This is a genomic window from Maribacter arcticus (genome assembly GCF_900167935.1).
GTDB classification, from domain to species: Bacteria; Bacteroidota; Bacteroidia; order Flavobacteriales; family Flavobacteriaceae; genus Maribacter; species Maribacter arcticus.
Genome location: NZ_FUYL01000007.1, coordinates 115,343 through 173,013, shown reverse-complemented (window position 1 = coordinate 173,013; position 57,671 = coordinate 115,343). Strand labels below are relative to the sequence as shown.

Here is a 57,671-nt window from a genome sequence, read left to right as displayed (position 1 = left end):
CCTTTGGGGAGATACCGTAAATACTGCCGCTAGAATTGAAAGCAGTGGTGCTGTAGGTCAAGTTAACATCTCTCAACACACTTATGAACTACTAAAAGATAATACACAATTTACCTTTACGCATAGGGGAAAAATACAAGCAAAAGGGAAAGGCAAAATAGATATGTATTTTGTCACAAGTACCTAAAAACGAACATAGTATTATTTAATTTGAGCACAACTTCAAATATTTATATTCATAAAACAGCCAATTTAAATGTTATCTATGCATAACTAGCTGCTTTCCCTATTTGCCCTTGCGTTGATATTGTATCCCATTTGGATAGTGGTCTTGGTATAGTTTTAATCCCCATCAAATTCTTCAGATAATTAAACAGGTGCATAGGGACATAATTTATGGCCGTTCGTCCATAAATAAATATACATCAACTACGAAATAGGTTAATTGTATCTAATTATAGCTCTCCCCCCCCTTTTTTGACAGATACTTTAAAATAATAACTGGCAGGTTGCAACCAAAGCACAAAAAAGCCAATTATCAAATTTTAGACCGCTTAAAACAATTAAAATGGAACGGTAACAGCAATAAAATAATGGAAAATAATGTACCACCACATATAGCAATTACCCAAATGATCTTTGGATTTGTACCAGCAAAGGCAATACATATTGCCGCTAAGCTAAATATTGCTGAATTGATTGCTGCCCATGGCCCCATGAATAGCGCACAGCTTGCCGAAAAAACAGGGTCTCATAAAGAATCTATCTATCGCCTTTTGCGTGCTTTATGCAGTAACGGCATTTTCGCTGAAGATCAAACCGGAAACTTTGGGCTGACTCCTTTGGCCGAATGCCTGCAAGAAGACCATCCAGATAGTATGAAAGCCATGGCCATATCCGCTGGTGGGCTATTCTACAAAGCCTATACAGAGCTTTCGTTTGCAGTTCAATCAGGTGAGCCAGGATGGCATAAAGCTATCGGTATGGGGCCTTTTGAGTACTTAACGAAAAATCCGGAAGAAGGGAAAATATTTGATCGCGCAATGACCAATTTCCATGGAGGAGAAACCCAGCCTATGATCGATAACTATGATTTTTCAGTTTTCGACACGGTCGTCGATGTGGGCGGTGGAAATGGCGAGGTTCTCTCCTCCGTATTAAAACAAAATCAAGACGTGAAAGGAGTTTTATTCGATATGCCGGAGGTGGTTGCAAGGGCAATGGAAAACATTTCCAACAATGAGCTTCGTAGCAGAATGGAAATTGTTGGAGGCAATTTTTTTGAATCAGTTCCTAGTAGTGATGCTTACATTTTGAGACACATCGTTCACGACTGGAGCGATGAGGACGCAGTGGTCATTCTAACCAATTGTAGAAAGGCAATGAAACCAAATGGTAAATTATTGGTAGTAGAAGCGGTAATCCCGAAAGGAAACGACCCACATCCCTTCAAATGGTTGGACATAACGATGCTTATGATTGGCGGAAAAGAGCGTACAAAAGAGCAATTTGAGCATATTTTTCACCAAGCCGGTCTGAAAATTAATCGAATTATAACCGTTACCCCATCAATAAGTTTAGTTGAAGGTATTATGAACTAAAATAGAAATTAGGTATTTCAATAATCCGACCCAAAAGATGAATGCCATGAAACTTACCAAAAACTAGAGCAACTAATAGTATCATAAAAGAATAGTAACCAATAAATAATAGAACCAATGAAAAGATTATTGTACACCTTAGTTTTAGTACCACTTATGATGGTATCCCAGACCAATGAAAGTTTGGTCATTGAAAATGTAATGTTAACCGTAAAACCTGAAAAAATAGCCGAATTTGAGGCTGGTATTGCAGCACACAACAAAAAATTTCATGCCACCGGACCCTTTGGAGCTAGGGTCTATAATATCGATAATGGAAAAAATGCAGGGAAGTATATGCTAATTATGGGGCCCCTACCATGGAGTGCTTTAGATGGTAGGCCCGAAAGTAAAGAACATGCTGAAGACAACAACAAGAATGTAAACCAATATCTAGAGTCTGAGGTAGAAGTAAATTACATGAAAATGCATCCTGACTTATCAAATTTTTCAAAGGATTTTGAAATCAATAAAGTCTCCGTTTTTATGATCGATATTAAACGATTTAAGGATATGGACTTTATGGAAAAAGTAGTGAAAAAAGTAGTGAAAATGTATAAGGAAAAAATGCCTGACCAAATTTATGGCCTCTATACAAATGAGATGCCAAATATGGACGGAATGGATTTTGCCTGGGTAGATTTCTTTGATAGCTATTCTTGGATGGCAAAAGACGACACATTTATGCAAGATTTCGAAGATGTTCATGGGGCGGGTAGTTTTCAACAATTCATGAAAGATGTAGAAGCTACAACCGATGGCGATAAAGGAGAGATATGGTCTCTTCGAAAAGATTTGAGTGGTCCAGATGCTAAAGTAATAGCCTTAGAAAGGCAATAATATCCATGTCACAAATTTAAAGCTACTATTCAAGGCTTGGGTATTATTTCTAAGCCTTGTTATTATCGTAACTGATATGATCTTAATTGGCTTCCATGTAATTAAAACTTAACTCTTTTGATAAGAAAATAGTCAGAGAAATTGGTTATTGGAATCCTACTGAAATTAAACAGTCTTTGCAAGCTGCAGAGCTTATGACAGAAAAGAATACTATGTGATAATTTATATTAATCAACACATTTGACCGAATTTAAAACATCAAACCAACAAAAAAATTGATACATGAAAAGAAGAAGTTTTGTTCTAGTAGCAGGAATTGGGATTTCAGTAATCGCAATTCCAACTTGCTATTATATATATGGAAAGACAGAATTGGAGACATCACTAAACAGTCCTGAATTATTATCCTATATATGTGATGACAAAACTATTAATGATATTGGCAGTTTATATCGTAAGGAATTTTCAGATGAAAACAGTGAACAAAAACTTTTAGAACTTTTATTTAATCATGGTTCCACTACCCCTGATCCAAATAACGAACTATTAAATAAACAAATTATTGATGATTACCATACAGAAAATACAATAATGATAGATGGCTGGGTCTTATCTAGGACAGAAGCTCGCCAATGTGCTCTTTTTTCATTATCCCAAAAGAACTAATCATGCATATAGACGCAAGAGAATTAGAAAATAACTCAATTATTGAGGGTGATATTTGCATAGTGGGCGCAGGAGCTGCAGGAATAAGTATAGCTTTGGATTGGATGGATTCTCCTTATAAAGTAATCTTACTTGAAGGAGGCGGATTTGAATATGATGACAAAGTTCAAGAACTTTATGCTGGGAAGACAACTGGCCAAAAATACTTTCCGCTAAAATCTGCCCGACTTCATTATTTTGGTGGCACCACAGGTCATTGGGCTGGCATGTGTGCCCCTTTTGATCCAATTGATTTTAAAAAACGGGATTGGGTACCAAATAGTGGTTGGCCAATCTCCAAAAAAGATCTTGATCCATTTTATGCAAAAGCAAATAAAATTCTAAAACTGGGACCTTATAATTATGAATACGAATATTGGTATAACAAACTACCAAACTTAACTGCTTTCCCTCTTGACGACAAAGTAGTCTGGAACAAAATATGGCAATATAGTCAGGCGCGATACGGGGACTTATATAAAAAGGATATTGTCGAATCAAAAAATATTCACCTTTACACATATGCAAATGCGGTTGATATCAAAGCTGATGACAACATATCTAACGTTAAAGAAGTAATTGTCAAAAACTATGCAGGAAAAACACATAAAGTAAAAGCAAAACACTTTGTCATGGCATGTGGAACTATTCAGAATGCTCGTATGCTACTGGCTTCAAACTCGCAAGCACCTCAGGGTTTGGGTAATGATAATGATTTAGTGGGTAGATATTTTCAGGAACATTTAGAAGTAGCTTCTGCAGAATTGTGGTTGGTGAAACCATTTTCTACGAATTTATATTCGTGGGAATACGGAGTAACAAAGGCAAGCGCAGAGTTGGCAATCACCGAAGAAATACAGACCAAAGAAAAAATACTAAACGGGACAGCCTCCCTTACCCCTCTTAGTTTGGCCAAATATCAAAAACCTAGAATGGAAACCTGGCAAAACAGTGACCCACGAAAAAGTTTAGAAAATATGTTTGCCAACTGGGGCGAAGCTGCAGAAAAAGCCAAAGTAGAAAAAGGAAACATTGAACGAGCCTTTCAACTTAATACAAGAATAGAGCAAGCTCCCAATCCAAGTTCTAGAATTACACTTGGAGGGGAAAAAGATGAACTTGGTGTACGGAGGGCAAACTTACACTGGGAACTTACCGCCTTAGATAAATATAGTGTTCGCAAAATTTATCAAATTCTTGGGCAACAATTAGGCATTGCAGGGATAGGCAGAATAAGACTCAATGAATTTCTGAGGGATCCAAATGACAATACGTTCCCTGATAGCACCAACGGAGGATGGCATCATATGGGTACCACAAGAATGGCAAATGACCCAAAGAAAGGAGTTGTAGATTCCAATTGTCAGGTTCATGGCATCTCAAATTTATTTATTGCCGGGGCAGCATGTTACCCAACTTCAGGGGCACCTAATCCAACCCTTACCTTGACCGCATTATCACTTAGACTATCAGACTATTTAAAAAACAAAATGATATAAAATCGTCATCAGAAAAAATTTCAGTGAATCATTTGAAGTGGTTACACTGCTGTAAATAAAACAAGAATATTACAAAACATTGTACTACTCGATAATTATGGCTATTTGGTTTTAAGGTTTGTTTATGACCAATGTTTTAATCTCACACTAAGTTAATAGGTGTTTCTATAATTAGGGATGCTCAATGTTAGTAATCCTCTGGAGTACCAAGAAATACGTAGCAATAAAACTTTGTATTGTTCCGAAGAGTTGACTTATTTGTATAAGGTAACCACTTTAAAACACCAAGATGAAAATCAAACTAATCTACTTAACACTTGCACTTGTTTTTTTAAGCTGTAATCAGGCCAAGAAAAAAACTTCAACACAAGAAAACGTCAAAACTTCCAATTCAAATTCAATTCGGCTTGAATTACTTACAGATGCATTGAAGAATCCTATTCAAATGAGTATTCCCAATGATAATACACATCGCAAGTTCTTGACAAATCGTGGCGGTCAGATATGGATATTAGAAAATAAAACGGTCTTACCCATACCTTTCCTTCAATTAAACACAGCGCAAGATTCCCTTGGGCTAGAGGGGCCAGAAGGAATAGGAACCATTAATGGAATGGCTTTTCACCCACAGTTTAGCACTAATTACAAATTTTACGTGTGCTATAATGCGGCACCTTCTATTGCTAACGATCCAATAAAACTTGTTATTTCAGAGTTTTTGGTAGATGAGGATAACCCAAACCTAACAAATAAAGAAAGTGAAATAAGGATTCTTGAAGTTGAAGGAGAAAACATTGCAAATAATGGGGGCAAAATTGCTTTTGGGCCAGATGGTTATCTGTATATATCTATTGGTGATGATGCCATAGGAGATGAAAACTATGTTCATCATGCCCAAGACTTGAATCATTTCAATGGAAAAATATTACGTATCAATGTAAATACATTGCCTTATAGCATACCATCAGATAATCCTTTTGCAGGCATATCCGATGCTAAGCCCGAAATATGGGCCTATGGTCTACGTAAAATGTGGCGGTATACCTTTGATCCAAAATCAAAACAACTATTTGGTGCCGATGTGGGCGAAGGGCAACAAGAAGAAATAAATATTGTTACAAAAGGTGCTAATCTTGGTTGGCCCTATATGGAAGGAGAAAGTGTTTATATGGAAGATAACAGTATTCATAAAAGCGGTTTTAAAATGCCTATCAATACCTACTCCCATGAGGATGGAGTTTGCATTATAGGTGGTAACTTCTATTATGGAAAAGAGAATCCTTATTTACAAAACAAGCTTGTATTTGGCGATTTTAGAGGTAGTATTTTTTCGCTCACCAAAGAAACCAATGGAAAATGGACTAGGGAGCTTTTGGAAATTCAAAACAAACTAGATGATGTATTTCTAATTTGTGGTTTTGATACCGATGAAGAAAATGAACTCTATGTAATGGGATTTTCGAATACAAATGTAGGACCTAAAGGTGCCATTTATAAAATTATGCACTAGCTTAAACTAGTAAGTTGGTCAACAACGAATTCTGAAATTATAACGTACTGAAAGTACAGGATTATTTAAAATTGATAGTTGACCATTTTTCCTTACTATTCCTTTTTACTGAAAGTCACCAAGTTTTTATATATTATTTCAAAGAAATTATCTATTAAAAATGAAATATTATTCCTAAAAATATTTCTCAAAATTTTAGGTTAAGAAAGCGAACGATATGCCTTAAGTACATTCTCTATTTTAACCTCTTTCTCCTCATCAATATTCTGACGCTCCGGATTTTCTTGTAACCATTTAATGGTTCTCTTAATTCCTTCGGAAAAAGGAATTGTAGCTTTAAAACCTGGTACGAAGGTTTTAATTTTGGTATTATCGAATAAAACACTTTCTGCTTTATCCGCCAATAATGTACCCGTAAATGAAGGTTCTACTTTGCAAATAAAATCTGAAGCAATATGAACGACTTTAGCTCCTTTACCCAAAGCATCCGCCAGAATCTTATATATCATATTCCAGCTCAGAACCTCGTCGGAGGTAATATGAAAAGCATGCCCAATGGCCGTTGTCAGTCCTAATAAGCCAACAAAGCCCTTGGCGAAATCATCTGAGTGCGTTACTGTCCAAAGCGAAGTACCATCGCCATGAACAATAATTTCTTTCCCATCTAAAATTCGTTGCGCAGTATTATATGTATTAAACCCACCTATTGCAATCGGTATTACTGTATCATAGGTCAATGAAGGACGAACAATGGTTATTGGAAAACCTTCTTCACGATAGGCTTTTTGCAAACGGTCTTCACATTGTATTTTTCCTTGAGAGTAATCCCATAAATTATTACAAAGTGGTGTAGATTCCGTAATTACAGGATAACTCAATGGAGTTTGATAGCACGAAGCGGAACTTATAAAAATATATTGTTTGGTCTTACCCTTAAACAATTCAATATCACGCTCAATATCATCGGGTGTAAATGCTATCCAGTTGACAACCACATCCCATTTGTGCTTTTTAAGCTCAGTCAATTCTTCTGGCTTATTGATATCACCAATAATAGAATGTGCTCCTTCAATATCAACTTTGGCTTTCCCCCTATTCAGTACATATAAATCCATTCCTTTAGCTACTGCCAACCTACTACTTGGTGTGCTAATGTTACCTGTTCCTCCTATAAATAATACTTTCATTTTAATAATTTAATAATTCAATCAATTGAATATCAATTAATTATAATCACTAACCTTAAACATCCGTGTAAAATGTTAATCCGTTTTTAAACGGATCGTAAAAGGCAAATTCTTTGGTTCCCCAAGCTGTTTCCCTCAGTAAGGTATGCGGATTAAAGATATCTTTTTCTCCATACTCTCGAAACAAAGATTCAATATTTTGGGTAACAATACGCAACATGGGACGGTCAATTTCTACCTCCCATTCCTTAGCATCATGCCATTGTAAATGTATTTCTATGGCATCTTTTATTACTCCCGCATACTTGGGGTTTTTAGCATCATCGGCAAAAGCAATTCTGAACCCCAATCGGTTAACATAAAAGTCAAGAGCCTCAACAACATCCCAAACGGGAAGCACTGGATGTATTTGATGTAGATACCCTCTAACTTCCATGCCTCAAAAATACGAAAGGCCATACATATTGATAGCCCATATGAAATAATTAAGGCTTAGGTTAATAGGCTATCGATACTGTTAAATTCATGCTTAACCTATTTTTTACCTCCAACCAACGATACGGCTAACGCAATTATACCCAAAACTATAGTAATATAGGCATTGGTATTATCTTGTTCCTCCACTTTGACTATCCCAAGATCTAAGGACGCCTCGGGCATTATAAGCGTGTAAATTCCATAAATTAACAAAACTACACCCACAATAAGAAGAATTGATTTTACCTGCTTGTTCATGATTATTTGATTTTGTTGTTGACCGTTAAGGTAGCTAAAATAGTATTTCAAAAACAGTAGCCCTTACCAATAAACAAATTTGAGTTATTTACTATTATTAAGCCTACAGTTTAACTCATTACAATTCATTTATGTAATTTCATATTATAACCAAAAAAGCAAACAATGAAGATAAAACTACTCTTACCTATTCTCCTTTTTGTTTCAATCCCTCTTTTCTCACAGAACAAAAGCACCTTAGAACTAACGGATATTTTTGATATGGAATTTGTATCTGACCCTCAGATATCGCCAGATGGAAGTAAAATTATCTATGTTCGGAATTTTAAGGACATTATGACCGACAAAAATTTATCGAACCTTTGGATAGTAAATTATGATGGTTCGCAAAACAGACCATTGACCACCGGCAACCAAAACGACGACTACCCACGCTGGTCTCATGATGGTAAAAAAATCATTTTTAAATCGAATAAATCTGATGATAAAATGAAATTGTATCTCATGTGGATGGATACTAAGGAAATTGCTCCATTAACAAATACACCAAAAGCACCAGGCGCCGTAAGTTGGTCTAATGATGACCGTTATTTGGCTTTCACCATGTTCGTACCAGAAGCAGAAGAGTCGATTGTTAAGCTACCGGCTAAGCCTGAAGGTGCAAAATGGAATACTCCCCCTACTTACATCGACAAATTGAATTATAGAGGTGATGGACAAGGATATATAAAAGGCGGTCACGACCAAATTTTTACTTTATCCATTGATGGCGGCACACCAAAACAACTGACCACAACAACATTTGACCACGGCGCACCTGTTTGGTCTAAAAATGACCAAACATTATACTTCTCAGCTAATTTTAATCCTGATGAAGCTTTTGAGCCAGCAAATAGTGAAGTATATACCTTGAACATTGCAACAGCAGAAGTTTCACCGTTAACTACTAGATATGGTCCTGATGGTTCGCCAGCGGTTTCTCCTGATGGTAAAATGATTGCTTACACGGGCAATGACGACAGATTACAGGGATATCAAATTACGGAATTGTACGTAATGAATACTGATGGTTCAAACAGCAAATTACTATCTGGAAATTTTGATAGAGACATTGCCAATGCACAATGGTCAAATGATGGTAAAGGTCTTTACTTTCAATATGATACCGAAGGTGCTACCAAAATAGGCCATATCACCTTAGACGGAAAAGTTACTACCCTAGTAGAAGGTCTTGGCGGGTTGTCTTTAGGTAGACCATACAATGCGGGTGATTTTACTGTTTCAAAAAATTCAAGATTTGCATATACACTAGGCAACACGCAGCACCCTTCTGATTTAGGTGTTGCCGATAAGAAAGTTTCTAAACGTTTGACCTTTGTAAATGATGATCTTTTCTCTTTTAGAGATTTAGGTAAAACTGAAGAAATTTGGTGGAAGTCTTCTTATGACCAAAAAGACATTCAGGGTTGGGTGGTTACCCCTCCTAATTTTGATCCTTCAAAAAAATATCCGTTCATTCTTGAAATACATGGAGGCCCCTTTACCAGTTATGGTTCTGTTTACAGTGCTGAAATTCAAGCGTATGCAGCTGCAGGTTATGTTGTATTATATAGCAACCCAAGAGGAAGCACAAGTTACGGAGCTGAATTCGGAAACTTAATTCACCATGATTACCCTAATCACGATTATGACGATTTAATGAGTGGCGTAGATGCCGTTATTGAAAAAGGCTACGTAGATACCAATAACCTATTTGTTACTGGTGGTAGTGGCGGCGGAGTACTAACAGCATGGATTGTTGGCAAAACAGACCGATTTAAAGCTGCCGTTGTAGCCAAGCCAGTTATTAACTGGACAAGCTTTGTACTGTATGCAGATGGTGCAGCATTCTTTTCTAAATATTGGTTCGGTAAAAAACCATGGGAAGACCCAGAAAACTACTTTAGGCGTTCACCGCTATCTTACGTGGGCAATGTGACCACCCCAACTATGCTACTAACAGGTGAAGAGGATTACAGAACACCAATCGCTGAATCTGAACAATTCTATACTGCTTTAAAATTAGAAGGTGTAGAAACTGCTATGGTGCGTATACCAGGAGCAGGTCATGGCATTGCCAATAGACCAAGTAATCTAGTCGCAAAAATCGCAAGTGTTTTGGCTTGGTTCGAAAAATATAAAGATGTCAAATAATAATATGAAAGCATACAAACTAACAATTATTTTAGGACTATTTATTGGCTTCGCGAACGTTCAAGGTCAAGACATATCGGTATTGACCTATAATATTAAATGGGACAATACCAACGATACCGTTAATAACTGGAACGATAGAAAAGAAGCTATGGTAAGTTTACTAAAACATTACCAACCCGGCATCATAGGCATGCAAGAAGTAGTGAACGGGCAACTGAACTATTTAGTTGCGAATTTGCCGAATTTTGCTTCTGTTGGCGTGGGCCGGGAAGATGGAAAAGAAAAAGGTGAGTACTCCCCTATACTTTATGACACTGAACTGCTAAAGTCACTAGAGAATGCAACATATTGGTTGTCAGATACACCGGATAAAATTTCTGTTGGTTGGGATGCGGCCTTGGAACGTATCTGTACCTATGCACTTTTCGAAGACCTGAAAACAAAAAAACAATTTTGGGTATTCAATACTCATTTTGACCATATGGGGGTTTTAGCTCGTGAAAAATCGGCAGCGCTAATCGTTTCTAAAATCAAAGAACTAAATACAGAAAATTTACCTGTTGTACTTATGGGTGATTTGAATTTGAAGCCTGATGAAAATCCCATTCAATTTTTAAAGAAAGAATTGGTTGATGGTCAATCAATAACTCAAAAAACTTTTTACGGCCCTACGGGAACTTTCAATGGTTTTGAACACGACAGAAATCTAACCGATCGTATCGACTATATCTTTGTGCAAAATTTTGCTGTAGAAAGCTATATTCATATTGATGACCGCATGGAGAACAACAAACATATTTCGGATCACTTACCGGTTTTCGCTAAACTCATTATTAAAAATTAGCTTCGAAATTGGTATTCAAACAAAATAAATAAAGCATAAAAATTTCGACAGATGTTTATACCAGAACACTACAAAAATATAGACCTACATGAAATTCATAGCTTCATAAAAAACAACAGCTTTGGTATTTTAATTAATACTATTGAAGGCAAACCTTGGGGTACACATATACCCTTAGAATTGGGAAAGAATAAAAATGGCAAAAATGTTTTAGTAGGACATATTGCAAAAGCCAACCTACAAAGTAAAAACTTGGTTGATGGTGATGAAGTCTTATGCATTTTCAATGGTCCGCATAGTTATATTTCCTCATCATGGTATCAGAAAGAGGAAGTCCCTACTTGGAACTATGTTGCTGTTCATGTTTATGGAACAGTCAAAATTCAAACGGCCGAAGAATTAATGCAATCATTACATGAATTGGTTGACAAGTATGAACAAAACTCAGAACACCCTATTTCAATAAATGATTTGTCTAAAAAGACCATGAGGCAAGTTACTGGCATTATTGGGTTTGAGATTAGTATTAACGACATACAAGCGGTTAACAAACTATCACAAGGCAGAAGTCATGACCACCCAAAAATAATAGAGGAATTAGAAAAGCAGGGGTCTTCTGAAAAAGCGGTTGCAAAAGAGATGAAAAAACTTAATAAATAGATTGAGGCCTTAATTCCAGTAAAAAAATTAATCGACTAACTGCATACTAGCTTCATAATTAAATTTTAAAAAAAAAAAGACTTCAAACACCTGTAAATCAATTGAATATATAATAAACTTAGATTTTCAATAAAAAATAAAACCTACCCGAATTTACAACGTAAATAGGGTAATCTTTAAACTCGATAAAGATGATTTATATACTATTGTGTTATGCATGACCTTTGTTAGCGTTCTTTTAGCGATTTCTTATTTCGCTAATAATGCTTTAAAAAATGATTTTAATTCGAACAAGCTAAAATAATTTCGTTTTAGATATCTTTTGATGAAATCAATCATTTAATTTTAAGTATTGAATATTACTACATTTTATTAAATAACTATGACCGAAGCTAAAACCATTTATAACTTTTCTAAATCTTCTAAGATTGACGAATGGAAAATTGTTAACGATGAAGTTATGGGCGGAATGTCATTGGGTATAATTCAAATAAACTCAGAAGGTAGTGGAGTTTTTAGCGGCCATGTTTCACTGGATAATAATGGCGGATTTTGTTTAGTACGACACGATTTAGATTGTATTGTAGTGGAGGACTATTCTTCTTTTGAAATTCGAATGAAAGGAGATGGTAAAAAGTACCAGTTCCGTTGTAAATCAAGTGACCATCAACGCCATTCATATATTTATACCTTTTCTAGCGGGAAAGATTGGAAAGTTATTACAATTCCGTTTAAGAAAATGGAACCCTACTTTAGAGGCGACTCTTTAAAAATGCCGAATTACCAAGGTGATTTTCTTGCGCAAGTGGCCATTTTAATTGGAAATAACAAAGAAGAAGATTTTAGCCTCGAAGTAGACTATATAAAACTAAAATAAGAAGAGCCCTTTAAAAGGGCTCTTTAATCATTATTTCGATAGTATTTTCTTAACTCTCTTTCAAAGATTTCATGTCAATTACAAATCTGTATTTCACATCAGATTTTTTCAGCCTGTCGTAAGCCTCATTAATATTTTGGATATCAATCATTTCTATATCAGAAACAACATTATGTTCGCCACAAAAATCTAACATTTCTTGAGTCTCTTTTATACCACCAATTAATGAACCGGCAATACTCTTTCTACCCATAATTAAACTTCCTCCATGTAATGGGTCTAAAGGTTCAACTGCACCAACAATCACCATTGTTGAATCCCTTTTCAACAATGCCGCATACGGATTCATATCATGACCAACCGGAATCGTGTTTAAAAGAAAATCGAAAGAGCCTGCATGCTTTTTCATTTGGTCAGCGTCTTTAGAAATCAATACTTCATCTGCACCCAATTTTTTAGCATCTTCACTTTTAGATGGTGATGTAGTAATCATAACCGTATGCGCACCCATGGCATGCGCAAACTTAATTCCCATATGACCTAAACCGCCTAAGCCAATTACACCTACCTTATCCCCTTTTTTAACACCCCAATGGGTTAATGGAGAATATGTGGTTATACCTGCACATAATAATGGCGCAGCTGCTTTAGGATCTAAATTTTCCGGTACTTTTAAAACAAATTCTTTATTTACGGTAACGCTTTCAGAATATCCCCCAAACGTATGTCCACCAGAATGCTTGTCTTTACTATTATAAGTAAACGTTGCTCCATTTTCACAAAACTGTTCTAAATTATCTTTACAGGCACTACAAGTCTGACAAGAATCAACTAAACAGCCAACACCTACTAAGTCTCCTACTTTAAATTTCGAAACACCTTTTCCAACCTCTAATACTTTCCCAATAATCTCGTGCCCCGGTACAACAGGATATACAGAATTTTTCCAATCATTTTTTACCTGATGCAAATCGCTATGGCAAACACCACAATAAAGTATATCTATTTTAACATCATCTTCTAAAGTTGCCCTACGTTCTATTTCGTATGGTTTTAAATCAGCTTCCTTTGAATCTGCTGCATATGCTTTAATCTTTTTCATATTTTTTTCCTTTGTTAACTGCCTTAAAATTACAATAAAGAATAGCTTTCTTCTACTATATTACTGCTTTAACCCAATTTTAACTAAGCCTTATACTTTGTGATTATTAGAGCAAAAATAAATTTTAATTAGCTCATTAATTATACAAAAAGCAAAGTTTTGAAAATTTGGTTAAAAGTGATATTTATCATTATCCGATTCTGATAAAAATTTTAAGTTTAAGTATTAATTAAACCAATGAACCAAATTCTTCTACCTCTTAAAAAGCTAATTATTCCATTTAGGGTAGATGAGTTAATGCCTAATGTTTTAATTTTAATACCTAGAGTACTCACAGGATATTTACTTTCTTTTGTATTTGCTGTCAATAAATTTGGTACACCTTGGACCCCAAAATTGATGGGACTTGAATTATTTGAAGTCTCAGATTGGTTTATTAAATTGGTAGAACAGTTCGGGCCACCATTTTCTCAAATACCAGAATTGTTTGCTTGGTCTGCCGGTTTTACAGAGGCTTTAGGCGGCATTCTTTTAATTTTAGGATTAAATACTAGAATTACCGCGTTCTTTATAACTACCACCATGTTCGTCACGATAGTTTTTAGACTCTGGGATGTATCTTGGAATATTATACCCACATTTATTTTCTTTTGTCTTGGTCTATTTTTTATGGGATTTGGCTCTGGTAAATTTGGTCTAGATTATGTTTTAACTAGAAGAAATCCAATCCAATTACATTTTTAAAAGTTATAAGCTACAACTCAGTCTTACATGATGCAAATGACAATCTGAAGATCGATTTTGAAGTGAACGGTAAACCGATTGAAAATTATACCATGAGCAATAATCCTATGCTTATGGGACCACCAAGGTTTGAAGATGTGAAGTTCATTGTTGGCCATGAAGGTTTGGCGCTGAATATTAGATTTTAAAGCTTATTGGTGTAAATTTAAATTCTTGTGAAGCATATAAATTATTCAACTGATATAGGCATAAACTGCTAGTATCTTTTTTTGATATATTTTTTATTCACTGCTTAAAATCAAGTGATTATATTTACTTTTAAATAAAAATATCCTTTTCATTGAATTTTAAAGGCTTATCTAATAAATATGGGATTAAGGAAATTTTACGTTTTTAGCCTTTTGTCATTGTTCTTCTACACGGTCGAAATAATTGCACAAGACCAACAAATAGATAGTCTTAAATCTATAATCAAAGAGAACAAAAAGGATACCACTAACGTGAATGCCTTGTTGGATATTTCAAACATCCTTTCCAAATCGGACACATTAGAATCAAAAAATTATGCCCTAAAGGCAATTGACCTGGCGGAAGAATTGGATTACAAAAAAGGGCAAGCTTATGGGTATAAAAATTTAGGCTTGCTACTATATGCCAAAGGTGAACTAAATAAAGAATTGGTTGATTATTGGAAAAAATCCTTAGAACTCTTTCAAGATATAGGTTTTAAAAATGGCATAAGCAACCTTCAAAATAATTTGGGCAGTGTGTATCAAACCAAGGGGGATGATCCTACTGCATTAGACTATTTTTTAAAATCCGTTAGACTGGCGGAAGAAATAAAAGACTCCTTACGTATCAGCACGGCCTATCTTAATATTGGCAGTGTGTACTCCAATGAAAAAGCAACCTACGCGCAAGCTCTGGAAGCCTATAATAAAGCAAAAAAAATATTCGAGGAAATCAATTATAGGGATGGCGTGGCTTATGCGGCAATAAATATTGCGGAAATATACCTTAATACCAATAATCCAGAGGCAGCGCTTCAGGTTCTGGATGAATCCATGATTCTTTTTGATGAAAATGACGCTGATCTGGCCAACAGTATAATCATGGTAGGAAAAGCATATGAAGATATGGGTAAACTAAAAATTGCCGAAAAAAAATATTTGGCTGCAATTGCATTGGCTAAAACCAATGATGCCAAAATGGAGGCTTCCAAAGCATATATTCGTTTAGGCGATATGTACAGAACAATAGACGAGCCTTCTAAAGCCCTTGAACAGTACGAGAATGCTCTGGAATTAACCAAAACGACAAAGGTTTTTCGGGATAAAAAAGATATTTATGAGGGTTTGGCTAAGGTCTACGCTCAACTTGGTGATTATCAAAATGCATTTAACTATCAAAATCAATTTTCTGCAATCAGTGACACAATTAGAAATGATGACTACGAAGATACACTCGGTAATTTAAGATTTCAGTTTGATGTTGAGAACAAGGAAAAAGAAATTGAATTATTGAATGCCGAAAATGAAGTTAAAGAGATTGGACTGGAAAGAGCGGCCATTTCTAAAAAATACTTTTATGCAGTTGCCGCTTTATTATTTGCAATTGCTTTTGGTGCACTCATGCAATATCGATTTGTGAAAAAGTCAAATAAAAAATTAGCATATGAGCGTAATAAAGCAGAAAGTATACTGCTTAATATATTGCCCGCAGAAACCGCTGAAGAGCTAAAATTGAACGGTACAGTAAAGGCTAGGGAATTTGAAAAGGTAACCGTCCTTTTTACCGATTTCAAGGCGTTCTCAAAGGTAGCGGAAGAAATACCGGCCGATAAGTTAGTACAGAGTGTAGATTACTATTTCAAGGAGTTCGATAAAATCATAGAAAAACATGGTTTGGAGAAAATTAAGACCATCGGAGATGCCTACATGTGTGCCGGAGGTTTACCTACCAAAAATGACACCAATGCAGTAGATGCTTTCAATGCGGCAACTGAAATTTTGAAATTTGTTGAACGTACCTGGATGAACCCACCAAAAGATATACATCCTTTTGAAATTCGTATCGGTATCAACACGGGCCCCGTAGTTGCAGGAGTGGTCGGCACCAAAAAGTTTCAATATGATATATGGGGGAGTACCGTAAATGTAGCTGCACGAATGGAATCGAGTTCGATCCCAGGTAAAATTAATGTTTCAGAAAACACCTATAATTTATTAAAGGATAAAATAGATTTCACCTATAGGGGAATTATAACCGTTAAGAATTCACAAAAACTGAAAATGTATTTCGTAGGAAAAGAAGTGACGGAAAATGTAATTGCTAGTTAAAGACCAGAAACTAGCCTTTAACTATAAAAAAATGTTTAAAATTGTAGAATATAAATAAGGGTTTTTCTTACTAAAAGAAATAATGTAAGTTGAAACCCATTTGAAAATTTGAGAAAAGGATAGAACTATATTGACTGCTTATTTTTCAAATCATTTTCAAATACAATATTTTAAGTAATTTTTTGTTTAATTAATTGAATATAAATTTTTTCACTTTACAGTAGCCGATGAAATTGCACAACGAAAAGGCATATCCTAAACTTTGTTTGCTACTACTGTCCACTTTGGAGAAAAGTCTACCAAATCATTTAACCTATCATACCTTGGAACATACGATTGATGTAGCCAATGTTTGTGATGCATATATTAAGCATTATAATATAGATGAAAATGATGCTAAACTTATTCGTGTTGCGGCCATAGGTCATGACTTTGGTTATATCATCTCACCTATTGAGCATGAAGAAAGAAGTATTAAAAACCTATCCCATATTTTGAGGGATATGTTAACTCCAGAAGAAATAGAAGTAGTAAATGGTATGATTCGTGCCACCAAAGTTCCCCAGGTTCCTACCACTTTTATGGAGAAAATAGTTGCCGACGCCGATTTGGATTATTTGGGAAGAGCTGACTATGATTTGCTTAGTGGTGGTCTATACAAAGAGTTCCAATATTATGATATTGTAAATAATCAGAAGGATTGGTTAGACCTTCAAATAAAATTTCTTGAAAATCACAAATTCCATACTCCTTTTGCCCAAGAGTTTAGAAAACCATTGAAGCTTCAAAAATTAAAAGAATTAAAAGAAAAACGTCAGGCTTTAGTAAGCTAACCAACTCACTAACACCCAGCTATATGTGGGTTTTTCTTACTTATTCTCCAATTTAAAATTTTGGTGAAATACCTTTTTCATCGACGAACTACTTTTAAGGTCATTTTTTAAGGTCATATCACTTTATTTCCTGCATTTTAATACTTGATATAGTACTTTTTATTATATTTAATAGTTCCCTCATTTCAATAAAGCTAATAAATACGTAGTAACGAGAGCTAGGTATTTGTTTAATTTATGGACCACATCAAAACTATTGAATATGAGAACTTCATTACCTTCCACTTCGTTTAGTGCCAATTCACTACTCAATAAACTAGCAAGACCTTTAAATTTATTTTACCTCCTGTTTCTTTGCTCAACAGGTATCGTACTTGGTCAAAATTATGAGACTACAGGATTATCAGATAATTGGGAGGATCCAACCGCTTGGACATGTATAGGTGGTGGCTGTAACAAAAACCCATATCCTAATATTACCATTTCCAATAGCAATGTAACCATTAAGCATAGAATTCTATATAGTTCGAATAACCCCATTAAAATAAATAGGAATGGTAGTTTAATCGTTTTTAATAATGCGATTTTCAGCACGGTGAGTAATATTAATGTTAACACAGCCGGTAATCTTACTGTTACTCAAGGTCAAATTGATATTGGCCCCGGAATTTTAAATAATGATGGGCAAATTACATTGACCAATGCCGTGCTTACGAAAAATGGCAATGTGGTGAACAACGCATCCATTACGCTTCAAAATGCGTGTATCAGCTTAACGGAAGGCAATTTCTTGAATAAAACAACATTATCCGGATCAGGAAGTGTGAAGGCCTTGAATGGAAATATCAATAATTCCGGCACTTGGTCTATTGACGTATTATATTACACAAGTCGAAATACTAGTGGCGTTCCTGGTAGTCAAAGTTCAGTAGAGGAAGTGGATGCAGTTTGCGCTTGTGTTTTGATCAATTGTGATATTTTACCCGGATACCCCCCTAATTCAAAAGTGAACGAACTTATTGGTTCTGCCTTGACATCCCTATCTAGCAATTACGATGCGAATGAAGCGACCAATGAATTCATCTATACTTTGAACGAAAATGGTGAGGTATTGATTGAAATAGTTGTACAATCTGGTCAATATAGCGGTGTCGTTTCCCTTTTAGGTACCTTCAATATATTTCCCGGAGATTTTATTTCAGATGTTTATGACCCCAACGATGATGAACAAGTTATTACCGTTTTCTTTCCGATTTTACGCTTACCGGATTTAAACCCTCATACAGATTTAATCAATCAAGTTTACGAGGTCTCACGCCCTATCCCTAATACGGGACTAATTTCTAGTCAAGGTGATTTTGCCCAAAATTCAGATATCGCTCGATTGGGTTGGAACCTATCCGGAAAAGATGTTAAAATAGGAGTCATTTCCGACAGTTATGATCGTATTAGCGGTGTTCGAAGTTCTTTGGGAGCTGCCGTAGTTCGTGATATTGACAACGGAGATCTACCCAGTGGAGCAAATTCTGTAACAGTATTACAAGATTATCCGTTGGGTGCCGCTAGCGATGAAGGAAGGGCAATGCTACAGATTCTTCACGACGTAGCTCCCGAGGCTGAATTATATTTTACCACTGGCTTTGTTTCCGAAGGTAACATGGCCGCCGGAATTGCCGAATTGGTAGACGCAGGTTGTGATATAATCGTTGACGACCTCACCTACATGAAAGGCCCTTTTTACCGTGATGGTATAGTAGCAGATGCGGTTAATGAAGCTACTTCTCTGGGAGTCTCTTATTTTTCTTCGGCAGGTAATTTTGGAAATAGATCTTACGAAGCCAATTTCAGCGCTTCTGCGTCGCCAAATGGAATACGCCACGAGTTCGAAGGTGGAAATTCACTACAACAACTGCAATTAGAACAGGGTCAATATATCATTGCCTTACAATGGGACGATGATTTTTACTCCTTGGGTTCATTGACAGGTGCCCAAAACGATCTTGATATTTATTTGGCAAACGACAATGGCAGTATCCTTTACGGATTCAATAGAAATAATTTGGGTGCGGACCCGGTTGAGATTATGCCATTTGAAGTAGTGAACCCAACTACTACAAATTTGGTCATTGAAAGAGCCTCAGGTAGAGTAGACCCCGTAGCATTTAAATATGTAGTATTTAGGGCAGGTAATGATGGTAATTTTGCAGTTATTACACCTCCAGATGTTAAGGAAGATGTACTGAATAAATCGACCGTTGTAGGCCATGCCAATGCAGAAGGTGCTATAACTGTAGGTGCTGTTCGCTATGACAATACCCCGTACAAAGGTAAAACCCTTTTGGCACAAAAATCCTCTTCTCGAGGGGGGACGTTTACAGCGGGTACCATAAGAAACAAACCTGATATTATGGCACCTACAGGTGGTGATACATCAGTTGAGTTAGGGGCACCCGAACCCGATTTTAACAATAATTCATTTCCCAATTTCTTCGGCACTTCTGCTTCAGCGCCACATGCAGCAGGATTGGCCGCATTGGTCATCGAAGCAAAAAGTAAATTTATCGATCCGTCGAATACAGATCCTGATTTAGCTATACGAAAACTTATAACAGATAACAGTATCGATATGGGAGCTGCCGGATTTGATTTTACCAACGGATTCGGATTTGTATCGGCAGATAATACCATTGGTGCTTTTTCAAATCCGTTGCCAAATCTCATCAGATTCAATTTAGAAAAATTGGATACGGAAAATTCGAGCCCTGGTGACATTCCTTTTGATTTGATATTGGAAGGAGATTATTTTGATGAAAGTTCTATTGTCATTTTTAGGAAGGATAGTTTGAAAACTACCTTTATCGACTCTAGCACTTTACTTGCAACTATACCCACATTCATTGGAAATCCTCCGATTTATGTATTTACCCCATCTGGCCCTTTAACCAATGGATCGGATGGAGGCGATTCAGAAGTATTGACCTTTGAAGATATACCGATTACCGATATCATCATTAAAGGAGATTCCTTTGAAAGGCATTATGGTGAATCAAATCTTGAATTGACATTTACCACCTTTGTAGACGAAACAGAAATACTACTCGGGCCAGAAATCTTAGAATTATTATTGCCTTCTATTACTATGAGTACACAGGCAATACCAAGTTCTAATACAGGAATCTATGCCATTGATGTTGCGCTTTCTGAGATTAATATTATTCTTAAAGAGCTATATAGTTTTACAACCGAACCTGGTGTTTTGAATATCGTTCCCATGCCAGTGACCATTCAACCACAAGCCTTGGAACCTATTGTATATGGGGATGCCTTACCTGAAATAACGTTTGATTATATTTTTGGGGATCAGGCCGAAGCCAACTTAGGTGTCGATAGCCAAGTAGCTGCTACTTTTGCTGACCATCATGTAAATGCCCTTTCACTCGTCAACGGACTATCCTTAGTAAACGGACTATCCTTGGTCAATGGGCTTTCCTTAGTAAACGGGGAACCAACAATTAATGGATTATCGCTGGTAAACAAAACATTTTTTGTGTCTCAAAGTACGGTGAATCAATCCAACACGATCATTGAAAATGGCTTATCCTTGGTTAATGGAACCGGACAGGAAAAATTAGTGAATTTTGGAGCGGATCTCTTTGCCCCCACCTCCATTGAAAACAATGGTCTATCCTCTATTACTAATGGACTTTCACTGGTGAACGGACTTTCTTTGGTGAATGGTCTTTCCTTAGTGAATGGATTATCCTTGGTGAACGGACTTTCCTTGGTCAATGGATTATCTTTGGTGAATGGATTGTCATTGGTAAATGGACTTTCATTGGTCAATGGGTTATCCTTGGTTAATGGGCAACCTTTACCCAATTCAGATTCTGATAAAATTTTAAACGCCTTCGATAACATTCTTGTCATTGTAAATGTAAGTGATGCTACTAGCGATCAGAACGCAGACCCTATAGATATTAAACCTATAAATGTAATTACTGGCTTGGATGCAGGAACGCAGTATATTATCCCTGGCGGATTTATAGACAGTAATTTTGAAATTAGCTATCGCCCTACTCCAATTGAAATACTACCCGCAGAACTTTCAGTTACTACAGGGGATGCTTCCATCACCTACGGAGATGAAATTCCAGAATTTACCAAAACAATAAACGGCATTAAATTAAGTGATACCGCTACCGAGGTCTTTCCGGGTGGACTTATTTATTCCGTTGCCTGTAGTGCTTGTAGTGTTGCCGAAGGGCCCTATGTAATTAGCGCATCAGCAGAAACGAATAGTCCTAATTATAACATTACTTACGTAAATACCGGTCTTTTGACTGTAATTCCGTTTGATGTTACCATAAGTGCGAACGATGCAACAATAACCTATGGTCAACAAGATCCTTTAGGCTTTACCGCTACAATAGCACCTGAAATGCTTCCTTATGAAGAAACCATACAAAATGTGCTTGGAGATTTTGCATATACCCCTAGCACTGGTTGTACTGATGTTGAGATAATTGAAATAATTTCATCGTCACCCAATACCAATTACAACATAATCCTTGAAAATGGTGTACTTGCAATTTCTGCAACTCAGCTTGATATTAGTGTTGGAACTCGTATTATAAATGAAGGAGACCCCGTTCCTGCTAATTTTGATACAACGGTTACCGGATTAGTTTGTGATGACCAGGCACCGGTGTTTACTGCATTTGTTGTAACAGATCAAAATGGTACGGTGGTGAGCGGTATTCTAGCACTAGGTGAATATTCGGTATCGGCTGATATTTCGAATTTGCAGGGCTACGAAAACTATGATATTAATCTACAACCCGGAACGTTATTTGTTTCCCCAATAGTGGGTTGTAATGAACGTATTAAGGCATCTGATATTTGCAAATCACCAGCTACGCTTATCAATTATCCTCAAATCACGACTAAATTGCGTTTTGAGTATACGAACTCTTTAAGCGTGCCTGTATTTATCAGCAATGGTCCAAACAACATTTTGAAAGGTAACGCCTTTTTTGTTGGAGACTTACCTGAGGTCTTTCTACCCGGAGTGCATACATTTGAAATTTATACGGATGGCCGCAGATTGCAATGGGAAGTCATTAGTAATGGTTGTAGCAGCCCATCAAAATCGGCCAACGGTTCTAATGCAAACCCCTGCGAGGCAACAACCCTGCTAGTGGATATGTCCTCTTTTAGCAATGATGACATTGAGTCCCAACCGACATCGACTGTGTATCCAAACCCGGTTTCCAATTATGTGACTTTACAGCTAAAAGAAAGCATTGAAGCCACTCAACTTGGTGTATTCAATGAAACAGGTCAACTTTTACTATCAAGGGAAATATCTCCCGCCGAAGGTCAAAATATCGAAGTAGACCTTACTTCATTTGAAAAAGGGATATTGTTTTTCCGCTTAGAAAACGAAGGTGAAGCCAGCTACATAAAAGTATTGAAGAATTAGTTATTTCTTTAAAAAAATATAGGCCCAAGTTGGGCCTATATTTTTAAAGTCATTTTTGAGTATTACATAAAACTTAGTACCTTAACTCTTTCCTATGGTACGGGATTTTGTTATTCAATCTATTAACACTATCCAAACAAATAAAACCTTACAAGTATTCGGCATATGACTAAAAAAGAAGCTACCAAAACACATAAATCAGGTAAAAACCATATTTCTAAAAAAGATGCAGAATATTTTAAATTAATAAAAGGTGAAAGTTCGCACACCGAAGAACTTGTAGATCACTATTGGGGAAGTATCAATTATGTTTTTAGCCTTATAAAGGCTTCTGAGATAAAGGCAGGTCTTATTCTTTCATTCTATGGTATTTTACTGAATATAATCTATAGTAATGTGGTAACGGTTTTACAGAAAGACAATAACTCATGGTTACTATATGCACTAATTGTTTCTTGGGTTATTTGTACCATTATTTCCGTCTACTATAGTATTCGTTGTTTTATTCCAAAAATCGAAGATAAATACGACCGAAATATTTTCTTTTTTGGAGATATCATTTCAAAGTTTGGAACCATTAGAGAGTTTTCACAGACTTTTTATAATATAAGTTTAACCGAAGAAGAACTCTTTGACCATTTAGGCCAACAGATTTTCATTAACTCTAAAATATCTGCTTATAAATTTAAATGTGTCAACTACGCCATTCGCTTTTTGGCCATAGGGCTGGCGATACTTTTTTTAGCAATTATTTGTTATTTGGTTACCGAGTTTATATTGAAATAAGTTAAACGCTTATTTTATTAATTCAACCGTATTTCAATTTAAAACCATGAGAAATAAATATAACTCACGTAGTAAACGATATCAATGCTATAGGTTTAAAGAATCGTTTTTAGTAATTTTATAGCTTCAAACTATACACATGACTATTACTCAATTACAATACGTACTTGCGGTTGCAGAGTATAAGAATTTCACCCTTGCGGCCGAGAAAAGTTTTGTAACCCAGCCTACGCTAAGTATGCAAGTTCAAAAATTGGAAGATGAACTCGATATTCTACTTTTTGACAGAAGTAAAAAGCCAATTACCATTACTCAAGTAGGTGAAAAAATAGTGGCTCAGGCTAAAAATATTGTAAATGAGGCAGCTCGAATAAAAGATATTGTAGAACAAGAAAAAAGCTATATCGGTGGTGACTATGTGTTGGGAATCATCCCTACAATTATGCCTACGCTATTACCAATGTTTTTGAAAACCTTTATTCAGAAATATCCGAAGGTAAATCTTATTATCAAGGAGCAGAATACAGAAAGTCTTATTCAAAATATTCAAGATGGACATTTAGATGCAGCCATTGCTGCAACACCTCTAGAAGTTGATTTTATTAAAGAAAGACCGCTGTATTACGAACCTTTTGTAGGCTACGTTCCAAAAGAACATCGCTTAGGTAATAGTACTCAAATAGTTCCTGAAGATTTAGATATTGAAGATATTTTACTCTTACAAGACGGACACTGTTTTAGAGAGGGAGTTTTGAATTTATGTAAAACACCGAAAATTGGTGGCGAACATTTTAGCCTTCAAAGTGGAAGTTTCGAAACATTAATTAATCTCTCTAATGAGGGATTGGGCATGACCCTACTCCCCTATTTGAATACCATTGACCTCGATGAGGCGAAGAAAAAAAACCTCAAATACTTCAAAGACCCGTCCCCCGCACGAGAAGTAAGTCTTATTTATCATAAAAAAGAACTAAAAGTTCAAATTACTGAAGCATTAAAAGATGTTATCACCAGTATAGTTAGAGGTGCCATAGCCTTCCAAGATGTGAAGATTATAAGTCCGTTGAACAAATAAAACATTACTCTTTTTTAAAACGATATAAACACCCTTCTATACACATTGTAGGGTAAAATGGTGAGATAGTTAAAATTGCATTGTCCAATTCAATTTTATAACCTAAGGTATCTGATACTTTTTCATTTTTAAAATAAAAAAATAGTTCATCCTCATTTACTTGAAAATTTCCTTTATAATCTAAAGAATTATCAAAATTTCGTTTTTGAAATAATCCTTTATCCTCAAAAATATATCGAAATCCTTTTTCAACATTTTGCCATTCGGCAGCACCACCAGGACTAATGTAAGATTCGGTAAGTATCCAATTCCCTAATAATTTTTCATTATCGATAGGTACATTTATCGAATCATTATCGTCATTACAAGAAATATTGATAAATAGAAAAGTGCTCAATAAAAATTTCAAGTTCATCGCAACTTTTTAAATAAGATACCTAAATAGTCTTTTGGTTGCTTAAAAAAAAAGAGCCACTTAACGTGGCTCTATATTATGCTTTTAAATAAATTAAACTTGGTTGTAATTCTGGTTTGTCTGTTATATAATTCTCTAACCAAACCTTTAATTCTTCTACCTCTTCTGGTAGCAATGTCAAGAGCGCTTTTTTTAACTCTTTACAGAAAAGAAGAGCATCAAAACTCACTTTTTTAAGAACTGTTTTACTATACTCTAGCATAGAATTTGCCATGATATATGTTAATTAGGTTGTTGTATAAAGGTAAACAGAAATGCCGAATGATTATTGCATACAAAAAGTTAAAGTAAAAGCAACGATGTTAAATTTTTATCGCTTCATCAAGAATAGTATTTTGTAATTTCGAATACATGAAGAAAATAACTTTTATACTACTCATATTTTTTGTTCTAACGTCCTGTATTTCAAAAAAATCTGCTATCTCTAAAGCAATCAATACTACCCTAGCTTCTTCATTTTATAAAAATCAATTTACAGGTATTTTAGTTATCGATGCTAAAACTAAAGACACAATTTACAATCAAGACAGTCATAAGTATTTTATACCTGCTAGTAATACAAAAATCTTCACTCTTTTCGCTGCCTTAAAAACGTTGCCCAAAAAAGCACCGGCAATACGATATATAAATATTAAGGACACCCTTTATTTTGAAGGTACTGGAGACCCCTCTTTTTTACATCCATATTTAAAAGATTCTACGGCACTCAATTTTCTGAAAAATCAAAGTAACCTTGCATTTGTTTCTGGGAATTTTCAAGATGAAAAATATGGTGCAGGTTGGGCTTGGGACGATTATCAATGGTATTATTCTCCTGAACGAAATGCACTACCTATAAACGGAAATGTGGTAGTATCGTATAAGAATACTGAGCTGGTGGTATCTCCTCCATATTTTAAAGACAGTGTTATAGAAATTTTGCATAAGGATAATAGAAATGAATTTTCAAATATTTTCTACTACCCACCCCAATCTAAAGATACCTTAGAAACTCCTTTTATTACAAGTCTACAAACCTCAACTTCTATTTTAGAGCAAGCATTGGGCAAAAAAATTTCAACAGTTGTAACCATGCCTATAGGGAACAAAGAAACCTTATACGGTATTGAAACGGATACGCTTTATAAAAGAATGATGCATGAGAGCGACAATTTTATTGCTGAACAGCTTTTATTCATGGCCGCTTCTGAATTAAAAGACACATTAAACAGTAACTTAATTAGAACACATATCTTAGAAAATGAGTTGCAAGATTTAGCTCAACAACCCAGATGGGTCGATGGGTCAGGACTATCGCGTTACAACCTTTTTACACCACAAAATATGGTGAATGTATTAGATAGACTCTATGTAATGGTTTCAGAAAAACGACTGTATACTATTTTCCCTGCGGGTGGTTTATCTGGCACTTTGAAAAATAGATTTGCTGGAGATAAACAGCCATACATCTATGCAAAGTCTGGTAGTTTAAGTAATAATTATTGTTTAAGTGGGTACCTACTGACCAAATCTGGTAAAACACTGATTTTTAGTTTTATGAATAATCATTTTAGAGAATCGCTATCAGACGAAAGATTACGCCTTGAACAAATGCTGCATACTTTACGAGACAACTATTAGCTACGACACTTTTGTAGCAACGTGTTCTGCATATTTCTCCTTAAGCAGTTGAATCTTAGGTGAAATGTGAGTCTTACAAAACGGTTTTTCAATATCGCTTAAATAATAGTTATGGAATTTTTCTTCGGATGATTTAAACTGACCAAAGGGAAGAATAGAAGTAATTATAGGAGTGCTCAGCTCTTTTTGGAACTCATTCATGATTAACTTTAAGAATTCCTCATCTTCCTTCATGAAATAATATACGGCAGAACGATATTTGTGCCGCATAGAATGGTTTTGAGTACTTTGATGCGTGTCTAAATGAATGGCAACCAAATCTTTTAATTCAATTACCTCAGCGTTATAATGAACAATTACAGCTTCTGACAAGTTATCGATATCGCCTTGTGGGCCAATGAAACCCTGCTCTACTTTCGCAACACCTTTAAGCACCATAAATACAGCTTCGGTACACCAATGGCAACCTCCACCAAATCCTATTTTTCGTACATTCTGCATACCATTCTGTCGGACAAAATAATTTAAACTAACGCATTCAATTTTGCATATTGTAGCAACATAATGGTTTTTGAGTCATTAATCTCACCTGTATTAATCATATCCATTGCCTTTTCAAAATTTAATTCTAAAACCTCAATATTCTCCGTTTCATCTTCAGCACCACCACCTTCGCTCACTTTCATGCTTTCATCATATTCCCCAACAAATAAATAGAGAATCTCGGTCACCGAGCCAGGTGACATATAGGTTTGCATCACTTTTTTAACGTTGCTGATTTTATACCCAGTTTCTTCTTCGGTTTCTTTTCTTACACAGTCAGCAGGATTATCACCGTCTAGCAGTCCGGCACAAACCTCTATCATCATTCCATCATCATTACCATTCACATACGTGGGCATTCTGAATTGCTTTGTCAGCACAACAGTACCTTTATTAGCATTATACAATAGAATGGCAGCACCATTGCCACGGTCATACGCCTCTCGTTGTTGGGTTTCCCAAGTACCATCTGGTTTCTGGTATTCAAAGGTGTATTTATTAAGGGTGTACCAGTTATCCGATAGAATTTCTCTTTTAATATCTTTTACTTTTTTGTTTGACATCTGTAATTTCATTTATTTTAAAATACTCTTTTAATTTTAACTAAAAATGATTTCTATATCTTAAACAAGACTTACTAACCTAGCTCAAAACTACAGAGTACATGGCATCATAATGCATACTTTTCCATCCCGTACTTTTCAAAAAACTAAGTTACAAACTACCCGAATGTTACGTTATACTAAATTACCCTCGTTGGTAATTAAATAAATGGATAATGAGAAACTAGAAAACAATTTGACTTTAAAATCGTAACTTAAATTTTCAAAACCAAACCAATGAAATTATCAAATTCAATTTTTTGGAGCTTAGCAATGAGTCTCCTTATGATTACTGCATGTTCTGGTCCAAAAAAGGAAGCCGCAACATTACTAATTTACGGAGGTCCAATTTACACTGTTGATTCTGTTCAAACTAGAGTTGAAGCTGTAGTTACAAAAGATAGTATTATACTTTTTGCGGGTAATCTTGAAGAAGCTGAAAAATACAAAAATGAACAAACCCAAGTCATTGATTTAAAAGGAAAAACCATGACCCCTGGTCTCATTGAAGGGCATGGCCACTTTATGGGATTGGGTAATTCTGAACTAGAAATTGATTTGCTCAATACAACAAGCTATCAAGAAATTATAGATATCGTTGCAGAAGCAGTAAAAAAGGCAGAGCCAGGTGAATGGATAATTGGAGGAGGCTGGCACCAAAGTAAATGGGATTCATTACCAGCAGATGCTGTAAATGGATTTCAAACACATGACTTGTTAAGTGCCGTAACTCCAAATAACCCTGTGTATCTATCTCATGCTAGTGGTCATGCAGGCTTTGCAAATGCCAAGGCTATGGAAATTGCTGGTTTACAAATATTATCAAAAGAAGGAATTGATAAATTTGAGATTGAAGGCGGTGAAGTTATGCGCGACAAAACAGGAAGGCTTACCGGTATTTTTAATGAGCGTGCTCAACGCTTAATCTATCAACATATTCCCCAAGACTCTCCAGAAAAAAAAGCTAAAGCTTTTGATTTGGCTGTAAAGGCTTGCCATAGAAATGGTATAACAAGCTTTCATGATGCTGGTATTGGAAGCCAAACCTTAAAATTTTATGAAAATGCCAAGGCAGCGAATAAAATGAATGTACGTATATACGCTATGCTTCGAGGTGGTGATAAAGACTTATTAAATGAATGGTATAAAAAAGGACCTTTTATTGACCCAGACAATCGCTTGACCATACGATCTATAAAACTAAGTTGCGATGGTGCTTTAGGGTCTCGTGGTGCGTGGTTGTTAGAACCCTATACCGACCGACCAGGACACTTTGGACATGAAACTCTACCCATGAAAATGGTTCAAGAAACTGCCTTAAATGGTTTGCGAAACGGTTTTCAAGTTTGCTCCCATGCCATTGGTGATCGTGCCAATAAAGAAATTTTAGACCGTTACGAAGCTGCCTTTGTAGAATTGCCTAATTTGAAAACGGATCACAGATTTCGAATAGAACATGCCCAACATTTACACCCTGATGATATTCCTCGTTTTACAGAACTAGGTGTAATACCAGCAATGCAAGCTGTGCACTTGTCTTCCGATAGACCTTGGGCTATTGACCGTTTAGGTGAAAAACGAATTAAAGAAGGTGCATATATGTGGCAAGACCTTTTAAAAAGCGGCATACCTATTGTCAACGGTACTGACGTTCCCGTAGAGCCTCTAAATCCGATTGCGAGTTTGTATGCGAGTATAAGTCGAAAAACTTTAAAGGGTACTCCTGAAGGTGGTTATGAACCTGAACAAAAAATGACCAGAGAACAAGCCTTGAAATCATATACCCTTGATGCTGCCTATGGCGCTTTCGAAGAAAATATTAAAGGCTCAATTACTGCTGGAAAATTAGCCGACTTTACTATTTACGATCAGGATATTATGACCATACCCGAAGATGAATTCTTAAAAACAGAAATAGCCATGACCATTTTTAATGGCGATGTTGTTTATAAAAAAAATGAATAATTTAAGTTTATCCTAAACTCCATTTGTTTCCTACTTCAGATAAAGGCTTACATGGCTCATATTTGCCTGGTATAGGGTCGTAGCTTAGTACATTTTCTCCCATCTCTTCTGATGTAAAATAGGCCCAAATGGCCATGGACTTCATTGACCTGTAAAAACCGATAGTTTCTTGTGGACCTACTCCCGTACCCCAAACTCCCGAGCCAAACTTCCCTGAATTTGTTTCTGCCTCTGTCAACACCTTGGTGCTATCTTCGGTATTCAAATTGATGAAAATATCGCCGTAATTCTCTTTGCAATTCTTATTAAAAGCTGCAATATCAGCTCTCATACTATCTTGCCCTTCTTTATCATAAGTTTTAGCAATAACCTTATCTATAAAAATATCAGACTTCACATCTAACGCACCTGGCGTATCTGTTCTCGGTAAAATCATATCCACTAGCTTAGCAATAGTTTTCGCCTCTACATCGGTGAAAAATAAAGGTTGCCAATCTAATCTGGTTTCCGTTTTGCACGATTCAAATAAGGAAAGCATAGAAGGCATTAAAATCGTTGCTCCTGCAAAAAGTCCTGTTTTTCGTAACGCTTTTCTTCTGTCCATAGCTTAGATATTTAGTTTTTTTAATTCAGATACCGCATGGTTCGCTGCTCTCGCAGTTAATGCCATATAGGTTAACGAAGGGTTTACACATGATGATGACGTCATACAAGCACCGTCGGTGACAAATACATTTTTAGCGGCATGAACCTGATTGAATTCGTTTAAAACAGACGTCTTTGGATCACGCCCCATTCGTGCTGTTCCCATTTCATGAACACCATATCCCGGTGGATGCTCATTATCAAAGCCCAAAACATCTTTAACACCGGCCTTCGTTAGCATTTCTACAGCATCTTCCTGTATTTGTTTGTTCAATGCTTTCTCATTGGCTTTAAATTCAGCATCAATGGTTAATGTAGGTTGTCCCCATTTATCTAAAACATCCGAATTCAATGAAATTTTATTATCGTGATAAGGCAAGCATTCTGCAAATCCTGTGATGAACATTTCCCAGCCGCCAGGCTTTAAAATACTATCTTTGTAATCTGCTCCAAAGGCTTCAATATTGGCAGGATTACCACCTCTGTAGGCACCACCTTGATACCCAAAACCACGCAAGAATTTATCTGATTTACTTTTCTCATCAATATTTACATATCTAGGAATGTAAATACCATTAGGCCTTCTTCCTTTATAATATTTATCATCAAAGCCATCAACTTTACCTATCGCTCCCACTCTATAGGTATGATCCATTAAGTTATGCCCTAACTCACCACTATCATTTCCTAATCCGTTTTCAAAACGGTTAGACTTCGAATTCATTAAAATTTGAGTGGTACTCAAGGTTGATGCGTTTACAAAAATGATTTTGGCCGAATATTCTATATCCTCGTTTGTTTCCGAGTCTATAATTCGAACTCCTGTAGCTTTTCCTTTTGTTTCGTCATAAATTAACGATTGAACAATTGAATAAGGACGTATCGTTAAATTACCCGTAGCATTCGCTGGTGGTAAGGTTACTGCATTACTACTAAAGTAAGCGCCATAAGGACACCCACGGCTACATCTATTTCTATTTTGACACTGTCCCCTACCATTATGTGGTTGGGTTAAATGTGCAACCCGACCAATAATCATATTTCTACCCGCAAACTGTTCTTCAATTCTACTTTTTACGTGTTTCTCAACACAGTTAAGTTCCATAGGTGGTAAAAAATGACTATCGGGTAATTGTGGCAATCCTAATGCTTCGCCACTTATACCTGCAAATTTCTCAACATAGGTATACCAAGGTTCAATGTCTTTATATCGAATTGGCCAATCTACCCCATGACCATCTTTTGCGTTTGCTTCAAAATCTAAATCGCTCCATCGGTAGGTTTGCTTACCCCACAATAAAGACTTACCACCCATTTGATGACCACGTAACCATAAAAAGGGCTTCTCTTCTGTATAAGGGTTTGCAGCGTCATCTGCCCAAAAATGTTCGGTATCGGTACCAATCCATCCAGAACGGATTGCTTTGTAATGTTTTTCTTTTTGGTCAGGAGTTAAACCTCCTCTGAGCTCCATATCCCAAGGGTCTAGATTCATGGTAGGATAATCCACTACGTGCTCCACAATGGGTCCGCGTTCTAACACCAAAACTTTTAATCCTTTTTCACATAATTCTTTTGCTGCCCATCCTCCACTAATTCCGGATCCAATGACTATGGCATCATAGGTCATCTCCTTTTTAGCATCAATATTAAAGTTTGCCATTATATATGTTGCGTTGATTTCACCTCCTAATTTAGTTATTTATCTACATAAGTCAACCAAAGCAGAAGGTTCTAATATATTTCTACATTTAATTTGGAAAAAAAAGTTGACTCAATTTAATTGTGAGTACGGTACATATTAGCCTTCGATGTAATTTATGCTAGGTTATAGGTCTTACGTGCTTTCGAAAACCTTTTCGTAAAAAGTATACTCACAAACTTATTGTTTGGTAACATTGATAGGTTTAAAAGGGTTATTTAGCAAAACTATTATTTTATAAATGGCTTTTTCTCTATCTTTTCAACACGAACCATTAATCATCAACCACCTTGAAAAACTTATACATTTATGCCGTTTTACTTTTAGTTTTTGCTTCGTCTTGTAAAGAGAACCAAACGAACAATGAACAAATGCAATTACCAAGAATCGCTATCGCGGGATTAGGAATTGAGAGTAGTACGTTCTCGCCTGCCCTTTCTACAGAAGAAGCATTTCATGCGAAAATTGGAGATTCGGTCTATTCCAGATATCCTTTTTTACAGGTTGATTCTTTACAAAGACAACGAGCCGAATGGATACCGACCTTGGTTGGAAAATCACTTCCTGGTGGAACGGTAACCCGAGAAGCATATGAATCTTTGGTGACGAAAAGCTTAATAATGTTAAAAGAGAATGGCCCGTATGACGGACTCTTTTTTGATATTCATGGTGCCATGAGTGTTGTAGGCTTAGATGATCCTGAAGGAGATTTGATAGCGCGTATACGTGCCGTTATTGGTGATGATGTACTTATCTCTACTTCTATGGACTTGCATGGTAATGTCTCTGAACGATTGGCGATGCATTCTGATTTAATTACGTGTTACCGTATGGCACCGCATGAAGATGCTATCGAATCTAAAAAAAGAGCGGTTACCAATCTTTTAGATAGACTTGAAAATGGTAAAGGAAAACCTACCTATAAAGCTTGGGTACCGGTGCCAATTTTACTGCCAGGAGAAAAAACCAGTACACGAATAGAGCCTGGCAAAAGTTTGTATGCGAAAATTCCGGATATCACAAAACAAGAAGGCGTAATTGATGCGGCAATTTGGATTGGCTATGCTTGGGCAGATGAACCACGAAATCATGCGGTGGTAATGGTTACTGGTGATGATAAAGAGCAAGTTGAAAAAGGTGCAGAAAAATTAGCGCAAAGCTTTTGGGACGTTCGAAAGCAATTTGAATTCGTTGCCCCAACCACTACATTAGATGAAAGTTTGAAATTAGCATTGGCCAGTGATAAAAAACCTTATATGATAAGTGATATGGGTGATAACCCTACCGCTGGTGGTGCAGGTGATGTCACATGGACGTTGAAAGAATTACTCGCAAGACCAGAATTTAAATCTGAAAAAGGTAAATCTTTAATTTACGCTTCTATACCTGGTCCTGAATTTGTTGAAAAAGCTCTTGAAATAGGAGTAGGTGGAAAAATTAAAGCTGAAGCTGGTGCTGCCGTAGATAATCGATTCGCTGGACCATTACTTTTAGATGGAACCATTACTGCTATTAAAGAAGGTGATACCAATGCGGAGATTGAAGTTGTTGTAAAAGTTGGAAGTATACATGTTATTGTTACCAAGAAAAGAAAGCCTTATCACCACCTGAGTGACTTTACCAACTTAGGACTGAACCCGAAAGAAACGGATATCGTGGTAGTGAAAATAGGGTATTTAGTACCTGAGTTATATGACATACGAGGAGATTGGACTATGGCATTGACACCTGGTGGTGTTGATCAAGATTTGAATCGATTGGGCTATAAGCGTATTAAAAGGCCTATGTTTCCTTTAGATTCAGATATGGAAAACCCTGATTTATCTGTACGATGGATACCGGCTTCAAATACGAAAGAATAATTAAACGGTAATTGCCTTGTTTAAATAACGCCTAAATGGTAACATTTCTGTGTACACTTCAATTAATTTTTCATCGAAATTTTCATTGAAAGTCTGCTCTGTTGAAAAGGTTGTTTCAACCCCAAAGGTTTTATGCCGAAGCAATTCTATGTGCTTGTGGTCATTAGAAAATCCTTTTGGAGATTTGGTCAATTTCGCATCTTCATATAGTTCTCCAAACAGATTTTTAAAGGATTTTTTATTTAGAATCTTCTGAAGCTCTTCACCATCATAATCAATAGCATCACGAACGCTTCTTAAAACTTTTGGTTCTGGTCGCCAGAGTCCACCTGCGAAAATGCATCTATCAATACCTAGCTCAAAATAGAAGTCTGCTGTCTTTGGCTTCTTATCAAATCCTGCTCCAAAATGGTCTTTATACACTGGTTTATTCGGGTGAAACATGAGATTATTATTAATACGATTAATTCCTTTTTTACCGGGCGTATCATAATATTCATCATCTAAAACCGATAGTCTAGTATTCATACTATCTAACCAACCAATAAATTCATTTCGAACTTCTTTATACCATTTGCGATTGGTATCCATCCATTCTTTATTGTTATTCCTTTGGAGTTCTTTGAGGAATTCAATTTGGTTTTTGAAGTTCATTACTTAGTTAATTGTTGGTAATAGTATAACGAAAGAAGTAATAAATATCATGTTTTTTCTAAAAATACTGTAACATGTAAGTTTATTTAAGGCCTTGCTTCCAAGATTAAATTAAAGGGAGTTTCCATGGCTCTCTTAAACCTTGAAAAGCCTCCTTTGGTAATCACCTCTTTTAATTTCTTTTCCCCGGCTTGGGCGCCTAAAGCAAGTCCTACTTCTTGGTTTAGTGAACAAGGCGTACATAGCATTGTGGAGAAAGCATAAAATGCCCTCCCTACAGGATTTAAGTTTTCTTCTAAAGAATCTTTTGCGAAAGGCTCAACTACCATACAGGTGCCATCAGGTTTAAGTGCTGCTTTTGTATGGGCACAGGCACCCACAGGATCTCCCATATCGTGTAGACAATCAAAGTAGGCGATGAAATCATAATCAGTACCTGGAAAATCTTTGGCAGTGGCTACTTCAAAAGATATGTTGGTCAAACCGGCTGCCTTCGCTCTTTCTTTTGCTTGCGAAATGGATGGCGCATGAAAATCAAATCCGATAAAAGAGGAATTGGGAAATGCTTTTGCCATGATAATGGTAGAAGCTGCATGACCACAGCCGATGTCCGCTACTTTTGCTCCTTTCTCTAATTTCTCAACAAGACCCTCCATAGACGGAAGCCAATTGGAAATTAAATTTCCTTCATAAGAGGGACTAAAAAACTTTTCCGTTCCGCAAAATAGGCAGTTGTTATGGTCGCCCCAAGAAACACCTTCCCCCGTTTTAAAGGCCTTTTCTATTTTTGGTTCATCATGATATACTGAGGAAATAGCATAAAAAGCTCCGGTCATAAAAACCGGACTCTTTCTATTCCCAAAAACCATAGTTTGCTCTGGGGTCATGGAGAATTTTTGCGTGTCGGCATGGTATTGCACATAACCCGAAGCGGCTTGTGCCGATAGCCATTCTCTCACATATCTTTCAGCGGTATTGGTTTTTGAGGCTAATTCGCTTGAGGATAAAGGTTCTGATTCTGATAGTGTGGTGTAGAGGCCTAATTTATCTCCAATAGTTACTAATGGTCCGTTTGCAGCGGCTCCCATTTCGGTTACGACTTTACCTAATAAGGCGTGTAATTTTTCTTCATTTAATTCCATAAGATCTTTATTTAAATGGTTTATTTATGTCGACCACATTGGTCGCCTTTTGCAATTCGAACTGGGGGAATCGGATGCTAAACATATTGAGGGAATAGGATGTTAGCTTTCTTCAGTACAATTTAAAATACTTTCAAACAGATGACTGTTACTATTTATTCATTCACTAGCAGTATTTATGAATCAACAAATGAATATGCTTACTAAGATAGTAAAAATAGTCAATTAATGGATTTTAATACACTCATAATCAATTATTTACCTTCTTTACTTGCGGGTAACCAAATTCCTCTTTAAACGGACGACTTAACCAAGAAGGGTTATTAAAACCAGTCTAGTAAGGATTTATGTGAAGATTGAAACAGTTCGTTTGCTTTTTACATGCGTATAACGCTAATAAAATTAGTGGTTGATTTGTCCGTTAATCACTTTAATTTTCTGTAAATCCGAAATTAACTTAAGTTTATTTCATTGGCCAATTGTGATGGACCAAAATTGACATCATCTAAATTGGAATGCATGTTTTCAATCACTTGTTCCGAAAAATTAGTCTGCAAATTCTCTGCCTTCTGCTTTAACTAAGGATGATAATCCGTTTTTACCTAATTTGCTAATTAATTTTTTTCGAACTAAAATCAGCTGATACAAGGGTGTAAATAGTTCTTCTTTATAAAAGGTTTTGCAAAATAGTCATCCCCTCCATAAGGTAATTCTTTTAATCGGTCTTCGGTAGTTTCTTTAGCGATTAAAGCATGTGTTTTTTTAGATGAAATCCACTCCTTTTTTTGCTAATTATACATAGGTCATTAAATCGTTCTATAACCACAATTTGTATTATTCAATATTTAGAGGGTATTTGTATACTATAAATAAAAATCTTTACCACCATTTTTTTTGTATTTAGGATGATTTTTATAGGATTCAAATATATAATACTTAAATAAATCAACTTTTCATAATTGACCTAATTATCTTAAAGTTGTGACGAACAACTAAAATCGATTATCACCACCAACGATGTCTCCTAAAGTTCCGAGAATACTGCCTTCTCCTTTGTCCTTCCCTCCTCTAGGTATCGAGGCCAACACACGACCAGCCAAACGACTGAAAGGCAATGATTGAATATATACCGTACCCGGACCTCGTAAGGTTGCAAAGAACAATCCTTCACCACCAAAAACTGTATTTCGAATCCCTCCTACAAATTCAATATCATAATCAACATCTTTTGTGAACCCAACAATACATCCTGTATCGACTTTTAGAACTTCTCCTGGGCCTAATGTTTTTTTAGCTAAAGTTCCGCCTGCATGAATAAAGGTCATGCCATCACCCTCTAATTTTTGCATGATAAAACCTTCTCCACCAAAAAGTCCACGTCCTAATTTCTTTGAAAACTCAATACCAATCGATACTCCTTTTGCTGCACATAAGAAAGCGTCCTTCTGACAAGTAAAACGACCACCCATTTCAGATAAATCTATAGGTAGGATTTTTCCGGGGTATGGCGATGCAAAACTCACTTTTTTCTTACCCTGACCAATATTTAAAAAAGCAGTCATAAAAAGACTCTCACCAGTTAGCATACGTTTACCTGCAGAGAATATTTTACCTAAAACACTATTATCTTGATTACTACCATCACCAAAAATAGTATTCATTTTAATATCGGTGTCCATCATCATAAAGCTTCCCGCTTCGGCAACAACAGCCTCTTGAGGATCTAGCTCTATTTCTACATATTGCATTTCTTCGCCAAATATCTCGTAGTCTATTTCGTGTGCATTCATTTCTTTAATTTTATTGATTGATGCTTATTAGTTGTATGGAGTTTGTAAATTGTTACAATTAATTAAGATATTTTCTGAAACAATCTTTAGCCATAAAGCTTCTTAGTAGTATTTGTTGATGAATTCAATTGCAATAATTTTTTTATAGAATGCTTTTCTTGCATTATTTCTTCAATCGAACCGTCCACTCAAAGTGAAAGGTACTTACCACTACTCCATCTTCATTTACTCCAACAGATTTCATCCAAATGGTTTGCCCTTCACCTGTTGCTATAGTTTTATCTAATGCCTCTTTAATAGAATGCCCATCTTCACAAGTAAACGTAATTTTACCGGTAGCTTTTTTTGAGAAATTAGCTTTGTTATTGGCCACCAACATCGATATTTTCTTTCCTGTTGCTTCTATTTGGTCAATCATCAAAGCACCTGTTGACAATTCTGCTGCCATGCCCTGTACCGCCCAAAACATTGAATTAAACGGGTTCTGATTGATCCATTTATGCCGTACGGTCACTACAGCCATATTTTTATCTAATGTTCTTAAACGCACTCCGCACCACCATGCAGCGGGTAGTTTAAAAAAAGAGAACATATTGAATTTACTAGCGGTTACAACCATATTATCTTTAATTTTTGATAAAAATAGCCATTATATATAGCATACTAAAATGTTAAATTAATGTTAAATATTAGTACTATGTGTTACATAGTACCTTCTTTTAGCCATATATTTGCATAGGAAGTTAATAGGTTATCAACGTAATTAGCTTTTACATAGTATTAAAATCAATCATCAACAACGAATCAATCATGACAGAATCAGTAACAAAGCACGAAAGAAACCTCTCTGCACTCATACATGCGAGTACGTTTTCAAAATTCTTTATTCCTTTTGGGAATTTTATTATTCCGTTGGTATTATGGACAGCAAACAAAAAAGAATATGAATTTGTAGACCATAATGGTAAGCAGGCTTTAAATTTTCAAATAAGCATTCTACTCTACTCTATTCTAGTAGGTATGATTAGCATCCCTTTTTTCTTAGGTGGTTTAATTCCGAATATTTTCGACTTTGACCACTTTGGGTTTTCAAACCTTCAAAGTTTCAATTTTGCGGAGTTTCATTTTAATAGCGATGACTTTTTTGGCCCTTGGTTAATACCAGTTGCGTTATTAGGCCTAGCCCAATCAGCTTTGTTCATTATTAATATTGTATACACCATCTTGGCAACCATAAAAACAAATGAAGGTGAGCATTTTGAATATCCATTAACTATAAAATTCATAAAATAATGGGCCTAATTAAAATAATAATAATTCTAACTCTTGTATTGGTATCAAACATGCTTAAGGGTCAAGATGTAGAAAACGAAGCCCTTTACAATACCATTATGAAATTAGATAAAACTTATTTCACAGCATATAATGAGTGTGACATGAAAACACAAAGCGAATTCTACGATGAGGATATTGAGTTTTATCATGATATGGGCGGTTTAGCAACTGACAAAGCTGAACTTTTAAAAAGTATCGAAAAGAATATTTGTGGTAAAGTAACACGAACCTTAATTGAAGAGAGTGTAGAGGTTCATCCCATTAAAGATTTTGGTGCCATACAAATAGGAATGCATAAATTTTATAATAATCAGGAACCTAATGCCATATCGAAGCCAACAAAATTTATTGTTATCTGGAAAAAGACTAACAGTAAGTGGCTTATGAGCAGAGTAATCAGTTTACATTAAAAGCAGGGTACTCATCAAACCCTTAAGAGTTTATTAATCAATCAAAAATCAATCCGGATGTTTATTCATCGAACAAAAAACGAACAGTTAACCTATGCAGACAACAGACACCATGGAGCAAACCCCTCCACAAAGGGGACTGCATAAAAAGCAAAAAGACATTATGAATGTAGAAAACACAAAAGCGCAAATGCGAAAAGGGGTTTTGGAGTATTGCATCCTGTCCATCTTAAATGGACATGATAAATATGCTTCTGAAATCTTAGAGACGCTAAAAGATGCAAAAATGCTGGTAGTAGAAGGTACTATTTACCCACTACTAACCAGATTAAAGAACGCAGGACTTCTTAACTATCGTTGGGAAGAATCCACATCTGGACCACCAAGAAAATACTATACCTTAACCGAGACCGGAAAACTTTTCCTTAAAGAATTGGATACCACTTGGGATGAATTGAGAAAAGCCACAAACCTGGTAACCAACACAAAAAATAGCTAATCATGAACAAGACAGTAAATATAAATTTAGCAAACATGCTCTTCCATATCGATGAAGAGGCATTCAATAAAATGCGAAGGTATTTAGAATCGGTAAAACGATCCTTTGCAAACACTCCAGGTAGTGATGAAATCATTGCCGACATAGAAGCCCGTATTGCCGAACTATTTCATGACAAATTAGAAAATGAAAGACAGGTAATTACTCAAAAAGAGGTTGATGAAGTGATTGCCATTATGGGGCAACCTGAAGATTACATGGTAGATGAGGAAATCTTTGAAGATGAACCAAGAGCAAAATCTACAGGTTCAAAAGATAGAGTCAAAAAATTATATAGAGACACGGAGAAAAAATATGTAGCAGGGGTTTCTTCTGGCTTGGCGCATTACTTCGGTATTGATCCATTATGGATACGTTTACTATGGATTTTCTTAACCATTTTTACTTGGGGAGGTTTTATCTTCATTTATGGTCTTTTATGGATCCTTATTCCTGAAGCAAAGACCACATCCCAAAAATTGGATATGAGCGGTGAAACTGTTAATATCAGCAATATAGAACGTAAAGTTAAAGAGGGTTTTGATGACGTTGCGGATCGTGTAAAAAGTGTTGACTATGAGAAAGTAGGCAATACCGTCAAAAAAGGAGGTAAAACCATCTTTGACACCTTTGGAGATATTGTTATGTTTCTTTTCAAAATATTCGGAAAATTCATAGGCATTCTATTGGTAATTATTGGAGCTTCGACATTGATCGGACTATTCGTTGGTCTATTCACCGTAGGTATACTAGACGTAATACACGTACCTGGTATTGATTTCTATAATGTAGTCAACTCTACTAATCTACCTATTTGGGTAGTATCGTTATTGGCCTTTTTTGCTATAGGGATTCCATTTTTCTTCTTAATGTATTTAGGATTGAAAATATTGGTCAACAACTTGAAGTCTATAGGTAATATTGCAAAATTCTCACTTTTGGGTCTTTGGTTGATTTCTATAATTCTTTTAATCGTCTTTGGTATTAGAGAAGCTGCTTCTCATGCCTACACCGGTAGTACTTCGGTAGAAAATGAAATCACGAATGTCATTCCTTCAGACACCATTGCTATTAAAATAGTGACGACCGACGAGTTTGACTATGAAAAAGACATGCACATGGGAGATACCTTTATTTCATATGATGAAGCTGGTAATAAGATTTTGGTTTCAGATGATGTGAGGTTCCGCATAAGAAAATCACAAGATAGCTTAGTTCGTATTCAAGTGCGCAAAGAAGCTGATGGCCCATCTAATAAGGAAGCCAAAGAAATAGCTGACCAAATTATTTACGACTATGAAGTGAAAGGAAATACTATTTCTTTGAACGATTACTTAACTACTCAAGGTCCGAAATTTAAGGATCAAGAGGTTCGTGTAAATGTATTTCTACCTGTAGGTACTATTCTTACCTATGAGCAGGCAAGTAGTAGAAATTGGATTACCACCATGACAACTGATAAGGACGTTGATAATCTTGAAGGGTATACTTGGATAATGGCAGACAACGGCGAATTACAATGCCTAGACTGTCCTGAATCTATGAATGTGGATGATGATGACGATGAAGAAAATCGCATTAACATCAATGGAAAAGGTATTGATATTAATATTAACGGTAATGGGGAAAAAGGTAAAATAAAAATCAATGAAAATGGTATTGATATCGATGTCAATGATAATGGTGAATCCTTTAAAATGAAATTAGATGAGAATGGCGTAAAAATCAACGCTAACGATAGTATCAACTAATTACAGTTCATATACCATAATCTACAATTGAGTAATATTTAATCGTAGAAAAATTATAAAACAATCAATTTTACATCAATCTAAAAAACAAACAATCATGACAACACTAGTAAGAATTACAATCGCACTCGTTCTAGCCCTTTTGCTTACCTCTTGTGGCTTTGACATTAACTTCGGAGATTTCGGCACAGGAGAAAAAGGAAACGGCGTAGTCGTTGAAGAAACTCGAGAAATTACTGAAGAGTTTACGGTAGTATCAGCATCAGAAGGAATCGATGTATTTGTAACGCAAGGCAGTGATTTTGACATCTCAGTTGAGGCAGATGAAAATATCATGGATTTAATAGGCACCGATATTAAAAATGGAAAATTGAAAATCCATGCAATAGAGAATATAGGTAGAGCTACCAAAAAGGTCTATATTACTTTACCAAAAGTAAGTGGATTACATGCTTCAAGTGGAGCTAATTTAACTGCCGAGAATATGATACAGTCAGAAAAATTAGAAGTTGACGCCAGTAGTGGCGCTATGTTAAATGCAAATGTAAATGTGTCGGACATGGAAATAGACGCTAGCAGCGGGGCTAACATTACCCTATCTGGTTCTGCCAAAGAAGTGTATGTAGATGGCAGTAGTGGTGCTAATATTAAAGCAAACGAACTACAGACATCATCTTGTAATGCCGATGCAAGTAGCGGTGCAAATATTAGTATCGATGTTATCGATAACTTAACCGCTGAAGCTTCAAGTGGCGGCAATATATCGTACAAAGGCAACCCGTCGGTACAGAAGAACAAATCGGTTTCGGGTAGCGTGCACAAGTATTAAAACTCATCAATCAACTTAACTTTAAAAACCCACTGAATTATCAGTGGGTTTTCATTTTTTAGTCTAACCCTAATATGTATATTAGTACTATGCAAGTACACTTAAAGAAATACACATTACCATTGAAGCACACCTTTAGCATCTCAAGAGAATCGCATGATTCTCAAGACACTATGATTGCTTCCTTAACATTAAATGGTCTAACCGGGTTTGGTGAAGCAACCTCGAATCCTTATTACAAAATCACCACCAACAGTATGATGGATGAAATTGGAGCCATCTCACAAGAAATTGAGAAGTTAGAATTTACCACACCAGAAGTTTTTCATGCCTTTTTGGTGAGTAAAGGCTTATCGAACTTTGCTATTTGTGCTTTAGATTTGGCTGCTCACGACCTTTATGGAAAATTATTAGGCAAGCCTTTATATGAAATTTGGGGTACAAGCATCGAAAATTATCCTATTACCAATTATACCATCGGTATTGCCTCCGTTGATGTGATGTTGGCGAAAATGCAAGAAATGCCATGGCCCATTTACAAAATTAAATTAGGTACAGCCGATGATGTGGCTATTGTAAGAGAACTTAGAAATCATACCGATGCTATATTTAGAATAGATGCAAATTGCGCGTGGACCGCTCAAGAGACAATATTTAATGCTCCTCTATTGAAAGAACTTGGTGTTGAGTTTTTAGAGCAACCACTAAAAGCTGATGATTGGTCGGGTATGGAAGAAGTTATGCACCATAGTGTTCTGCCGGTAATGGCCGATGAAAGTTGCATTGTAGAAAGTGATGTTGAAAAATGTGCACTGCATTATAGTGGTATTAATATTAAACTGACCAAATGTGGCGGACTCACCCCTGCCCTACGTATGATTAAAAAAGGAAAGGATTTAGGTCTTAAGGTTATGGTAGGTTGTATGACAGAATCTACTGTTGGCATTTCTGCCATTGCACAATTACTTCCGCAATTAAACTATGTGGATATGGATGGTGCGCTTCTTTTAAAAAGTGATATTGCAACAGGAGTTCATATAGAACCAAATGGCAAAGTGATTTTTCCAAAACTTGCCGGTTCAGGTGTACAATTATTATAATGATTACCATTGATGAATTTCCTGGTAGAGCAATTACTATAGATGGTAAAGACTTTCTATACTTTGGTGGTACATCTTATTTAGGCCTACAAACCGATACTGATTTCCAAAAGCTATTCATTAAGAACATAAAAAAATATGGCACTTCTTACAGTGCTTCACGAAAATCTAATATTCGCATTTCTATTTTTGATAAGGCAGAATCATACTTATCAAATACAGTAGGCAGTGAAAGCTGTATTACCATGTCTTCAGGGTATTTGGCAGGGCAATTGGTCTGTGATTATTTCAGTAAAGCAGACTATAAATTATACTATGCTCCTAATACTCACTCTGCTTTATTAAGAGGAAAACAAGAAGTGTATCAAAACTGGAAGCAACTTGAAACTGATATTTTAAAGCACCAGGGGGAAAAACAGGTCATATTCTTAGACAGTATTGATTTTAATGGCAGTAATTACCCCGGTTACAAACCTCTTCAGAAATTAGCGCTAGAAAATATAATTCTTGTTATAGACGATTCTCATGGTATTGGTATCACAGGTGAAAATGGTGGTGGCAGCTTCTCTTACTTACAATCATTACAACCAAAAGAATTAATAGTTACTTGCTCATTAGGAAAAGGTTTCGGCATACAGGCAGGTGCCATATTTGGTCGTCAGTCAATAATTGAAAACCTAAAAGAAACTCAGTTTTTTGGAGGCTCTAGTCCGGCTACACCAGCTGCTTTAGCTACCTTAATAGATGCGCATTCTATTTTTCTATGCAAAAGAGACTTATTAAATCGAAATACAGCCTTATTCTTGAAAAATTTAGCTAATCCATTATTCTTTTCAGCTTCTGAAAGGCACCCAACATTTAGCTTTAAAAATGAACAATTGGCTACCTTGCTAGAAGAAAATGGAATTCTAGTTACCAATTTTCGCTACCCAACCGAAGTTGATGATTTAATGAGTCGTATTGTTCTTAGTTCTTCCCATGAAAAAGAAGATATTCTCAAACTTTGTAAAATACTGAACACGCTATCAATCTACAACACTCAATAACTTCTTGGTGTTATTGTTAAATTCTTAATTTTTTAATTAAAATTTTAACATATTCTAAATTTATTTCGTATCTTTTTAGTAGATAATCAATTGCATTATTAACTAAAAAATACCACCATGAAAAAAATTATAGGATTGGTTTTATTGATGCTTGTCTTGGTTTCAGCTGCCTCGACTAATTCAATCAACGAGAATTATATGCATACCATTCAAGGCACGTGGGAATTAGAAAGTTTCTACAATTACGATGGACAACAAATTATCGATACCGTGCCGACCACTGACGGTTATCGACAAGTGAAAATGTACTATAATGGAAAAGTTATGTGGAGCCGTTATGTACCTGTAGACAAAATTGGAAGGTTCGGATACGGTTCCTATAGCATTACCGATGATAGGCTTATAGAAACTTTAGAATATGGCGATAATGAAATGATAATGGCCATGGACACCATGCGGATTTTCACTTTCGAACTTCAACTTGGTGATGATAAGTTCAGTCAAATAAGCTTAGATGAAGAGGGCAATAGAACATTCTCAGAAAACTACAAAAGAATTGATTAGCTTAAATTCAATTTTAATTAAAAAACGCCGTTTCTACGAAACGGCGTTTTTTAATACAACTATTTTAAACCTATAGATTATACTGACCAGCAATCGGCTCCTCTACAGAACCTATTGTAGCTAAATAACGTTCAGCATCTAAAGCAGCCATGCAGCCTGTACCAGCTGCAGTAATCGCTTGCCTGTACTCTTTATCTTGTGCGTCACCGCTTGCAAATACCCCAGGCAAATTGGTTTTGGTAGACTTACCTTTAGTAATTAGATATCCTGTTTCATCCATATCTAACTGGCCTTTAAAAATATCGGTATTTGGTTTATGCCCAATCGCAATGAATAAACCAGTAATAGCGATATCTTCTTTTACCCCTGTTTTATTGTTTACCACTCGTAAACCTTCTACAACCTGTTCACCAAGAACTTCGTCTACTTCGGCATTGTAACGAACCTCAACATTCTTTAGGCTGTTAACTCTATGCTGCATTGCTTTTGACGCTCTCATTTCGTCTTTTCGCACCAACATGGTTACTTTATTACAAATATTCGCTAGGTAAGATGCTTCTTCTGCAGCAGTATCTCCTGCACCAACAATGGCAACATCTTGACCTTTATAGAAAAAACCATCACAAACTGCACAAGCAGAAACTCCTCCTCCACGTAAACGTTGCTCACTAGGTATATTTAAATATTTAGCTGTAGCACCAGTAGAAATAATAACAGTTTCAGCCTCTATTTGCTTTTCACCATCGGCAACTACCTTATGAATTCCTCCTTTTTCCTTTGAAAATTCAACCGATGTAATCATACCAATTCTAACTTCAGTACCAAAACGCTCAGCTTGCTGTTGCAATTGCACCATCATGGTAGGTCCGTCGATACCTTCTGGATAGCCCGGAAAATTATCTACTTCTGTAGTAGTTGTCAATTGTCCACCTGGTTCCATACCGGTATACATGACAGGTTTCAAATCTGCACGTGCAGCATAAATAGCTGCTGTGTACCCTGCTGGGCCAGATCCTATAATTAATGTTTTTACGCGTTCTATTTTATCAGACATAATATCAAGTGGTTCAATTATTATTCTCAAATGCAAAAGTAGGTTTTTGAGCAAAAAACTTACAATTAAGTTATCAAAAGTTTTAATCTAATCATTAGATAATCATATACCTAATCTATAATTTTAATCAGTTTATTTTAATTATAATATTATCATAAAATATGTAAAAAAATGAACTTTCGGTCTATACAACACGTAAGTATTCTAGAACCAATGAAGTATTGATAGATGAAAAAATTAAAATGTGCCATAGTTGAAGATTCAAAAGTACAACGAACTTTATTGGAACAGGTCATAGATAAAACTTCAAACCTAGAACTTTTATATTCATTTACCAGCAGTACAGAAGCCTTAGAAAAGATTAATTCATCTCATATTGATTTGTTATTTCTAGACATTGAGATGCCCACTATGAACGGGTTTGAGTTTTTAGCAGGATTAAAAACAATACCACAAGTAATTATTACTAGTCAAAACCCGAAGTATGCATTAGAAGCATTCGATTATAATGCAATCGATTTTCTATTAAAACCTTACAATAAAACTAGATTTGAATTTGCAGTCAATAAAGCTATCAGCAAAATTAAAACTACCGCTAAAAGCAAACCTGAAAACAAATTGGTCGTTAAGCATAATTTGAAACAGATTGAGCTTAATATTCATAATATACTATGGGTAGAGGCCCTAGGTGATTATGTGAAAGTAATTACCCCAGAACGTAGTTATGTGATTCTATCTACATTAACCACTTTTAATAAGAAGCTTGGTGAAGATAAATTTCTAAGAATACACAAATCGTATATCGTTAATTTAAGCATGGTTGAACGATATAATCATGAATTCATTGAAATAAGGGATAAAAAAATACCAATTAGCCGAGCCAAAGGTATAGAGCTAGACCGACTTTTAAAGTGTGTGGAATAATTCTAACTACCCAATTATTTAGTTAACATATCTATGCTCACTACTGTTCTAAACCCTGTGTGTTCTAATGAAGAATCCATACTTGAACCCATACGAGCAGATACTCGATAACTAGCACAATAAGAATCACTACATAAAAATGAACCTCCTTTAATAACTTTCTCTTTGGCAAGCGGATTATTAGGTGTAAACGGACTATTTGCACCCATTGGATTGATTAAGACAGTATTTTGACCGTTCATCTCTTTATAATAATTGGTATTGTACCAATCGCTCGTCCACTCCCAAACGTTACCTGCCATATCATAAAGACCATAAGCGTTTGCAGGATATGATTTTACAGGTGCACGTAATTCAAACCCATCATTTTTGCTATTACTAACCGGAAAATCACCTTCCCAGGTATTTGCCATTTCACTCAAAACAGAAACATCATTACCCCAATTATATACGGAACCGTAAGAACCTGCTCTTGACGCCAGTTCCCATTCAGCCTCTGTCGGTAAACGCCTATTGGCCCATTCACAATATGCCAAGGCATCTTCATAAGCGATTTGAACAACAGGGTAATTATCTTTCCCTTTAATAGTACTTTTTGGTCCGTTTGGATGTTGCCAGTTTGCTCCGATGGTCCAGTTCCACCATTGGGAAAAATCATACAGGTTTGTAACTGGAGACTTGGATTTCTTAAAAGTCAATGAACCAGGTTGTAATATTGAATCATGTGGCTTTGGTGTACCTGGTGGCACTTGCTTTTTTAGCTCTTCCCAATCTATCCCTCTTTCCGCTATAGTCACATAACTTGTAGCATCTACAAATTCTGAAAATTGTTTGTTGGTTACTTCTGTAGCATCCATAAAAAAACCATCTACCAAAACATCTATAGCAGGTTTTTCATGGCCCATAGCCATTTTATCACCAGCAACTGCTCCTTGTTTAAACGTGGCGCCAGACACCCATACCATGCCTTCTGGTGCAATTAATTCATCGGGTTTGTTAACTAGAATAGCATGCTCCTCAACTTCCGAAGTTATATTTTCCTTTACTGTGTTTGTCTCTGGACGTTTCTTCTCCTTAGTTTCTGACTTACAGTTAGCAAGCATCACTATAAGAATACTTAAACCAAGTACTTTAATACTATTCTTCATCTGCTAACTGAATAATTTTTTTATTTAAAATGTACTACTATTCAACTACTTAGTTTATCGGACTAATCATATATTGAAAAGAAAGGTTTTCTGGTTTAATCTGATATTCTTCGTGTGGCAGTAATCCCCAGCTGTTATCACCACCTACACCCATTTGACTGTGGTCTATATTGATATTTATCAAGTCTCTCTTAGGTATATCGAAAGTATGTTGTTGCCTCTTTTGCATACCCTCATCAAAATCTGAATTTAATTGATGATGAGCACTAAAAGCAAACAGTTTTGGAGCGCTAATCTTAATTCCTTTTCCTGCTGAATTAGCGAATGATAATGTTCTTATATCTGTTCTATTCCCGTTTTCTTGCGGGCGGATATATTCAAAATACAAATCGGAAACACTAGCATCATACAAACCAACCAATGCAGATGTTTTACGATCTTGATAATTCTCATGCTCTCCCCTACCATACCATGTTACTTGGTCATAGCTATTATCGATGATAAAGTTATTTCCAAATCTAGGTAAAATGGGTAAGTTGTCTTGAATGCCCAATAATTGAGTGCTTACCAAAATCTCCCCTTTATTGTTAATGGTATAGGTGATGTTCACCTGGCCATTAACTGCTGGTAAATCATAACTTGCCATTAACTTAAGGTCCTTTCTAATTTTAAAAGGATTCGCAGAAAGCTGTACCACATCTATAATCTTCTTACCCTCATTAGAATTTACCTCTAAGCTGATAATGTTTTGTGTTTCTGTTGCTTGCTTCCATTTTTGTAAAAGCTCTGGCATATTATAGCCATAATCGTTATCTATTGGAGCACGCCAAAAATTTACACTTGGTCCTTTCTGTAATAAATTTCCGTGTCCATAATCAATAGACATCAACATACCGTCGGCACTATTAAAACCTATTTCAAAACCATCGCCCTTAACAACAACAATAGCATCAGCTTTGGTTACTTCAAGTCCGTCAATATTATCTTCAAATATCGTTGGTATGTAATCTGTTAACTGAAACTGCTCATAGGCCAATAAAAAATGCTCTGGTATAAGTGCAGCTTCTTTTTTTGTGGTCATATAAACGTTCAAGTGATATTCTGAATTTGAATTAAGTAATTCAGGTAAATCTATCTGAATATCTTTGGTTTCATACGGCGCTATATCTACATCTGCTAAATTACCTTTTGACACCTCTACTCCGTTTTCTAATACGCTCCAAGAAAAAGCATATTCAGATAAATTCGTGAAGTCGTACATGTTCTTTATACTGATTTTGCCCGATTTCGGATTTTCAGATCTGAACTTTACATTTTGATATACTTTTTTCACCTCATATAAAGAAGGGTGTGCCGAACGATCAGGGTTAACCAATCCGTTTAAGCAGAAGTTATTATCATTCTGTAATTCAGCTCCTCCTAAATCGCCACCAAAGGCATAAAATTCCACTCCGTCTTCATTCGTTGTCTTCAAACCTTGATCTACCCAATCCCAAATGAAGCCACCTTGCAACACATCATACTTTTCAATAACATCCCAATAGTCTTGTAAATTACCTACACTATTACCCATTGCATGTGCATACTCACATTGAATCAAAGGTCTTTTAGGGTCATTTTCGGCATACTCGATTGTTTGTTTAATCGTCGCATACATTGGTGCTTGTATATCTGAATTTGAGAAGTTAGTCGCGCCTTCGTATTGTACTGGACGGGTATTATCATGTGCCTTTAACCAATCATACGTATCAAAAAGGTTTTGACCATTACCTGCTTCATTTCCTAAAGACCAAGTTACTATCGAGGTGTAATTTTTATCGCGCTCGAACATACGAATGGTTCTATCTAAATGCATTGCATTCCACTCTGGCCTGTAAGCTGGGTGAATTTTAATTGCTTCTTCATCACCATCTAAACCTTGGTTGGTCGTACCCATACCATGAATTTCAATGTTTGCTTCATCAACTACATAAAAACCATATTTATCGGCCATTCTGTAGAAAAACTCATTCTTTGGGTAATGACTGCAGCGAATCGCATTGATATTGTTGCGCTTCATTACCTCCATATCTTTTAGCGTAACCTCTTCACTTATAACATGACCGGTAACTTCATCGTGATCATGTAGGTTTACTCCTTTAATCAAAACCGGTTGGCCATTCACCAAAAATTGATTGTTCTTAATTTCAATTTTTCTGAATCCGATTTTAGAACTTATCGCTTCTGTAACATTGCCTTTCTTATCCTTTAATGTGAAGAGTAGGGAATACAAATTTGGTTTTTCTGCATTCCAAGTTTTTACATCTTTAATTTCTTGAGCAAACTTCACTGATGTGTTACCAGTATTTAAATCTAAATTTTGATTTATAGAAAAAACTTCGGTAGCACCATCTAACAAGGTCACTTCTACTTGATATCCTTTTAATTTCTTACCGGTATTTGTCAATTTTAAATCTAAATTGAATTTACCCTTAGTATAAGTTTCGTCTAAATCTGCAACTACCGTGTAATCTTTCATGGTTGCCGTACTCGTTGCATATAAATAGACATCTCTATCGATACCGCTTAAACGCCAAAAATCTTGATCTTCTAAATAGCTAGCATCTGACCAGCGTAATACTTGTACCGCTAAAGAATTCTTCCCTTCTTTCAGGTATTTAGAAATATTGAATTCTGCAGGTGTTTTACTGCCTTCGCTATAGCCTACCTTTTGTCCGTTAACATATACGTACATGGCACCACTTACTCCGCCGAAATGAAGATATACGTCTTTACCATCCCAATTTTTTGGAGTTTCAAAATCACGCTTATAACTTCCAACGGAATTAATATCATGAGGAATAAATGGAGGATTCTTCGGATAAGGATATACAACATTCGTGTAAATAGGAATACCATAACCTTTCAATTCCCAGTTTGATGGTACTGCAATTTTATCCCAACCTGATGTATCAAAATCGGTATTAAAAAAGGTAGTCGGTCTTTCTGGCACACTAGCTACGTACTTAAAATCCCATTCACCATTTAACGATTGATAAAAAGAGGAGTTGTCCCAACTATCATTCTCCAGGGCCGTTTTCGAATTTTCATAACGGTATAAGGCTGCAGTTGGGTCTTCTCTATTAATTTGAAATATTTCAGGATTCTCCCACTCCGGGTTCTCCCATTTCGGTGCTTGGGCCTGAACTAACATTGCTGTAAACAATAAAAGACTTAGGATACTACTCTTAATTTCGTTTTTCATTTTCATTTAATTCTGTTTTGAATAGCACCATAAAATGCCATTTCATCCAGTTCAATGATGATATAGCAATTAGTATAGATTTTTAAATATGTATTGATAATTAGAGCAATATTAAATTCCGAATACAACTAATTATTCCATCATTGCAAAATACAATTAAACTGGCCAATGCAAAAAAAAGCGATAAAATATTCTAGGTAATTTATCTTTCTAACAACCCTTTTTCTATAAGAGGAATTTGAAAGCGTTCCGTTTCTGCTGTAGCATGCTCTTTTTTAAAGATGGCCGCTGCTCGTTCTAATATTTCAGGATGCTGTGCAGCAACATTTACTTGCTCAGTAGGATCATCTTTTAGATTATATAATTCTAACGTAGGTTCTTTGTCATCATTTAGGTGCTGACGTATAACCTTCCAATCACCCATTCTAATAGCTACTTGACCTCCATATTCAGGAAACTCCCAATACAGAAATTCGTGTTGAACCTGATTTTCTTCACCCAGTAAAGTGGGTAAAAAACTTATACCATCCGTTTGTTCTTTAAATGGTGTATCAACCATATCGGCAAATGTGGCCAGCATATCATAATGTGCCGAAGGTAGGTCGCTCGTAGTACCTGCCTTTATCTTATTTGGCCATGTAAAGAACGTGGGTACCCGAATTCCGCCTTCATACACGAAGCCTTTTCCTTTGCCATATTTTCCATCAAATGGTTTAGCACTATCAAAGAATTCGGGGTCGGCGCCACCAGCGTAACTTGGGCCGTTATCCGATGTAAAAACGATCAGCGTATTATCATAAATACCTTCGTCTTTTAACTGCTTCACCAACTTACCTACATTCTCATCGAAATAGGAAACCATGGCAGCATAGGCCGCATGCGGATTCTGATGTGAAAAATATCCATTGCCTTCACCTGATAAATAAGGTTCTTCTGGTCCGAATTTTTTAATATAATAATCAACCCAACGTTGTGGCGCTTGCAACGCTACATGCGGAATCGGAGTTGCCCAATACAAGAAAAACGGATTGTCTTTATTCTCAGACACAAAACCAGTCAACTCTTTAAACATTAAATCTGGTGCATAGTCTGTTAATGTATAATCTTTATAGCTTTCTGGATTCTTAGGGTCTGCATCTTTTGTAAATGGTGTACTAGGTGCAATGGTATCATTGGCTAAATGAACCCTATTTCTGTTTTTGTATAAGTGTAGCGGATAATATGTATGTGCCTGTCGTTGGCAATTAAAGCCGTAGAAAAAATCAAAACCCATTTCATTGGGAATAGAATGTGTATGTGGTGCGCCTAAGCCCCATTTACCTACTAGTGCCGTTTTATAGCCGTCATCTTTAAGATAATTAGCGATGGTCTTCGTTCCTTTCGGTACTGGGCGTTGACCTTCTAAAGTAGAGTCTTTTGCCATGGCTTTATAGTTCCAAACATCACCGCGGTCGTTCCATTCATCATTGCCACGTATAAAGGCTTTACCAGAATGTTTTCCTGTTAAAAACATATATCGGGCTGGTGCACATACGGGCGCACTAGAATAATGCTGGGTAAAAATCACTCCCTCTTTCCCTAGGGCATCTATATTAGGCGTTTCTATTTTCTCTTGACCGAAAACCCCAATTTCCGCATAACCCAAATCATCGGCTAAAATGTAAATGATATTTGGTTTTTGCACTTCGGGTTCAATTGCCTTCTTTTCTTCTTGACATGAAAAGAGGAGAATAGTTATTAGGTTTAAAAGAATCAGATTTTTCATTTCAGACGGATTGGATGGTTATACTAAAGATACCTATTTTCCTAAAATCTCTTCAATCAAACCTTTAAACATCAGTAGACCAGTATCTATTAATTCATCGGGGAAATCATAATTAGCATGATGCAAAGACGGATGCTGTTCGCCAGCACCTAATCCGAAAATAGCACTTTTATAGTTTTGAGAAAACCATCCAAAATCTTCGCCAAACCGAAGTGGGGAATGTATCTTTATTAAGTCGAATCCTTTTTGCGCAGCCACCTTTTCTACTAATTCAGTACAGAATACATTGTTTTCGGAAGCCGGAAAAAACTCGAACCAATCGATGTTATAACTCAATTGATACTTTTTAGCCATAACATTAACTGCATCTTTAATCTTATCTTCTAACTCGCTCATTAGCTGTCCGCTCCATGTTCGAATTGTATAGTGCAGCTCTGCATTTTCAGGGGAAATACCGTAGGTTTTCTCACCAATGTTTATACAAATCGGTGTCAACAATGAAAAATCATCACTTTCAAAATTCGGATTAGCAAACGAGGAAAACACCTGAATCAACTCTGCCGCTGCTAGTGACGGATTCACTCCATTTTCTGGTTCAGAAGCATGTGCTTTTTTTCCTTTCAATTGAATACATATACTTTGTACCGTGGCTGTAAAATAGCCTGGTTTCACTAGTATAGAATGTAATTTCTGACCTGGTAAATTATGAAGCGCAAAAACATAATCTGGCGCAAGGTTTGTAAACTTAGCATCTGCTAAAATCTTTGCTGCACCTTTTCCTGTTTCTTCTGCAGGCTGAAAAAGTAACACCACTTTTCCATTTTTGAATTCGGCCTCTTTTAACCAAATCGATAACCCAGCCACTATTGCCATATGCCCGTCATGCCCGCATTTATGCGAAACGCCCTTGTTTTTAGAATGATGTTCAAAAGTATTTTCCTCTAAAATTGGTAACGCATCTAGTTCGCATCGAATGACCACGGTTGCCCCATTATTCCCAAACTCATAGATAATAGCTACCCCTTCCCCACCGATATTTTCAATGATGTTGGTTGGGTGATAATCCTTTACAAATTCAACAATACGTTTTGCAGTGGTATGCTCTTGACCAGAAAGTTCAGGGTGTTGATGTAACTCTTTTCTTAGATTAACCAATGTATTCTTCATACAATTAAATATAATCCAAATACAGTTAAATCAATACTACTATATCAGTTTCAAAAAAATAAAATATTAATTTACTTTAGTGAACTGGACTAGAGTATTTCTTAGGATACAGTGTTCTAAACTGTTATTTAATTCTGAACCCCTCTTTTTTTTAATAGTTTTAAATGTGAAATGACTCCACCTAGGTAGGTTGTTTGATTAGGTATAATGTTGTTTTCTAATAGTGCATCATACAAAATTCGGTTTAGTTTTGGATAATGATAATGGCTGATATTAGGGAATAAGTGATGGGCAATATGGTTATTTACGCCACCAAAAATGAAGTTAGCCATATTACTAAAAGGATAAAAGTCATTCGAGCTTTTTATTTGATTCATAAACCATGACGTATTTATCAACCCCTCTTTATTAGCGGTTGGATAGTTTGCGCCATTCACGTGATGGGTGATAAAAAAAGTGAAAAGCGTATACAAAGATTGTACCATGTGCATTGCTAAAAAGGCAGTTAAAACAACCCAAATAGATTGAAGAGAATACAAAATTGGAAGGATTAATAAATAGAATAAGTAAAATGATTTTAGAGCAATAAAAGTAACCAAGTATCTCAATTGTTGTTTTTTTGCTTTGGGTGCAAATTGTCTCAAAACAATGAAGTCCTTCATAAATACCCAATAAAAGGAATATGACATATAAGCAAAGGGAGCATATATGTATTGGTACTTATGGTACCATTTACGACTGCCTTGTGGTAATACTCGAATTAATCCAGTTATAGCTAAGTCTGTATCAAAGTTTGCCACATTTGGAGCAATGTGATGAGAGTTAATATGTCTTTTTTTCCATGCCTCCGGGTGAGCCCCTACCAAGGTATAGATAAACTCAAAAAACAAATTGTCCCAAAAGGGGTGTTTAAAAATTGAATGATGACTCAGGTCATGCGCAAAATTGAAACAAAGTAAAACAGCTATAAATCCAAATAACACAAAATTCAAAACAAAAGCAATGGGATTACTTATTGTATAGATTAATATGTAGCTAGTGATGGCCAAGCTAAAATAGAACAAACCTTTAAGCACAAAATACCTGTTGGCTTTTCGTTTATCCATTGGAAGTTTCACCTGAATTTGATTGTAAATCGATTTATACAAATCAGTATGAGCAGTTACATTAAGATGCTTTGCTTTCATATGTAAGGGGTATAATTGATTGTTGACGCCCCATTTTATAAAGGAACCTGTAATAAGACCTCAATGCTTGTCCATAAGACATATTCATGTAATTAATCCCATGTTTTTGAGCTGTTTCAATAAATATCGGGAGTAGGTTAAGGTAATGAACATGGCTAATGTTAGGCAAAATATGATGCATAGCGTGTGCATTAAATCCGCCTAAGGTCCAGTTTAAAAAAGTGCTCTTGGCATTATAGTCAACCGAGGTACTCATTTGTAAAGTAGGCCAGCTAATTGGTAGTTTCCCTTCTTTATCTGGAGTTGGGTGTTCTACATAATCAGACAAATGAGAAACGCCTAGTACACTTGTGAAAACAATAGAGACCATAAAGTGATTTAAAATAAAAGCCAAAAGAACATTGTAAATACCAAAAGGTAATAAATAGACAGGTAATATAATCATATAGCCAATGTAAAGCAGCTTAAATAAAATGAGTTTTATAACCTCCACAAAAGGCATATTAACCTTAATCGTTCTGCTTGACTTTCTAAAAAGCATTAGAAACTCACGAACAAAGAACCAGTTGATAGAATATAGTAAACTTAATATTGGTGCATAGAGGTATTGATATTTATGAAATGTTTTTAGCGGTTGGGTTGAAGTCATTCTCAGTACTGGGTTATTGAGCACATCAATATCGCTTCCTTCTATATTTGTATATAAATGATGGGACTCATTGTGGTTCTTCCCCCATACATATGCGTTATTTCCTTGGAGATTAAAACTAAGCGAAAACAAAAGCTTGTTCCAAAATTTGCTTTTTACTGCAACCCCATGAGCTGCATCATGAGAAATATTAAACGCTGTTAAAAGTATAGAAAGTCCCATGAGCAAATAGAAAGAGTAAAACGCAATTGTTGATATACTGGTAATCATAAGAGCATAAAACAGTATGTCAAGACTGAAATACATGATTATTTTAAATACCATAATCTTATTCCCTGTTTTTTGAATATTTTTTGTCGAAAAGTACTGCTCAATTCTCTCGTTAAGTTCTTTATAAAAGTCAGAACCTTTGTCTTTTGTGAATTTTAATTTGTTCATTGTTAAAATACTTTCTAATTGTTTACAACAATGGAATATGGTCAATAATGACATCTCCTTATACCTACTAATGTACCACAAAAAAAGCATCACTTTTCAGTGATGCTTTTTACTAAATCTAAATTATTTTTAAAGACTAATTCCCTTTATTATAATCAGCTAAGAATTTCTCTAAACCACTATCAGTTAATGGGTGTTTCAATAGTCCAGTAATTGAACTTAAGCCACCAGTCATAACATCTGAGCCAAGTTTAGCACAATCGATAATGTGCATTACGTGACGTACCGATGCCGCTAAAATTTGAGTTTGATATCCGTAGTTATCATAGATCAAACGAATATCTGCAATAAGACCTAAACCATCTGTTGAGATATCATCTAAACGACCAATGAAAGGAGATACATACGTTGCACCTGCCTTTGCAGCCAATAATGCCTGACCTACAGAGAATACCAACGTACAGTTTG

Annotated in this window: 51 protein-coding genes (2 of these 51 running past the window's edge); 29 read left to right on the top strand and 22 right to left on the bottom strand. The window is 35.8% G+C overall.

Annotation, left to right across the window (positions count from 1 at the left end; genetic code table 11):
- The 6 genes from B5X55_RS12345 to B5X55_RS12320 form a co-directional block, all read left to right on the top strand.
- Window positions 1-187, top strand: partial view of an adenylate/guanylate cyclase domain-containing protein gene (locus tag B5X55_RS12345; protein WP_079512937.1) — the 3' end only. The gene continues 1,763 nt to the left of window position 1, outside the view; the window shows 187 of its 1,950 coding nt (coding positions 1,764-1,950); its start codon lies beyond the left edge, outside the window; it ends in the stop codon at window positions 185-187.
- A gap of 322 nt (window positions 188-509) precedes the next feature.
- Entirely contained in the window at window positions 510-1,601 is a 1,092-nt protein-coding gene (locus tag B5X55_RS12340; RefSeq protein ID WP_079512936.1) for a methyltransferase, read from the top strand.
- Window positions 1,602-1,718: 117 nt separating this feature from the next.
- Entirely contained in the window at window positions 1,719-2,480 is a 762-nt protein-coding gene (locus B5X55_RS12335; protein ID WP_079512935.1) for a hypothetical protein, read from the top strand.
- A gap of 282 nt (window positions 2,481-2,762) precedes the next feature.
- On the top strand, window positions 2,763-3,146 hold the full coding sequence (locus tag B5X55_RS12330; RefSeq protein WP_079512934.1) for a hypothetical protein: 384 nt from the start codon (window positions 2,763-2,765) through the stop codon (window positions 3,144-3,146).
- 2 nt (window positions 3,147-3,148) lie between these two features.
- Window positions 3,149-4,684 (top strand): GMC oxidoreductase, encoded by a 1,536-nt coding sequence (locus B5X55_RS12325; protein WP_159447544.1) that lies wholly within the window; start codon window positions 3,149-3,151, stop codon window positions 4,682-4,684.
- Between the two features lie 289 nt (window positions 4,685-4,973).
- The gene (locus B5X55_RS12320; RefSeq protein WP_079512932.1) at window positions 4,974-6,194 is read left to right on the top strand and encodes a PQQ-dependent sugar dehydrogenase; all 1,221 of its coding nucleotides are present in this window, start codon (window positions 4,974-4,976) and stop codon (window positions 6,192-6,194) included.
- Window positions 6,195-6,394: 200 nt separating this feature from the next.
- Here B5X55_RS12320 and B5X55_RS12315 read toward each other — a convergent pair whose 3' ends face one another.
- The 3 genes from B5X55_RS12315 to B5X55_RS12305 form a co-directional block, all read right to left on the bottom strand.
- Entirely contained in the window at window positions 6,395-7,381 is a 987-nt protein-coding gene (locus B5X55_RS12315; protein ID WP_079512931.1) for an SDR family oxidoreductase, read from the bottom strand.
- 55 nt (window positions 7,382-7,436) lie between these two features.
- Window positions 7,437-7,817 carry a glyoxalase superfamily protein gene (locus tag B5X55_RS12310; RefSeq protein WP_079512930.1) on the bottom strand — a complete coding sequence of 127 codons (381 nt, stop codon included), beginning with the start codon at window positions 7,815-7,817 and terminating at the stop codon, window positions 7,437-7,439.
- Window positions 7,818-7,915: 98 nt separating this feature from the next.
- Window positions 7,916-8,116, bottom strand: coding sequence for a hypothetical protein (locus B5X55_RS12305; RefSeq protein WP_079512929.1), 201 nt, complete (start codon window positions 8,114-8,116; stop codon window positions 7,916-7,918).
- A gap of 165 nt (window positions 8,117-8,281) precedes the next feature.
- Here B5X55_RS12305 and B5X55_RS12300 point away from each other — a divergent pair, with 165 nt between their 5' ends.
- From B5X55_RS12300 to B5X55_RS12285, 4 genes are all read left to right on the top strand, one after another.
- Window positions 8,282-10,309 carry a S9 family peptidase gene (locus B5X55_RS12300; protein WP_079512928.1) on the top strand — a complete coding sequence of 676 codons (2,028 nt, stop codon included), beginning with the start codon at window positions 8,282-8,284 and terminating at the stop codon, window positions 10,307-10,309.
- Window positions 10,299-11,156, top strand: coding sequence for an endonuclease/exonuclease/phosphatase family protein (locus B5X55_RS12295; protein WP_234999730.1), 858 nt, complete (start codon window positions 10,299-10,301; stop codon window positions 11,154-11,156). Before B5X55_RS12300 ends, B5X55_RS12295 begins: the two co-directional genes overlap by 11 nt.
- Before the next feature lie 51 nt (window positions 11,157-11,207).
- Window positions 11,208-11,816 carry an FMN-binding negative transcriptional regulator gene (locus B5X55_RS12290; RefSeq protein ID WP_079512927.1) on the top strand — a complete coding sequence of 203 codons (609 nt, stop codon included), beginning with the start codon at window positions 11,208-11,210 and terminating at the stop codon, window positions 11,814-11,816.
- 382 nt (window positions 11,817-12,198) lie between these two features.
- Window positions 12,199-12,693, top strand: coding sequence for a CIA30 family protein (locus B5X55_RS12285; protein ID WP_079512926.1), 495 nt, complete (start codon window positions 12,199-12,201; stop codon window positions 12,691-12,693).
- A 49-nt stretch (window positions 12,694-12,742) separates the two neighbouring features.
- Here the strand turns inward: B5X55_RS12285 and B5X55_RS12280 are convergent, their stop codons facing one another.
- Window positions 12,743-13,795: an NAD(P)-dependent alcohol dehydrogenase gene (locus B5X55_RS12280; protein ID WP_079512925.1), complete on the bottom strand. Its 1,053-nt coding sequence runs from the start codon at window positions 13,793-13,795 to the stop codon at window positions 12,743-12,745.
- Between the two features lie 237 nt (window positions 13,796-14,032).
- On the opposite strand from B5X55_RS12280, the gene B5X55_RS12275 reads away from it, so the two are divergent.
- The 7 genes from B5X55_RS12275 (at window position 14,033) to B5X55_RS12245 (ending at window position 25,054) form a co-directional block, all read left to right on the top strand.
- Window positions 14,033-14,539 carry a DoxX family membrane protein gene (locus B5X55_RS12275; RefSeq protein ID WP_079512924.1) on the top strand — a complete coding sequence of 169 codons (507 nt, stop codon included), beginning with the start codon at window positions 14,033-14,035 and terminating at the stop codon, window positions 14,537-14,539.
- Window positions 14,527-14,727, top strand: a complete 201-nt coding sequence (locus B5X55_RS19025) for a DUF2141 domain-containing protein (protein ID WP_079512923.1) — start codon at window positions 14,527-14,529, stop codon at window positions 14,725-14,727. Before B5X55_RS12275 ends, B5X55_RS19025 begins: the two co-directional genes overlap by 13 nt.
- A 180-nt stretch (window positions 14,728-14,907) precedes the next feature.
- Window positions 14,908-16,878, top strand: coding sequence for an adenylate/guanylate cyclase domain-containing protein (locus B5X55_RS12265; protein WP_079512922.1), 1,971 nt, complete (start codon window positions 14,908-14,910; stop codon window positions 16,876-16,878).
- Between the two features lie 227 nt (window positions 16,879-17,105).
- The gene (locus tag B5X55_RS12260) at window positions 17,106-17,711 is read left to right on the top strand and encodes an HD domain-containing protein (protein ID WP_079512921.1); all 606 of its coding nucleotides are present in this window, start codon (window positions 17,106-17,108) and stop codon (window positions 17,709-17,711) included.
- Window positions 17,712-17,973: 262 nt separating this feature from the next.
- Window positions 17,974-23,193, top strand: a complete 5,220-nt coding sequence (locus tag B5X55_RS12255; RefSeq protein ID WP_079512920.1) for an MBG domain-containing protein — start codon at window positions 17,974-17,976, stop codon at window positions 23,191-23,193.
- A gap of 165 nt (window positions 23,194-23,358) precedes the next feature.
- Window positions 23,359-23,979 carry a Pycsar system effector family protein gene (locus B5X55_RS12250; RefSeq protein WP_234999728.1) on the top strand — a complete coding sequence of 207 codons (621 nt, stop codon included), beginning with the start codon at window positions 23,359-23,361 and terminating at the stop codon, window positions 23,977-23,979.
- 139 nt (window positions 23,980-24,118) lie between these two features.
- On the top strand, window positions 24,119-25,054 hold the full coding sequence (locus B5X55_RS12245) for a LysR substrate-binding domain-containing protein (RefSeq protein ID WP_079512919.1): 936 nt from the start codon (window positions 24,119-24,121) through the stop codon (window positions 25,052-25,054).
- 4 nt (window positions 25,055-25,058) lie between these two features.
- Here the strand turns inward: B5X55_RS12245 and B5X55_RS12240 are convergent, their stop codons facing one another.
- Complete coding sequence (locus tag B5X55_RS12240) at window positions 25,059-25,469, bottom strand: lipocalin family protein (protein ID WP_079512918.1); 411 nt, start codon at window positions 25,467-25,469, stop codon at window positions 25,059-25,061.
- A gap of 76 nt (window positions 25,470-25,545) precedes the next feature.
- The gene (locus tag B5X55_RS12235; protein ID WP_079512917.1) at window positions 25,546-25,743 is read right to left on the bottom strand and encodes a hypothetical protein; all 198 of its coding nucleotides are present in this window, start codon (window positions 25,741-25,743) and stop codon (window positions 25,546-25,548) included.
- Window positions 25,744-25,880: 137 nt separating this feature from the next.
- Here B5X55_RS12235 and B5X55_RS12230 point away from each other — a divergent pair, with 137 nt between their 5' ends.
- On the top strand, window positions 25,881-27,149 hold the full coding sequence (locus tag B5X55_RS12230; protein ID WP_079512916.1) for a D-alanyl-D-alanine carboxypeptidase/D-alanyl-D-alanine-endopeptidase: 1,269 nt from the start codon (window positions 25,881-25,883) through the stop codon (window positions 27,147-27,149).
- Here the strand turns inward: B5X55_RS12230 and B5X55_RS12225 are convergent, their stop codons facing one another.
- Together B5X55_RS12225 and nudK are read right to left on the bottom strand one after the other, a co-directional pair.
- Window positions 27,150-27,650 carry a peptide-methionine (S)-S-oxide reductase gene (locus B5X55_RS12225; protein WP_079512915.1) on the bottom strand — a complete coding sequence of 167 codons (501 nt, stop codon included), beginning with the start codon at window positions 27,648-27,650 and terminating at the stop codon, window positions 27,150-27,152.
- A 23-nt stretch (window positions 27,651-27,673) separates the two neighbouring features.
- Entirely contained in the window at window positions 27,674-28,255 is a 582-nt protein-coding gene (nudK, locus tag B5X55_RS12220; protein ID WP_079512993.1) for a GDP-mannose pyrophosphatase NudK, read from the bottom strand.
- A gap of 276 nt (window positions 28,256-28,531) precedes the next feature.
- Between nudK and B5X55_RS12215 the strand changes: the two genes are divergently transcribed.
- Complete coding sequence (locus tag B5X55_RS12215) at window positions 28,532-30,259, top strand: amidohydrolase (protein ID WP_079512914.1); 1,728 nt, start codon at window positions 28,532-28,534, stop codon at window positions 30,257-30,259.
- Between the two features lie 7 nt (window positions 30,260-30,266).
- Here B5X55_RS12215 and B5X55_RS12210 read toward each other — a convergent pair whose 3' ends face one another.
- Window positions 30,267-30,863, bottom strand: a complete 597-nt coding sequence (locus B5X55_RS12210) for a gluconate 2-dehydrogenase subunit 3 family protein (protein WP_079512913.1) — start codon at window positions 30,861-30,863, stop codon at window positions 30,267-30,269.
- Window positions 30,864-30,866: 3 nt separating this feature from the next.
- Window positions 30,867-32,567, bottom strand: a complete 1,701-nt coding sequence (locus tag B5X55_RS12205) for a GMC oxidoreductase (protein ID WP_079512912.1) — start codon at window positions 32,565-32,567, stop codon at window positions 30,867-30,869.
- Between the two features lie 329 nt (window positions 32,568-32,896).
- On the opposite strand from B5X55_RS12205, the gene B5X55_RS12200 reads away from it, so the two are divergent.
- A complete protein-coding gene (locus B5X55_RS12200; protein ID WP_234999727.1) occupies window positions 32,897-34,468 on the top strand; it encodes a M81 family metallopeptidase in 1,572 nt (523 codons plus the stop codon).
- Here the strand turns inward: B5X55_RS12200 and B5X55_RS12195 are convergent, their stop codons facing one another.
- From B5X55_RS12195 to B5X55_RS12180, 4 genes are all read right to left on the bottom strand, one after another.
- The gene (locus B5X55_RS12195) at window positions 34,469-35,122 is read right to left on the bottom strand and encodes a DUF2461 domain-containing protein (RefSeq protein ID WP_079512911.1); all 654 of its coding nucleotides are present in this window, start codon (window positions 35,120-35,122) and stop codon (window positions 34,469-34,471) included. It abuts the gene before it with no gap.
- A gap of 86 nt (window positions 35,123-35,208) precedes the next feature.
- The gene (locus tag B5X55_RS12190) at window positions 35,209-36,264 is read right to left on the bottom strand and encodes a class I SAM-dependent methyltransferase (RefSeq protein WP_079512910.1); all 1,056 of its coding nucleotides are present in this window, start codon (window positions 36,262-36,264) and stop codon (window positions 35,209-35,211) included.
- Window positions 36,265-37,256: 992 nt separating this feature from the next.
- Entirely contained in the window at window positions 37,257-38,054 is a 798-nt protein-coding gene (locus tag B5X55_RS12185) for a TIGR00266 family protein (RefSeq protein ID WP_079512909.1), read from the bottom strand.
- Window positions 38,055-38,217: 163 nt separating this feature from the next.
- Window positions 38,218-38,673, bottom strand: coding sequence for a DUF4442 domain-containing protein (locus tag B5X55_RS12180; protein ID WP_079512908.1), 456 nt, complete (start codon window positions 38,671-38,673; stop codon window positions 38,218-38,220).
- A gap of 191 nt (window positions 38,674-38,864) precedes the next feature.
- Between B5X55_RS12180 and B5X55_RS12175 the strand changes: the two genes are divergently transcribed.
- The 8 genes from B5X55_RS12175 (at window position 38,865) to B5X55_RS12140 (ending at window position 45,627) form a co-directional block, all read left to right on the top strand.
- Window positions 38,865-39,347, top strand: coding sequence for a DUF4870 domain-containing protein (locus B5X55_RS12175; RefSeq protein ID WP_079512907.1), 483 nt, complete (start codon window positions 38,865-38,867; stop codon window positions 39,345-39,347).
- 50 nt (window positions 39,348-39,397) lie between these two features.
- A complete protein-coding gene (locus B5X55_RS12170; RefSeq protein ID WP_234999726.1) occupies window positions 39,398-39,799 on the top strand; it encodes a nuclear transport factor 2 family protein in 402 nt (133 codons plus the stop codon).
- A 163-nt stretch (window positions 39,800-39,962) separates the two neighbouring features.
- On the top strand, window positions 39,963-40,298 hold the full coding sequence (locus B5X55_RS12165; protein WP_068484071.1) for a PadR family transcriptional regulator: 336 nt from the start codon (window positions 39,963-39,965) through the stop codon (window positions 40,296-40,298).
- A gap of 2 nt (window positions 40,299-40,300) precedes the next feature.
- Window positions 40,301-42,088: a PspC domain-containing protein gene (locus B5X55_RS12160; RefSeq protein WP_079512905.1), complete on the top strand. Its 1,788-nt coding sequence runs from the start codon at window positions 40,301-40,303 to the stop codon at window positions 42,086-42,088.
- A 97-nt stretch (window positions 42,089-42,185) separates the two neighbouring features.
- The gene (locus B5X55_RS12155) at window positions 42,186-42,917 is read left to right on the top strand and encodes a head GIN domain-containing protein (protein WP_079512904.1); all 732 of its coding nucleotides are present in this window, start codon (window positions 42,186-42,188) and stop codon (window positions 42,915-42,917) included.
- Window positions 42,918-43,006: 89 nt separating this feature from the next.
- The gene (locus tag B5X55_RS12150; protein WP_079512991.1) at window positions 43,007-44,017 is read left to right on the top strand and encodes a dipeptide epimerase; all 1,011 of its coding nucleotides are present in this window, start codon (window positions 43,007-43,009) and stop codon (window positions 44,015-44,017) included.
- Window positions 44,017-45,063: an aminotransferase class I/II-fold pyridoxal phosphate-dependent enzyme gene (locus B5X55_RS12145; RefSeq protein WP_079512903.1), complete on the top strand. Its 1,047-nt coding sequence runs from the start codon at window positions 44,017-44,019 to the stop codon at window positions 45,061-45,063. Before B5X55_RS12150 ends, B5X55_RS12145 begins: the two co-directional genes overlap by 1 nt.
- 117 nt (window positions 45,064-45,180) lie before the next feature.
- On the top strand, window positions 45,181-45,627 hold the full coding sequence (locus tag B5X55_RS12140; RefSeq protein WP_079512902.1) for a hypothetical protein: 447 nt from the start codon (window positions 45,181-45,183) through the stop codon (window positions 45,625-45,627).
- A gap of 70 nt (window positions 45,628-45,697) precedes the next feature.
- On the opposite strand, the gene trxB is transcribed toward B5X55_RS12140, so the two are convergent.
- On the bottom strand, window positions 45,698-46,681 hold the full coding sequence (trxB, locus tag B5X55_RS12135; RefSeq protein ID WP_079512901.1) for a thioredoxin-disulfide reductase: 984 nt from the start codon (window positions 46,679-46,681) through the stop codon (window positions 45,698-45,700).
- Window positions 46,682-46,909: 228 nt separating this feature from the next.
- On the opposite strand from trxB, the gene B5X55_RS12130 reads away from it, so the two are divergent.
- Window positions 46,910-47,605 carry a LytR/AlgR family response regulator transcription factor gene (locus B5X55_RS12130; RefSeq protein WP_079512900.1) on the top strand — a complete coding sequence of 232 codons (696 nt, stop codon included), beginning with the start codon at window positions 46,910-46,912 and terminating at the stop codon, window positions 47,603-47,605.
- Between the two features lie 14 nt (window positions 47,606-47,619).
- On the opposite strand, the gene B5X55_RS12125 is transcribed toward B5X55_RS12130, so the two are convergent.
- The 7 genes from B5X55_RS12125 to fsa form a co-directional block, all read right to left on the bottom strand.
- A complete protein-coding gene (locus tag B5X55_RS12125; RefSeq protein WP_079512899.1) occupies window positions 47,620-48,753 on the bottom strand; it encodes a formylglycine-generating enzyme family protein in 1,134 nt (377 codons plus the stop codon).
- Window positions 48,754-48,802: 49 nt separating this feature from the next.
- Complete coding sequence (locus B5X55_RS12120; protein WP_079512898.1) at window positions 48,803-52,003, bottom strand: beta-galactosidase, LacZ type; 3,201 nt, start codon at window positions 52,001-52,003, stop codon at window positions 48,803-48,805.
- A gap of 196 nt (window positions 52,004-52,199) precedes the next feature.
- A complete protein-coding gene (locus B5X55_RS12115) occupies window positions 52,200-53,762 on the bottom strand; it encodes an arylsulfatase (RefSeq protein WP_079512897.1) in 1,563 nt (520 codons plus the stop codon).
- Window positions 53,763-53,795: 33 nt separating this feature from the next.
- Complete coding sequence (locus B5X55_RS12110; protein WP_079512896.1) at window positions 53,796-54,929, bottom strand: amidohydrolase; 1,134 nt, start codon at window positions 54,927-54,929, stop codon at window positions 53,796-53,798.
- 128 nt (window positions 54,930-55,057) lie between these two features.
- Window positions 55,058-56,116, bottom strand: a complete 1,059-nt coding sequence (locus tag B5X55_RS12105; protein WP_079512895.1) for a fatty acid desaturase family protein — start codon at window positions 56,114-56,116, stop codon at window positions 55,058-55,060.
- The gene (locus B5X55_RS12100; RefSeq protein ID WP_159447543.1) at window positions 56,097-57,203 is read right to left on the bottom strand and encodes a fatty acid desaturase family protein; all 1,107 of its coding nucleotides are present in this window, start codon (window positions 57,201-57,203) and stop codon (window positions 56,097-56,099) included. The genes B5X55_RS12105 and B5X55_RS12100 overlap by 20 nt, the downstream gene beginning before the upstream one ends.
- Window positions 57,204-57,339: 136 nt before the next feature.
- Window positions 57,340-57,671, bottom strand: partial view of a fructose-6-phosphate aldolase gene (gene fsa, locus B5X55_RS12095; RefSeq protein WP_079512893.1) — the 3' portion only. 322 nt of this gene lie beyond the right edge of the window; the window shows 332 of its 654 coding nt (coding positions 323-654); its start codon lies off the right edge, out of view; the stop codon is at window positions 57,340-57,342.

Bases quoted from the DNA above. Each gene is read 5' to 3' on its own strand.
- B5X55_RS12105 (WP_079512895.1), bottom strand. From the start codon at position 56,116: ATGAAAGCAAAGCATCTTAATGTAACTGCTCATACTGATTTGTATAAA.
- B5X55_RS12335 (WP_079512935.1), top strand. From the start codon at position 1,719: ATGAAAAGATTATTGTACACCTTAGTTTTAGTACCACTTATGATGGTA.
- B5X55_RS12255 (WP_079512920.1), top strand. From the start codon at position 17,974: ATGAGAACTTCATTACCTTCCACTTCGTTTAGTGCCAATTCACTACTC.
- nudK (WP_079512993.1), bottom strand. From the start codon at position 28,255: ATGTCAAACAAAAAAGTAAAAGATATTAAAAGAGAAATTCTATCGGAT.
- B5X55_RS12280 (WP_079512925.1), bottom strand. From the start codon at position 13,795: ATGAAAAAGATTAAAGCATATGCAGCAGATTCAAAGGAAGCTGATTTA.
- B5X55_RS12140 (WP_079512902.1), top strand. From the start codon at position 45,181: ATGAAAAAAATTATAGGATTGGTTTTATTGATGCTTGTCTTGGTTTCA.
- B5X55_RS12180 (WP_079512908.1), bottom strand. From the start codon at position 38,673: ATGGTTGTAACCGCTAGTAAATTCAATATGTTCTCTTTTTTTAAACTA.
- B5X55_RS12110 (WP_079512896.1), bottom strand. From the start codon at position 54,929: ATGAAGAATACATTGGTTAATCTAAGAAAAGAGTTACATCAACACCCT.
- B5X55_RS12260 (WP_079512921.1), top strand. From the start codon at position 17,106: ATGAAATTGCACAACGAAAAGGCATATCCTAAACTTTGTTTGCTACTA.
- B5X55_RS12230 (WP_079512916.1), top strand. From the start codon at position 25,881: ATGAAGAAAATAACTTTTATACTACTCATATTTTTTGTTCTAACGTCC.
- B5X55_RS12295 (WP_234999730.1), top strand. From the start codon at position 10,299: ATGTCAAATAATAATATGAAAGCATACAAACTAACAATTATTTTAGGA.
- B5X55_RS12305 (WP_079512929.1), bottom strand. From the start codon at position 8,116: ATGAACAAGCAGGTAAAATCAATTCTTCTTATTGTGGGTGTAGTTTTG.
- B5X55_RS12190 (WP_079512910.1), bottom strand. From the start codon at position 36,264: ATGGAATTAAATGAAGAAAAATTACACGCCTTATTAGGTAAAGTCGTA.
- B5X55_RS12245 (WP_079512919.1), top strand. From the start codon at position 24,119: ATGACTATTACTCAATTACAATACGTACTTGCGGTTGCAGAGTATAAG.
- B5X55_RS12300 (WP_079512928.1), top strand. From the start codon at position 8,282: ATGAAGATAAAACTACTCTTACCTATTCTCCTTTTTGTTTCAATCCCT.
- B5X55_RS12310 (WP_079512930.1), bottom strand. From the start codon at position 7,817: ATGGAAGTTAGAGGGTATCTACATCAAATACATCCAGTGCTTCCCGTT.
- B5X55_RS12115 (WP_079512897.1), bottom strand. From the start codon at position 53,762: ATGAAAAATCTGATTCTTTTAAACCTAATAACTATTCTCCTCTTTTCA.
- B5X55_RS12170 (WP_234999726.1), top strand. From the start codon at position 39,398: ATGCTTAAGGGTCAAGATGTAGAAAACGAAGCCCTTTACAATACCATT.
- B5X55_RS12325 (WP_159447544.1), top strand. From the start codon at position 3,149: ATGCATATAGACGCAAGAGAATTAGAAAATAACTCAATTATTGAGGGT.
- B5X55_RS12240 (WP_079512918.1), bottom strand. From the start codon at position 25,469: ATGAACTTGAAATTTTTATTGAGCACTTTTCTATTTATCAATATTTCT.
- B5X55_RS12275 (WP_079512924.1), top strand. From the start codon at position 14,033: ATGAACCAAATTCTTCTACCTCTTAAAAAGCTAATTATTCCATTTAGG.
- B5X55_RS12175 (WP_079512907.1), top strand. From the start codon at position 38,865: ATGACAGAATCAGTAACAAAGCACGAAAGAAACCTCTCTGCACTCATA.
- B5X55_RS12285 (WP_079512926.1), top strand. From the start codon at position 12,199: ATGACCGAAGCTAAAACCATTTATAACTTTTCTAAATCTTCTAAGATT.
- B5X55_RS12130 (WP_079512900.1), top strand. From the start codon at position 46,910: ATGAAAAAATTAAAATGTGCCATAGTTGAAGATTCAAAAGTACAACGA.
- B5X55_RS12155 (WP_079512904.1), top strand. From the start codon at position 42,186: ATGACAACACTAGTAAGAATTACAATCGCACTCGTTCTAGCCCTTTTG.
- B5X55_RS12235 (WP_079512917.1), bottom strand. From the start codon at position 25,743: ATGGCAAATTCTATGCTAGAGTATAGTAAAACAGTTCTTAAAAAAGTG.
- B5X55_RS12165 (WP_068484071.1), top strand. From the start codon at position 39,963: ATGAATGTAGAAAACACAAAAGCGCAAATGCGAAAAGGGGTTTTGGAG.
- B5X55_RS12145 (WP_079512903.1), top strand. From the start codon at position 44,017: ATGATTACCATTGATGAATTTCCTGGTAGAGCAATTACTATAGATGGT.
- B5X55_RS12315 (WP_079512931.1), bottom strand. From the start codon at position 7,381: ATGAAAGTATTATTTATAGGAGGAACAGGTAACATTAGCACACCAAGT.
- B5X55_RS12185 (WP_079512909.1), bottom strand. From the start codon at position 38,054: ATGAATGCACACGAAATAGACTACGAGATATTTGGCGAAGAAATGCAA.
- B5X55_RS12125 (WP_079512899.1), bottom strand. From the start codon at position 48,753: ATGAAGAATAGTATTAAAGTACTTGGTTTAAGTATTCTTATAGTGATG.
- trxB (WP_079512901.1), bottom strand. From the start codon at position 46,681: ATGTCTGATAAAATAGAACGCGTAAAAACATTAATTATAGGATCTGGC.
- B5X55_RS12265 (WP_079512922.1), top strand. From the start codon at position 14,908: ATGGGATTAAGGAAATTTTACGTTTTTAGCCTTTTGTCATTGTTCTTC.
- B5X55_RS12205 (WP_079512912.1), bottom strand. From the start codon at position 32,567: ATGGCAAACTTTAATATTGATGCTAAAAAGGAGATGACCTATGATGCC.
- B5X55_RS12330 (WP_079512934.1), top strand. From the start codon at position 2,763: ATGAAAAGAAGAAGTTTTGTTCTAGTAGCAGGAATTGGGATTTCAGTA.
- B5X55_RS12215 (WP_079512914.1), top strand. From the start codon at position 28,532: ATGAAATTATCAAATTCAATTTTTTGGAGCTTAGCAATGAGTCTCCTT.
- B5X55_RS12160 (WP_079512905.1), top strand. From the start codon at position 40,301: ATGAACAAGACAGTAAATATAAATTTAGCAAACATGCTCTTCCATATC.
- B5X55_RS12195 (WP_079512911.1), bottom strand. From the start codon at position 35,122: ATGAACTTCAAAAACCAAATTGAATTCCTCAAAGAACTCCAAAGGAAT.
- B5X55_RS12225 (WP_079512915.1), bottom strand. From the start codon at position 27,650: ATGCAGAATGTACGAAAAATAGGATTTGGTGGAGGTTGCCATTGGTGT.
- B5X55_RS12120 (WP_079512898.1), bottom strand. From the start codon at position 52,003: ATGAAAATGAAAAACGAAATTAAGAGTAGTATCCTAAGTCTTTTATTG.
- B5X55_RS12150 (WP_079512991.1), top strand. From the start codon at position 43,007: ATGCAAGTACACTTAAAGAAATACACATTACCATTGAAGCACACCTTT.
- B5X55_RS12100 (WP_159447543.1), bottom strand. From the start codon at position 57,203: ATGAACAAATTAAAATTCACAAAAGACAAAGGTTCTGACTTTTATAAA.
- B5X55_RS12210 (WP_079512913.1), bottom strand. From the start codon at position 30,863: ATGGACAGAAGAAAAGCGTTACGAAAAACAGGACTTTTTGCAGGAGCA.
- B5X55_RS12250 (WP_234999728.1), top strand. From the start codon at position 23,359: ATGACTAAAAAAGAAGCTACCAAAACACATAAATCAGGTAAAAACCAT.
- B5X55_RS12320 (WP_079512932.1), top strand. From the start codon at position 4,974: ATGAAAATCAAACTAATCTACTTAACACTTGCACTTGTTTTTTTAAGC.
- B5X55_RS12290 (WP_079512927.1), top strand. From the start codon at position 11,208: ATGTTTATACCAGAACACTACAAAAATATAGACCTACATGAAATTCAT.